This is a genomic window from Xanthomonas sp. NCPPB 3200, from assembly GCF_056393585.1.
Genome location: NZ_CM150785.1, coordinates 3,156,064 through 3,213,734 on the forward strand (window position 1 = coordinate 3,156,064; position 57,671 = coordinate 3,213,734).

The following is a 57,671-nucleotide window of genomic DNA, read 5'->3' on the forward strand; positions in this document are numbered from 1 at the left end:
CACGCACACCTGGCGGTGAGCGCAGCCGTCTTGGTAGCGGCTCTCAGTTTAATGGCAGTGGTGCTGGCCGGACTTGATCAGGATCAAGCAGTGACCGAACCAGGCAGCCCAACGCAGTCGCAGGCGCGCGATCTGTCGCTGCGTTTTCTCAGCCACTCACCACAGGCTGCGCGCACGCAGCCCGGCCTGCGTCACCAGCCCAGCAACGCCCGCACCAGCTTGACGATGCCCCAGAACGACACCACCCAGATTGCGCTGCGCAGATAAGGAATGCCTGCCGCATACACAGGCACGTAAGCCACGCGCGCCCACAGGTACAGCTGCACACCCAGGGCGGTATCTGCATTGGTACGGCCGGCAACGCTTACCGCCAGTACCGCAGCAGCGAAGATCGGGAAGGTCTCCTGATAATTGCGGAAGGCGCGATCCAGCCGCGCCGCGACGCCGGTCAAGGGCTTGGCGTCGCCATCGCGGGCGCTGGCGTTCCATTTGGTCCCGCGCTGGGCGGTCATGCTGGCCGAGGCGGCCAGTAGTTGCACCAGGCCGAGCACCATGGCCCAGCCCAGCATCTGCAGTTCGATGGTCAGTTCCACGCGGGTCTCCCGATGAGCTGCAAGATCACTTGATCGACGCGCGCAGGCTGTAACCGGCGAGACGCCAGGTCTTGTCCTCGTCCAGGCGGAACGACACCAGCTCGCGCACCGGCTGCTGGGCCTTGGCAAACCGGGTCGGGAAGCTGACGTTGACGTACAGGCCTTCGGGCACCTGCGCGCCGGCAGCGTATTTGACCCGCGTCACCGAGCCCTGCCCGCGTCCGACCACCGCCCCCAGGCGCGCACGTTCGGCGCCGATCTGGCTCACGAAGACATCGCGCTTGACCGCGGTCTTGGCGACGCTGGAGGCGCCATCCCACAGCGAGGCCACCTGGTTGGCGTCGACCATCTGCGCCACCCGCAATGCCGCCTGGGTCATCTCGGTGTTCTGTTTGGTCAGCTGCGCCTGCTGCGCCGGGCTGGCCGTGGGCGCCGCCTGGGGAGCGGCGGCCGGACGTGCAGCCGTCTGCGGCTGTTGCGCCAGGACCAGCGAGGGAGCCAACAGCAGTGCGGCAAGCAGACGAGGACGGAGCATGGGGCAGATGACCTTGTGCGTAGCAAACGGATGGGAACCGCCGCAGAGTTTGCGACGAGCGCGGCAGTTTAAGACCTGCGCTGCATGGTGAGGTGAGTGTGCAAGCGACGCGCGAGCCGGGTGCCGGGAACGCACGCCTTGACTCAAAAATCAGATGTCGCCGCCGGGCGGAACAGCCGCGACACCACGCGGCCGCCACAGTCGCCAACTGACCCACAGTGCGCGCGCGATGGCAGCGATCAGGGCCGCCAGGCTCAGCCACACCGCCAGCGTCGCCGGCCACTGCACATGGCTGGCCGCAGCGATCACCTGCAGCAGTTCGGCCACGCCAAATCCGGCCAGCACCAGCAGCGCCGATGGCAGATATGCCAGCGCAACGCCTTTCGTCTTTCCAAGCATGTCGCCCCCGGCTCCGTGGTATGCCGCGACCATAGGCAGCCGGCAGTGCGGTGGGTGTGAAGCTCAGCCCTCGCCCTGGGCGGGGTCCGGCGCGGGTTCGGCAGCCGACTCTGCGGCAGGTGCCGCAGTTGGCGCTCCTGCCTCCGCGTCGGCCGCCGGCGCTACCTGCGCTGCGGCGGTGGCCGGCAGCGCGGCGGCATCGGTTTCGGCCAGCGGGCTTTCTTCCGGGCAGGCCGCATCCGGGAAGCCGAAGCGCTGCTTCAAGGCCAGGCCGCAGGCGTTGACCGCCTCCAGATCGGCGCCCTCGCCCTTGCACTTCTGGTCGAAGGCAACCAGAAACGCGTCCTTGCGGCGCACGAAGGCGTCGCCGCACTTGCGCATCTGGCGGATGCGCTCCAGGTCGTCCTGCACCGCGTTGGTGCCATCCAGCCCGTACTCGCGCAGCTCGTCCATCGTCAGCAGGCGCAGGCTGCGGTTGGGCACGGTCATCATCAGGTCGGCCGCCGCCACCGCCACGCCGTTGCGCTCCAGATAATCCTTGACGTTGCCGTAGACCTCGCGCAATTCGCGATTGAGTTCCGCGCGCGAGGTGGCCTTGGAACTGATCCGCATCATGCGATGGATGCCGACCTTGCCGGCCACCAGCCGGTTGTCGCCGGCGGCCAGCACGAACACGCAGGCGCTGTGGCAGATCGAGCCTTCGCGCACCCAGATGGTCCAGTTGGATTCGCCGATGACATCGCCGGCGCGAATCGCCGCTTCCACCTGCCCGCCGCTGGAATCCAGATCCAGGATGCGATGCGGCAGCCGCAGTTGCTCGGCCACCGCGGCCAGCCGCCACACCAACGCAGCGAAACCGGCGTTGATCTTGCCGGCGTAGCGCACCCGCAGCAGGCCGGTGTCGCGACACGGCGCCAGCGCCGCCTCCACGCTGGCGCGGTCCAGCGCCGGCAGCAGCGTGCCGTCGCCGGCTTCGCTGCTGTAATCGGTGGCGCAACTGATCCAGGCCTTGCCCGCGTCCAGCTCCGCCTGCGGCCAGTTGGCTTCGCCGGCCTGTGCGCGCGGCCGCGGCGGCGCCACCGGCTCGGGCGTATCCACCGACACCATATGGTCGCCATCGCCCTGCCCCGCGCCGCTCTGCTGCGTCGCGGCGGCATCGGCCGAGGTACTGGTGCGGTCGCAGGCCGCCAGCGCCAGCACGCATGAAAGGGACAGGCAGAGCAGTTTCAGCATGATGTCAGGCAACGGACCGCGACGGAGATCACCCTCAGTCTATGGCTGAATGGGCGAAGCGTTTGACCCTGCCATGAACGCAGCGGCCCGGTGCAACCCTGTCCGAAAACGGCCAGCCGGGGTCGGGGCGAGCGCATAGACTGGCGCCATGCAGACCGCCACGCCCGACCGACTCCAATGCGACCGCGCCCGCCTGGCGCGCGATGCACGCTTCGACGGCTTGTTCTTCACCGCGGTGCGCAGCACCGGCATCTACTGCCGCCCGGTCTGTCCGGCACCGCCGCCCAAGCCGGGCAACATCAGCTATTACCCCAGCGCGGCGGCAGCCAGTGCCGCCGGCTACCGGCCCTGCCTGCGCTGCCGCCCCGAGCTGTCGCCGCAGGCGCAGCAGCATCTGGGCGAAGAGAGCGTGCAACGCGCACTGGCGATGATTGCCGACGGTGCCCTGCAGGAGCAGCCGGTGCAGACCCTGGCCGACGCGGTGGGCCTGAGCGCACGCCAGCTGCAGCGGCAATTCGTGCAGCAGCTCGGTGCCACCCCGATCCAGGTGCACGGCACGCGCCGGCTGCTGCTGGCCAAGCAACTGCTGACCGAGACCGCATTGCCGGTCACCGAGGTCGCGCTGGCGGCCGGCTTCAACAGCCTGCGTCGCTTCAACGCCGCATTCCTGGAAGGCTGCGGGATGCCGCCATCGGCGCTGCGCAAGCAGCGTGCCGAGGTCCCGGGTGGCGAGTTGACCCTGCGCCTGGGCTACCGCCCGCCGCTGGATCTGCCGGCGATGCTGGCATTCCTGCAACGCCGCGCGATTCCCGGCATCGAGCAGGTCGACGCCAGCGGCTACCGGCGCGTGATCGGCACGCCGGGCAACGCAACGCTGATCGAGGTCAGCGCGGCGCCGCAGCGTGCGGAGTTGTTGCTGCGCATCGGCGCCACCGACCCGCGCCAGATTCCGCAGATCGTGCGGCGGGTGCGCCGCCTGTTCGATCTGGATGCAGACCTGCAGGCGGTGCACGCCACGCTGGCGACCGAGCCGCTGCTGGCCGAGGCGATCGCGCGCCGCCCCGGGCTGCGCGTGCCGGGCGGCTGGGACGGCTTCGAAGTGGCCGTGCGCGCCGTGCTGGGCCAGCAGATCAGCGTGGCCGGCGCGGCAACGCTGGCGGCGCGGCTGGTCGACCGGCATGGCGGCCATCATCTGGAAATGCCGCCCGGCCTGGACCGCATCTTTCCGACCCCGGCACAGCTGGCCGAGGCGCCGCTGGAACAACTCGGCCTGCCGCGGGCGCGCGCCGCCACGCTGCGTGCATTAGCCTCGGCCTGCGCGCAAGGGCAGCTGCATTTCGGCGCCGGCCAGCGCCTGTCCGAGTTCGTCGCCGCCTGCACCGCGTTGCCCGGCATCGGGCCGTGGACCGCGCACTACGTCGCCATGCGTGCGCTGTCGCATCCGGACGCGTTTCCGGCCGGCGACCTGATCCTGCAGCAGGTGCTCGGCACGCCCGAGCGCCTGAGCGAGCGTGCTACCGAAGCGCACTCGCAGGCCTGGCGGCCGTGGCGCGCCTACGCCGTATTGCACCTGTGGCATCTCGCTGTCGATCGCAAGGACACCCGCTCATGAGCACGTTGTATTACGACACCTTTCCCTCGCCGATCGGCGCGCTCAGCGTGGCTGCCGATGCTGCCGGCGTGCACCACATCCTGTTAGCGCAGAACCGCTACGACGCGCTCGGCCGCGCGCGTTGGCAGCACGACCCCGATGCGCCGCTGGTGCGCGAGGCGCGCGAGCAATTGCTCGACTATCTGTATGGCGGGCGGCGCAGCTTCGACCTGCCCCTGGCCCCGACCGGCACGCCGTTCCAGCTGCAGGTCTGGCATACGCTGGCGCAGATTCCGTTCGGGCAGACCTGGAGCTATGCGCAGCTCGCGCATGCCGTGGGACGCCCCGCCGCCAGCCGCGCGGTCGGCGCTGCCAATGGGCGCAATCCATTGCCGATCGTGCTGCCCTGCCACCGCGTGATCGGCGCCAATGGTGCGCTGACCGGCTTCGGCGGCGGTCTGCCGACCAAGCAGGCCTTGTTGCAGCTGGAAGGCTGGTCACCGCGCCAGGGCGCAGCGGCCGACGATCTGTTCGCCGCATCCGCCGCCGGCACGCGCTGACTTCGCGACGTCATTGCCAGGCCGTAAACTGGCGCGATGATCGATCGACGTTTTGTGTTTGCCGCGCTCGCACTGCTCGCGGCCTGCAGTTCTCACGCCCCTTCACGCAGTACGCCAACGCTCGCCCCGGCGGCGCCCGCGTCGGCCGGCGCACCACACAGCGATGTACCGCACAGCGTGCTGCTGATCTCCATCGACGGGCTGCGCGCGGACATGCTCGATCGCGGCATCACACCGAATCTGTCGCAACTGGCACACGACGGCGTACGTGCGCGCTGGATGACGCCGTCGTACCCGTCGCTGACCTTTCCCAATCACTACACGCTGGTCACCGGCCTGCGCCCGGACCACCACGGCATCGTGCACAACAGCATGCGCGATGCGACGCTGGGCGGCTTCTGGCTGAGCAAGCAGGATGCCGTCGGCGATGCGCGCTGGTGGGGTGGCGAGCCGCTGTGGGTGGGCGCGGAAACCCATGGCCTGCATGCCGCAACCTGGTCGTGGCCGGGCAGCGAGGCGGCGATCGGCGGCGTGCGCCCCACGCGTTGGCGCCATTACGAAGAAGGCACCAGCCTGGACGCGCGCGTGGACGAAGTGCGGGGCTGGCTGGCCGCCTCCGGCGCCGACCGCAACCGCCTGGTCACGCTGTATTTCGAACACGTGGACGAAGCCGGCCACGACCACGGCCCGGAGTCGCGCGAATACGCCGACAACGTGCGTGCGGTGGATGGCGCGATCGGCCGGCTGCTGGCCGGCATGCAGCGCGACGGCACGCGCGAGCGCACCAATATCGTCGTGGTCTCCGACCACGGCATGGCCGAGGTGGCGCCCGGGCATGCGATCAGCGTGGAAGACATGGCGCGCCCGGACATCGCCACTGCCGTGACCGACGGGCAGGTGATCGGCTTTGCGCCATTGCCGGGACAGCAGGCCCGCGCCGAAGCCGGCCTGCTCGGTGCGCATGCGCAGTACGACTGCTGGCGCAAGACGGAGCTGCCGGCACGCTGGCACTACGGCACGCATCCGCGCATTCCGCCGATCGTGTGCCAGATGCACGAAGGCTGGGATGCACTGTTCCCGGACAAGCTGACCAAGCGCCCGCGCGATCAGATGCGCGGCTCGCACGGTTTCGATCCGGCGCTGCCGTCGATGCGCGCGGTGTTCCTGGCGCAGGGCCCGGATCTGGCGCAGGGCAAGAGCTTGCCGGGCTTCGACAACGTCGATGTGTATGCGCTGATGACCCGGCTGCTGGGCATTCCCGCCGCGCCCAATGATGGAAATCCCGCCACGCTGCTGCCGGCCCTGCGCGTGCCGCCGGCCGCCGGCCGCTGAGTGACGCGTCGCGGCCGCGCGGCGCGGATGCGACAATGGCGCCATGTCTGCTCCTGATCCCTCGCCGCGCCGGCTTCGGCTGCGGCCGTTGTTGTCCAGCCAAGGCTGGCGTCGCCGCGCTGCACTGTGGGGTGGCGCAATCGCAGTAGCACTGGTGGCGATCGTGTTCGCCAAGGCCAGCGACGCCGCCTTCCAGTTGTTCCAGCGCATCACCGCGCATTCGATCTGGTGGGCGCTGCTGCTGACGCCGGGCATCTTCGCCCTGCTGGCCTGGCTCACCTCCGGCGCGATGCGGCCGACGCGTGGCAGCGGCATTCCGCAGGTCATCGCGGCGCTGGAACATGACGACGCCGCATTCCGCCAGACCAATCTGTCGCTGCGCGTGTCGATCGGCAAGCTCGCCCTGACCACCTTGTCGCTGCTCGGTGGCGCCTCGGTCGGACGCGAGGGCCCCACCGTGCATGTCGGCGCCAGCCTGATGCATGTGTTCGGGCGCTGGTTCGGGTTTCGCGATCCGCGCGAGCTCTCGCATTTTCTGCTTGCCGGCGGCGCGGCCGGTATCGCCGCGGCGTTCAACACGCCGCTGGCCGGGGTGGTGTTTGCGATCGAGGAATTGAGCGGTCGCTTCGAGCACCGCTTCTCCGGCACCTTGCTGACCGCGGTGATCGTCGGTGGCGTGGTGTCGCTGGGCCTGTTGGGCAACTACACCTACTTCGGCAAGGTCGCGGTGGCCTTGCCGCTGGGCCAGGCCTGGCTGGCGATCGCGCTATGCGGCAGCGTGGCCGGCCTGCTCGGCGGCATCTTCGCGCGCCTGGTGCTGGCCAGCGTCAGCGGCAAACCGCGCTGGCTGGCAACGCTGCGCCAGCGCCATCCGGTGCTGCTGGCCGCGCTGTGCGGGGTGGCCTTGGTCGGGCTGGCGCTGGTGTTCGGGCAAGGCGCGTTCGGCACCGGCTACGAGCAGGCACGCAGCCTGGTGCAGGGCCATGCGGTGGTCGGCCACGAATTCGGGCTGATGAAGCTTCTGGCCAATCTGGTCTCCTACCTGGCCGGCATTCCGGGCGGGCTGTTCTCGCCGGCGCTGGCGGTGGGCGCCGGCATCGGCCACAACCTGTCGGTGCTGATGCCGGGCGTGGACCCGCGCACCTTCGTGCTGCTGGGCATGTGCGCGTATCTGACCGGCGTGACCCAGGCGCCGTTGACCTCGGCGGTGATCTCGCTGGAACTGACCGACACCAGCCAGATGCTGCTGCCGATCCTGGCTACCGTGCTGATCGCGCGCGCAATGTCCGGGCTGGTGTGCAAGACGCCGATCTATCGCGGCCTGGCCGAACAGTTGCTGGCGCCGACGCCGTCCCGCACCTCGCCGGCTACGGCGACGACGCACTGAACATCCCAGGCGGGAGAGCGGCGCAGGGCCGACCGACCGCAGTGTGCAGCTGCCGGCCGTGACCGCCGCACACTGCGGCCGGCGCTGCCGTGCCATGCGCGAACCGACGCCAGCGGCGCGCAGGTCGCCGCTTCGACGCAGGCCGGTAGCCTAATTGCTGCTCGGGCGAGCGCTGCAGCGCGCGTCTGCGCCGATGCCGGACATAAAAAAAACGCGGCGCAAGCGCCGCGTTCTGGTGTCGCGAAGCGGGCTAAGGATCAGCCGGCCTTGGCAACGGTCTTCTTGGCCACAGCCTTCTTGGCCGGCGCCTTGACCACGCCCTTCTTGGCAACCGGGGCAGCTGCACCCACGACAACCTTGCTCACCGCGTGCGAACGCGAATTGCCGTAGCTGGAATTGTAGCGCTTGCCCTTGGCGGTCTTGCGGTCACCCTTACCCATGTTCGTCGACTCCTGAATGTGAATACTGAATACAAAATCCCCGCGCTGAACACGGGTCTGGCGAGGTTTACGCCGGCGGCGCCCTCGCGCAAGGCCGGCAAGCCTACCACGTAGGCCCTGCCCGCGCAGCCCGGGCTAGTGCGCGCAGCTGGCGTCGTGGACGTGGGCGTGCCCGTGGTTCAGACGCAGGTTGACCAGGTGGGCGATGCCGACCAGCGCGCCGCCGAGCGTCATCACCACCGCATGCGGCACCACCGCGTGGTGCAAGGGGTCATAAAGCAGGCCGGCCCACAGCAGCAACAAGCCCGGCAGCAACAGTGCCAGCGCGTGCAGCGCCTTGTGGCGGCGATAGCCCAGCACCAGGCTGAACAGCCCCAGCAGCGTCACGAACACCACGATGGCCAGTTCGACCCCATCGCCCAGCCAGAACGACAGGCCCAACGACGGGGCCAGGGCCAGCACCAGCGGCAGCACCGCGCAATGCACGGCGCATAGCAGCGAACCGGTCGCACCGAAGCGGTCGAGCACATGGCGAAGGGACGGTAGAGGCATGACTTCCAGCAGGGGCTCGCGGCGACGTGGAATAATATAACATCTTCCTTGTTCCAGACCCGCACCGCTGCATCGCGCAGGTGAGCGGGTCCTGCCGTCGGCACAGCAGCCAAGCTGCGCCTTACCATTGATATACAGTAACAATCACAGAGTCCGGCCCGCCATGCACCCTCGCCTCGCTTTCTCGTTCCGCCGCTCCACGCTCTCGCTGGCGTTGACCAGCCTGCTGACGCCCGCCCTGGCCCTGGCCGAGGACGCACCGGCAGCCGCCGACCCGCAGACCCCGCCCAGCTCGGACACGCGCCACGACGCTACCGCTTCCAGTGGCCGCCATATCAAGGACCTGGACAAGGTCGTCGTCACCGCCAGCCCGTTGCGCGATGCGGCCGGCGAGTTGAGCCGCCCGGTCGAGGTGCTGGCCGGCGAGCGTCTGGACGAGGTACGCAGCTCCAGCCTGGGCGAGACCGTGGCCAGCCTGCCCGGCGTGCAGAGTTCCAACTTCGGCCCCGGCGTCGGCCGGCCGATCATCCGTGGCCTGGACGGCCCGCGCGTGGCGGTGCTGCGCGATGGCCTGTCGACCCAGGACGTGTCCACGGTCAGCCAGGATCACTCGCCGGCGATCGAGCCGTTCCTGGCCAACCAGATCGAGGTGCTCAAGGGCCCGTCCACGCTGCTGTACGGCTCCGGCGCGATCGGCGGCGTGGTCAACGTGGTCGACGGGCGCATTGCCGAAACCCCGGTGGACGGCTTCAGCGGCCGCGCCGAAGTGCGCTTCGACGGCGGCGACAAGGACGGCAACACCGACATGTTCCGCGTCGATGCCGGCAATGGCAGCGGCCTGTCGATCCATGCCGACGGCGTGTACCGCAACCAGAACGATTACGACACCCCGCAGGGGCGCCAGCTCAACAGCTGGATCGACTCCAAGGTCGGCTCGGTCGGCGCCTCGCTGTCCGGCGACTGGGGTTTCGTCGGCCTGTCGGCCTCGCGCTTCCGTGACAACTACGGCAACCCCGGCGAGCCGGGCGACCCGACGATCGGCGAGCGCGGGGTGTCGTTGAAGCTGCAGCAGGACCGCTACGACCTCAAGGGCGGGCTGACCGATCCCTGGGGCGAAGGCAGCGCGCTGCGCTACAGCTTCGGCCACACCGATTACGCGCACACCGAATTCGAAGGCGCCGAAGTCGGCACCGTGTTCACCAAGCGTGCCAACGAAGGCCGTGTGGAAGCGTCCTTCACCTTCGGCGGCGGCTGGCAGACCGCATTCGGCCTGCAGGGCAGCGACACCACCTTCCAGGCGATCGGCGAGGAATCCTTCGTGCCCAAGACCGATACCCGCTCGCTCGGCGTGTTCGGCGTCGCGCGCAACAGCTGGGAGCGCGTCACCGCCGAAGTCGGCGCGCGCGTGGACAAGGTCAAGTACCGCACCGACATCGGCGTGGACCGCGACTTCACCCCGACCAGCTTCTCAGCCAGCGGCGGCTTCCGTTTCAACGAACAATGGCGCCTGACCGCCAACCTCGACCACGCCGAACGCGCACCGGCCGAGGAAGAGCTGTTCGCCAACGGCCCCCACATCGCCACCCTCGCCTACGAGATCGGCGATGCCGATCTGAAGACCGAAAAGGCCAACCAGGCCGAGCTGGGCCTGAACTTCCAGAACGCATGGGTGGATGCCAAGATCGCCGCGTACTACAACCGCTACAACGACTTCGTCTACATCGTCGATACCGGCGGCCAATGGTTCAACGAAGAAGACAACGACTTCCTTCCGATCCGCCAGTGGACGCAGAACGATGCGGTCTTCCACGGTTTCGAGGGCGAGGCCACCTTCCATCTGGCGGACAACGACACCGGCGCGTGGGATCTGCGCGTGTTCGGCGACACCGTGCGTGCGCGCCTGAAGGATGGCGGCAACCTGCCGCGCATCGCACCGGGCCGGGTCGGCGCGCAGATGCGCTGGAACGCCGATGCATGGCGCGCCTCGCTCGGCGCCACCCGCACCATGAAGCAGGACAAGGTGGCGGTGAACGAAACCCCGACCGATGGCTATACCTTCGTCGATGCGCATCTGGCCTACCACGTGGACCGTGGCAGCAACGCGTGGGAAGTGTTCCTGGACGGCAACAACCTGACCAACCAGGACGCCCGCGTGCACACCTCCTTCCTCAAGGACGACGTGATGCTTCCCGGCCGCAGCGCCTCGTTCGGCGTGCGCCTGTTCTTCTGACGGTACCTCTCTCCCACCGTCATAAGCGAGGCCGCCTTCGGGCGGCCTCGTCATGTCCGGCGGCGGGGCTGCCGGCCTCGGCGTTCTGCACTGCTGCGCGCATTCGCATGGCAATGGTGGTTCTGCGCCACATCGCTCCCTGTAACGAGCCGATGCAATGCATTGCACGGGCTGGCTCGACGCCCCGCTGACCGATCACACCGAAGCCGCTTGCCGGCGTTGGCCGATAGCAAGGCTGCCGGTGCGCACCGGCGTATGTACCCGTGCCGTCATTGGCGCGGGTCGGGCGGTCTTCCCGCGCGGACTCGATCGATCCTGCTTCGACGAACAGGCGCCCCACATTCGCCACGCGCTTGCCAATAGGTGCATATGCACGCAAAGTGCGAACATCCTCGTGGAGCATCGCCATGTCCGGGACCGGCCCCTGCACCTGCTTCCAGCTGCGCCGCGCCGCACGGCGTACCTCGCAGCTGTACGACCATGCCCTGGCGCAGGTGGGCCTGAGCCTCAACGAATACTCGATCCTGCGCCGGCTGGTCAGCGCACAGCCGTTGGGCGCGTTGGCGCACTCGCTGGGCATGGATCGCACCACGCTGACCCGCAATCTCAAGCCGCTGCTGGCGGCGGGCTGGGTGCAGGCACGTCGCGGCGAGGATGCGCGCCAGAAACTGGTGGTATTGAGCCGCAGTGGGCGCGGGCTGCTGGTGCGCGCCCTGCCGCATTGGCAACGCGCACAGAAGCAGCTGGAAACGCTGTTCGGCAGCGCTTCCACCGCGCAGCTGCACGCCACCCTGATGCAACTGGATGCGGCCCTGGACGCGGAGGCAGCGGCATGAGCACGTCTGCGAGCGCCCGCACCGGCGCGCAGTGGGGATTGCTGCTCACCGCCTCGGCCATGCTGATGCTGACGATGGGCGCACGCCAGACCACCGGCCTATTCGTGGAGCCGATCCATCGCCAGACCGGGATTGGCATCGCGTCGATCAGCTTCGCGCTGGCGGTGGGGCAACTGGTCTGGGGCGCGGTGCAGCCGGTATTCGGCGCGATCGCCGATGCGCGCGGGCCACTGCCGGTGCTGCTGTTCGGCGGCGTGCTGTTGTCGCTGGGCCTGGGACTGAGCCCGTGGCTGGCCAGCGAGTGGGGCCTGATCGTCTCGCTGGGCATCCTGGCCGCCGCCGGTGCGGGCGCCGGCAGTTTTTCGGTGCTGATCGGTGCCACTGCCAGCCGGCTCGCACCGGAGCGGCGTTCGTTCGCAGCCGGGCTGATCAATGCCGGCGGCTCGCTCGGCCAGTTCGTGTTTGCGCCACTGGTGCAGTTGATGATCGGCGCCGCCGGCTGGGCCAGGGCGATGACCGGCCTGGCAATGATTTCCTTGCTGACCTTGCCGCTGGCCTGGCCGCTGCGACGCAGATCGCCGCCGCCGGGCACGCACACGCCCATCGCAGACGACGACATCGGCCTGCGTGCGCAACTGCAGGTTGCCCTGCGCGATCGCAGTTACTGGTGCCTGCATCTGGGCTTTTTCACTTGCGGGGTGCATATCGCGTTTCTGGTCACGCACCTGCCCGGCGAGATCGCGCTCTGTGGCCTGCCCGCCAGCGTGTCGGCGGTGTCGATCGCGTTGATCGGCCTGTTCAACGTGGCCGGCAGCCTGGTCGCCGGCAAGCTTGGCGAACGCATCCGCATGAAGTGGCTGCTGTGCGCCTTGTATGCCAGCCGTGCGGTGCTGATCGGCTTGTACCTGATCGCGCCGCCGACGCCGCTGACCTTCTACCTGTTCGCCGCGGCACTGGGCTTTACCTGGCTGGGCACGGTGCCGCCGACGGCAGGTTTGATCGGCAAACTGTTCGGCCCGCGCTACCTGGGCACCTTGTTCGGCCTGACCTTGTTGTCGCACCAGATCGGCGGCTTCTTCGGGGCGTGGCTGGGCGGGCTGGCGCTGGAGCGCTTCGGCGATTACAGCTGGATGTGGTACGCCGACATGCTGCTGGCAGTGATCGCCGCACTGATCAACCTGCCGATCCGCGAAGCCGCGCCGGTACGCGCAGCAGCGTAAAGCAGGCGCAAGCGCGCGCCTGCCTATCGGCCTGCGTGCAGCGACATCGCTGCCCCATTGCACGGTGCCTGGCAGCGCATGCGCAAGGTCATCGTGCCGCCGCGATGGTTCGCATCGGCTGCCGCTATGGTGCGCGTTGAAGCGACCCACACGCGGTCCGATAGCGACACACGTGCACTGCGGACGCGCGGTCCGGCGCCTTGCCACATTGATCGATGGCGAGCACGTCGCCTGCGCCGAGTGCCGCAGCGCACAACAGCTTTTGCCGGCAACTCCGTTAGAACAACAGCGCGACGTGTGTCGCTGCGTTGCGCGACCGGCCACTGTGACGTGCTGCCGGTCACCCTTTGGCGGCGCGTGTACGACGCGCGCATTGCCGCCAGCTGCGACGTCATCCCAGGAGAGCTTTCATGACCGCATCGATGCCCCGCTATGCCCTGTCCCTTGCCATCGGCGCCCTGCTTGCGCCTGGCGCGCATGCGCAGACGTCCACCGCCGAGCCGCGCAGCGAGGCCACCACGCTGGATGCAGTGATCGTCAGCGGCACCGCGCGCTTCAAGGGCCTGGCCAAGCGCGATGCCAGCTTCTCGATCACCACCGCCAGCCCGGAGCAGATCCAGCAGGCCGTGCCGCAGAGCACTGCGGACCTCCTGAAGATCGTGCCCGGCGTATGGGCCGAGCCCAGCGGTGGCGGCACCGGCGCCAATATCTTCGTGCGCGGCATGCCGTCCGAAGGCGATGCGCCGTTCGTGACCATGCAACTGGATGGCTCGCCGCTGTTTCCGCCGCCGACCCTGTCGTTCCTGGAAAATTCCACGCTGTTTCGCGTCGACGACACGGTCGAGCGCATGGAGGTATTGCGTGGCGGCTCCAGCCCGATCTTCTCCAACGGCCAGCCGGGTCTGACGGTCAACTTCATCCAGAAAAAAGGCCAGGACGAGCCCGAAGGCAGCGTACGCCTGACCGGCGGCAACAACGCGCTGCGCCGCATCGATGTCTTCAACAGCGGGCCGATGGGCAATGGCTGGTACTACAGCGTGGGCGGTTTCTTTCGCGAAACCGACGGCGTGCGCGACCCGCAGTTTTCCGCCGACAAGGGTGGCCAATTCAGCGCCACCTTGAGCAAGCGCTGGGACAGTGGTGAGCTGTCGTTCTACGCGCGGCATACCGACGACAACAATGCCTTCTATACCGCCATTCCGCTGCTGTCGCGCAACAACGGCAACGACCTGTCCAGCTTCCCCGGCCTGAATGCGCAAACCGGCACCCTGCTCGGCCGCGACTTCCGCAATGTCGATCTGCTGGTCGGGCCGGATGGACAGACCATCCGCCGCGATCTGGCCGACGGCCGCGGCGTCAACATCGATGTGTTCGGCGGCGAACTGAACTGGGAGACCGGCGACTGGACCATTGCCGACCGCTTCAACGTGATGAGCGGCAGCGCGCCGACCTATGCGTTGTTCACCGGCGATGCGCCGGTGCGATTGAGCGATTTCATCGCCAGTTACGGCACTACCGGCAGCGGTAGCTTCACCAATGGCGGCGGCGTCGTCGATCCGAATCAGCAAGTGCTGGAAGCCGGCTGGTGGTCGGTGGACAAGCGCCTGAATTCGGTCACCAACGATTTGCGCCTGAGCCGCGAATTGTTTACGGGCAACACGCTCACCGTGGGTGCGTACTATGCCAAGTACTCCTCGGCCGACACCTGGTACCTGGGCAACACCATGCTGCTTACCGCGCAGAACAATGCGCGCCGGATCGATCTGGCGCTGGACAACGGCCAACAGGCCACGCGCCAGGGTTTCACCAGCACCGCGTTCTTCAACCTGCGCGCCAACTACGATGGCGAGAACATCGCCGCCTTCGTCGCCGACGAATGGGAGCTCAACGCGCGGCTGCGCCTGGACCTGGGCGCCCGCTACGAACGCCAGAGCGTCACCGGCGATGTGCACGACACCGCCACCGTCGATCTGGACGGCAACCCGGACACGCTGTACGACAACGCCACCTCGCTCGCCCTGGCCAGCACGCGCCGCATCGACCAGGACGATGAGGCGTTCTCCTGGACGGCGGGGCTGAACTTCACGCTCGATACCCACAACAGCCTGTTCGCACGCGTCAATTCAGGGGTGAAGTTCCCCGGCTTCGACAATCTGCGCGATGGCCAGAATCGCGTGCAGGAAGTGGATCAGTACGAACTCGGGCTCAAGTCCGGTGCCAGCAGCTACGACCTGTACCTGACCGCGTTCTACAACACCTTCAAGAACTCGCCGTTCCAGGCGTTCCTGGCCAATGGTGAAAACTTCACCACCGTTGGCGACTCGCGTGCGCGCGGGCTGGAGGTGGAAGGTGCCATCCGCCCGTTCGGCGGCTTCGAGCTGGCCGGCACCGGGGTGTGGCTGGATGCCAAGTACCGCAACTACCGCGAGTTCACCGGCAACCAGGTGATGCGCCAGCCCAAGCGCCAGTTCCGCATCACGCCCAGCTACTACTGGATGCTGCCGTTCGGCGACCTCAAGGTGTTTGCCACCTATTCCTACATCGGCGACCGCTTTGCGGACCTGGCCAACAGCCAGCGGTTGCCGTCCTACGACATGCTCGACCTCGGCGCCAACCTGCATGTGGGCGAGCACTGGGAAGTGACCGCCAGCGGCAGCAACGTCACCGACACGCTGGGCCTGACCGAAGGCAATGTGCGTGTCCCGGGTGCAGCGACCGGCGGCGTGTTCATGGGCCGGCCGATCGCCGGACGGCAGTACCAGATGTCGGTGGCGTATCGCTGGTAGGCAAGCCAAGACGTCATCCCGCGCGGCAGTCCACGGCTGTCGCGCGGTCCACGTCCGAGCGCGCGGCCACGTCCTTGAACGCGCAACGCGGAAACGCGGGCGCGGCGCATGCCTGCCTGTGGCAGTGGTCCAGCCGCTATGCCTTCGCGGCCATGCGACCGCTGCGCTTTCTCACCGCCGGCATCGGCTGCGCAACCGCGCACCGGGAGCCGATCGACGCCCTGTCGCATCCGCCATTCAACCCGGATGCGCTCTTCCGGCTCTTTCGAGACATCGAGGTGCCCTGTCCCGAGGTAGTTCCGCGCACGGCACGGCCATTGTGATGCGGCATCACACCGGCAGCGGGCTGCGTTCGGCAAAGTGCCCGCGCCAGTACGGGTAGTACGGATACGGTGGCTCCACCGCGCTCACCGCATCCAGGCGCGCGCGTTGCGCGTCCGTCAGCGACCAGCCCACCGCGCCCAGGTTCTGGCGCAGCTGCGCTTCGTCACGTGCGCCGATCAGCACCGTGCTCACGGTGGGCCGTTGCAGCAGCCAGTTGATGGCGATCTGCGGCACGCTGCGGCCGCTCTCGTCGGCAATCGCGTCGAGCACATCGACGATGTCGAACAGGCGCTCGTCGCTGATCGCCGGGGCGGCGGCCGCGGTGGCATGCAGGCGACTGTGTTCGGGCAATGCCTGGCCGCGGCGCAGCTTGCCGGTCAGGCGCCCCCAGCCCAGCGGACTCCACACCACCGCGCCCACGCCCTGGTCGATGCCCAGCGGCATCAGCTCCCATTCGTAGTCGCGCCCGGCCAGCGAGTAATAGGTCTGGTTGGCGACAAAGCGGCTCCAGCCCTGCGCATCGGCCACCGCCAACGACTTCATCAGCTGCCAGCCGGCGTAATTGGACGCGCCCAGGTAGCGCACCTTGCCGGCGCGGACCAGCCCATCCAGCGTGGACAGGGTTTCTTCCACCGGCGTCATCGCGTCGAAGGCATGCAGCTGCAGCAGATCGATATAGTCGGTGCGCAGGCGTCGCAACGAGGCATCCACCGCACGCAACAGGCGGAAGCGCGAGGCGCCGGCGTCGTTGGCCCCATCGCCCAGGCGCAGGCCGGTCTTGGTCGAGAGGATCACCTGATCGCGGCGGCCCTGCAGCGCCTGGCCGAGGATCTCTTCAGAGGCGCCGTCCGAATACACATCGGCGGTGTCGAACAGGTTCAGGCCCGCCTCCAGGCACAGATCGATCATGCGCTGCGCCTGCGCCACATCGGTATCGCCCCATGCAGAAAACAGCGGCCCCTTGCCGCCGAAGGTACCGGCCCCCAGACCGAGCACCGGGACCTTGAAACCGGAACGGCCGAGAAAACGTGTCTCCATCGCAATGCTCCTTGAAACCGAAAGAAAATCCGCGCGCTGCCGGTCGATCCGGCCATGCGCGATGCCAGGCGCCACGCTCCGCTCGCCGATCACCCGCGCGAGCGCGCAGGGCTGCCGATTGCGCGGTCACTGCGCTCGTGACTAAAAAACGAATCAACCCGCCTGCGCGCACACGCCCGGCGCGGCGGCACGTCGGCGTTGCAGTTGCACGCTCCACAACGCGATGCCCAGGCCGAGCGCGCTCAACAGCGCGGCAACCCACGGGGTGGCGACCAGGCCGGCGTGCGTGGCGATCACCACACCGCCCAGCCAGGCGCCCAGCGCATTGCCCAGATTGAACGCGGCGATATTGAGACTGGAAGCCAGGTTCTGGCCGGCACCGCGCGCATGCTCGAGCACGCGCAACTGCAGCGGCGCCACGGTGGCGAAGGCGGCCACGCCCAGCAACCCGACGAACACCACCATCGCGGTCTTGTTGTGCAGGACCAGGCCCATCGCGGCGAGCACCACCACCAATGCCGCCAGGCTGCCCAGCAACGCGGCGGTGGGGCGCCGGTCGGCCAGACGCCCGCCCAGCAGATTGCCCACGATCATGCCGACGCCGAAGACCAGCAACACCGGCGACACCGCCGTCTGCGCAAAACCGCTCACGTCCACCAGCAACGGCTGGATATAGGTGAATACCGCGAACACGCCGGCATAGCCCACCACCGTGATCGCCAGGGCCAGCAGCACCTGGCCGCGCCCCAGCACTGCCACTTCCTGGCGCCACGACACCGGCGCGGCCGCGCCTGCGTTCGCCGGCACCCACAGCGCCACCGCGGCCGTGGCCAGCACGCCGACGACCGCAACCGCCCAGAACGTCGCCCGCCAGCCCAGCTGCAGACCCAGCCAGGCGCCAGCCGGCACGCCCAGCAGGGTGGCCACGGTCAGGCCGGCAAACATCAGCGAGATCGCCGAGGCACGGCGCTCGGCCGGGACCAGCGAGGTGGCCACCACCGCGCCCACGCCGAAGAAGGTGCCGTGCGCCAGCGAGGTCAGCACGCGTGCGATCATCAGGCTGGTGTAGTCCGGCGCCAGCGCGCAGGCCACATTGCCCAGGGCGAAGATCGCCATCAAGCCGACCAGCACCGCCTTGCGCGGCAGCCGCGCACTGGCCAGGGTCAGCACCGGCGCCCCGACGAACACGCCCAGCGCATAGCCGCTGATCAGCAGGCCGGCGGCGCTGAGCGACACGCCCAGGTCGGTGGCCACCTGCTGCAGCAGGCCCATGATCACGAACTCGGTGGTACCGATGCCGAAGGCACCGATGGTCAGCGCCAGCAGCGCTGGCGGAAAACGGGAAGAACGCGCGGAAGCGGACATGGGCATGGACCAGGGAAGACAACCCACAGCCTGCGCTCCAACGTCCTAAGCAAAAACCCCTGTTATCCTGATTCACTATCAAGCAATCATTGAGAATCGCATGGACCGCCTCGGCGATATCGCGCTGTTCCTGCGCGTGCTCGACTCCGGCTCGATCACTGCCGGCGCGCGCAGCCTGGACCTGTCGGTGGCGGTCGCCAGCCAGCGCCTGAAGCGGCTGGAGCGCGACCTGGGCGTGCGCCTGCTGCACCGGACCACGCGCCGGCTGCACCCGACCCCCGAAGGCCAGCGCCTGGCCGAGCGCGGCCGCGTGCTGGTACAGGATCTGGATGCGCTGGCCGACGATCTGCGCGAGAGCGCACACGCGGTCGGCGGCATCCTGCGCATGACCATGTCGGCCTCGTTCGGGCGGCAGTACGTCTCGCCCTTGCTCCCGGAATTCCAGGCCCGTCATCCGCGCGTGCACATCAGTGCGCACCTGAGCGACGACCTGGTGGACCTGGTCAGGCAAGGCTTCGACCTGGCGATCCGCATCGGCCCGCTGGACGACTCCGGGCTGGTGGCGCGGCGCATTGCCGACAACCGCCGCACCCTCGCCGCCTCGCCCGATTACCTGCAGCGCCATGGCACCCCGCGCACGCCGGACGACCTGGCCGGGCATGCCGGCGTGCTGCTGATGGGCCGCGACGGCCGCCAGGATGTCTGGCAGTTGCAAACACCGGAGGGCGGCCTGGTGCGCGTCCGCATTCAGAGCCGCTTCGAAAGCAATTTCGGTGAGTTGATCCGCGATGCGGCCGTCGCCGGCCAAGGCATCGCGCTGCATTCGTACTGGCATATCGCAGAAGAACTGCGCAACAACCGGTTGGTCGAGGTACTTCCCGATTACCCGCCGCCAACCTCGCAGATCAACGCGGTGATGCCGGCGCGCCAGCTGCAGCCGCCGCGTGTGCGTGCATTCGTGGATTTTCTGCAGGAACGCCTGGGCGACGTGCCGCCGTGGGAGCTTGGCGGTTGAACGCGAGCGCGTCGGTCGCGTCGGCCGATGCCGGCTGGGCGCGGATCGATGCGTGGCTGCGAGGCGACGTCTTGGTTGGTTAGTGGCTGGATTCGGTCGAGTCGCGCTGTTGGATCAGTGGCGGGCGGCGATCTGCGAGTTTGCTGCAGGGCTCCTGCCCGCTCACCACCGCGGAGCACGTTGCAAGCCGGAGAGCCCGATATGGGGATTTGCGGAGAGATCAGCTGTAAGGCAGGCGATCTGCAGCTTGGCTGCAGGGCTCTTGCCCGCCCACCATCGCAGCACACGCCGCAAGGCAGAGTGGACGATCTACGGCGTTGCGGATAGCTCAGCTGTAAAGCGGGCGATCTGCCGCTTGGCTGCGGGGCCCTTGCCCGCCCACCATCGCAGGACACGCCGCAAGTACGTCCATGTAGGCTCTTACGCGGCATCCATGCCGCGTAAGGTCCCGCGGCGGTAGGCGGGCAAGGACCTGTCTGGATGGTCGGTGTGCACGATTAAAAGCAGTGCCAGATGCGCGTTGTTTGATGCCGATGTGCCAGCTCAACGCCCGATGCATCTCGAGCGACAACCAGTCGGGATGTTCGGTGCGCATGGGCAAGCACAGTGCGTCATGTGCATTTGGATAGCGATGTACCTGCGCGACCCAACAGTCAACGACCAATGCACTTCGCGCGACAAGCAGCTCTTATGCGAGCACCGACCACCTTTCTGGTGCGGTGTCCTCGCCGGTTGCGGGACCCTTGGCGGCATGGAGGCCGCCAAGGAATCTCCACGGATGGATTCACGACGTGTCCCGCAAGTGGTGAGGGCACCGCACACTCGACTCACCAATCAGCAAAATGCGTGCGGCAGCCACGTTGACACCGTCGCTCTAGCGTCAGGGATGTTGTTGGCGCCTTAGCGCCACCATTTAGCGTCCCGCACGCAGCAAGCGCCGGTGCAATCCGCGCCGCTGCGCCTCGCTGAGCAGATGCCCATGCGTGTTCAACAATCCCAGGATTTGCTGATGCGCTTGCGCCGTGCGGCGCGCAAGTTCGGCCGTGGCGGCAGCCTCGAGCGCCTTCCAGTCGGCCGGGCTTGCCGGTGCGGGGATGGTCGAACGTTTTGCGGGCATGGGACGGGGGTGGTCACGGGAACGGACACCCATGATACGGCGCGTGTGTGAGCGCAGGATCGTGTCTGGCCTGCGATTGTCGGGCGTCGGTCGCGCGGGCCTGCCCGCCGGTGCCGGCGCCACCCGGCGCTGCCTTTGCCGCTGCTGCGGTCGGCATGTGGGCTCCATGACAGTGGGTCTTGTACGATCGACGGCATCGCGGCCGAGCCGCCTGGTGCCACCGCCGAGTCCTGCATGTCCGCCTTGACCGAGATGACCGACATCCTGCTGCGCCATGCTCCTGGCGACGGCATGCACGCCACCCGGATTGCCGGGCTGCAGATCATGCGCAGCGCCTCGCCCACCGTGTCGGTGCCCACGGTCTACACGCCGATGCTGTGCCTGGTGGCGCAAGGCCGCAAGCAGGCGATGCTGGGCGCGGCGGCGTATCTCTATCACCCGCAGATGTATCTGGTGGCCTCGGTGGATCTGCCGATCGTCGGTTCGGTGATAGAGGCCAGCGCCGCGCAACCGTATCTGTGTTTCTGTCTGGATCTGGACACCGCCGTGCTGAGCGACCTGGCCGTCAGCCACCCGGAGCTGGTCGAGCCGCAACGCGATACGGCCCAGGCCGGCTTGTTGCTCAACCACAGCACGCCGCCATTGCAGGACGCTGCAGTGCGGCTGGCGCGTCTGCTCGATCAACCGCAGGAGATCGCCGCACTGGCGCCGCTGGTCCTGCGCGAAGTGCTTTATCGCCTGATGGCCGATCCGGCCAATGCGGTGGTGCGCCAGATGGCCATCGCCGACAGCCGGCTCAACCAGATTTCCAAAGCCATTGTCTGGCTGCGCGAGCATTACGCACAGCGCTTCCGCATCGAGCAGATTGCCGATCTGTCGGCAATGAGCCGCTCCACCTTTCATGCGCATTTCAAGGCAGTCACCTCGATGACGCCGCTGGAATACCGCTCGCATCTGCGCGTGCACGAAGCGCGCCGGCTGATGCTGGCCGAAGCGCTGAATGCCGCCGATGCCGGCTTTCGCGTCGGCTACGAGAGCGCCTCGCAATTCAGTCGCGACTACGCACGCATTCTCGGCGCGCCGCCCGCACGTGACGCGCAACGGTTGCGTGCCGGGGCACAGGCTGCGACACAAGCGGCGTAAGCTCATTCGTGCGCAGTGACGCAGCGGAGCCTGGTCACGCGCTCCTGCACTAAGCGACATGCATCACCTACGATGACGCGGCAGACCGCACCACGTCACCGTTGAGCGCCGTGTCACTCGGCCGCGTACTGCGCCTCGCTGACCTGCTCCAGCCAGGTCACCGGCGAGCCGTCCTGCGCTTCGGCGATGGCGATATGCGACATCGCCACCGTGGCGTTGGCACCGTGCCAGTGCTTGACGCCCGGCGGAATCCACACGATGTCGCCCGGGCGGATCTGCTGCGCCGGCTTGCCCCATTCCTGCACGCGCCCGGCACCGGCGGTGACGATCAGCGTCTGCCCCAGTGGGTGGGTGTGCCAGGCGGTGCGCGCGCCAGGTTCGAAAGTCACCGTGGCGCCGCCCACCCGCGCCGGCGCGTCGGCCTGGAAGGGCGCATCGATGCGCACCTTGCCGGTGAAATAGTCGGCCGGGCCGGCCGCAGATGCGGCGCCACCGGCCTTGCTCACCCTGATCGCCTGTTGCTCTTCACCACCGGGCGTGACGGCGGCCATCATCGACAGCGACATCGCAGTTGCGAACAGATTCATGGCAGTGCTCCTCGATCCAAGTGCCTGCACTGTAGCGCGCGTGTGCGCCGGCATTACCCGGGCAACCGCGCATGCACCTAGAAACACAGCGCATCAATGCGGCAATGACATCTCGGATTTGAAGCCATCACGCAGCATCGCGCATGATGCAGCGGCATGAATGGCATGCGCTGGAGTCGGCCGTCGCAAGCAATGGCGCGGGAAAATCTCAACGATCTGCAGGTCTTCGTCACCGTGGCGCGCGAGGGCAGCTTCACCCGTGCCGCCGCGCAGTTGGGCGTCTCGCAATCGGCGCTGAGCCATACCGTGCGCGCACTGGAAACACGCCTGGGCGTCCGTCTGTTGACCCGCACCACGCGCAGCGTGTCGATGACCGAAGCCGGCGCACGCCTGTTCGACACCGTGGCACCGCGCCTGGAAGAGATCGACAACGAGCTGTCCGCGCTCACCGACTTCCGCGACAAGCCGGCCGGCACCATCCGTATCACCACCGCCGGCCACGCCGCCGATGCCTACATCTGGCCGGCGTTGTCGAACGTGCTGCCCAACTATCCCGACCTCAAGATCGAGGTCACCGTCGATTATGGGCTGGCCGACATCGTTGCCGAGCGCTATGACATCGGCATCCGGCTGGGCGACCAGGTCGCCAAGGACATGATCGCGGTGCCGATCAGCCCGATGCAGCGCATGGCGGTGGTGGCGGTGCCGGACTACTTCGTGCACCACACCATCCCCGCCGCGCCGGCCGAGCTGGCCCGGCACAACTGCATCGGCTTGCGCCTGCCCACCCATGGCGGCCTGCTGCCCTGGGATTTCGAAAAGGACAGCCGCGAGGTCAAGGTGCGCGTGGACGGGCAATGGACCTTCAACGGCAGCAGCGCCATCCTGCGTGCCGCGTTGGCCGGCGGCGGACTCGCGTTCTTGCCGGAAACCATGGTGCTGGAGCACATCGCCGCCGGCCGGCTACGCCGCGTGCTGGACGACTGGTGCGAGCCGTTCGACGGCTCACGCCTATTACCCCAGCCGCCGCCAATCCTCGCGCGCAATCAAGGTAGTGATCGATGCGTTGCGGCACGACCTGGCGCGCTGACACGCCCGTATAGGAGCGTGCCTGCGCGCGACCAGACCTTCTCGGTAACGCCCCATCGCGCGCGGGCACGCTCCTACGACAGCGTCGGCTTGCGGACGGGTTGAAGGGGGGTGATCGACGCATTGCGGCTTGACCTGGTGCGGTGACACGCTCGTGTAGGAGCGTGCCTGCGCGCGACCAGGCCTTTCTCGGTAACGCCCCGTCGCGCGCGGGCACGCTCCTACGACAGCGTCGGCTTGCGGACGGGTTGAAGGGGGGTGATCGCCGCATTGCGGCTTGACCTGGCGCGCTGACACGCCCGTGTAGGAGCGTGCCTGCGCGCGACCAGGCCTTCTCGGTAACGCCCATTGCGCTGTCCTGCCGCCGCAGCTAGAACCCGCTCGGCACCTCGCGCTTGCCTTCCGCTGTCACCACCGGCGGTTGCGGCCGATACGCGCGCAGGAACAGCGCCACCGCACTGGCGACATACCCGTGCTGCGTGGCAGCCGGTGCCTGCCACGTGTCGCCACGCAGCGCCGCATTGGCCGGCATCCCGGTCATCAATCCAAAGAAATGCACCGAGGCATCCGGCAGATTGTCGATGACCAGGCTGCCCTGCTCCACTTCGCGCGCCAACACCGCACGCATCGTGGTGTCGTAGCGTTCGAAGCCCAGCGTCCACATCTCCTCGCGTATCTGGCTGGGCAGTGCCGGCGGCCGCACCAGGCCGTAGGCGGCATCGCCCAGCGCATTGCTGGCCGCCATGCGCACGACCGCGTCGGCGATGGCGAGCAGACGCACGGGCAGCGGCCCGCGCATGTTCAACAGCGCCTCCCAGGGATTGGGCGACTGGTGCGCCAGCGCCTCCAGGGTGGTACGGAACAGCACCTCCTTGGACGCGAAGTGCGCATACACCGTGGCCTTGGACACCACTGCGCGCTCGGCGATGCTGTCCATGCTGGTCTTGTCGAAGCCCTGGCGTGGAAACAGCTCGGCTGCCGCGCGCAGGATCGCGCCACGCTTGTCGTGCGGCGCGCGCCTGGGCGCCGGGACCTCGGCAGCGGCGTCATCCACGTGGCTGCCCCGTCGCCGTCGTGGCCACCGCCGGGTCGGCCGATTGCAGCCAACCGCCGCCCATCGCCTTGTAGAACGTCGCCAGATTGGTGAAGCGCGACAGCTGCGTGGTGATCAAGTTCTGCTGCGCGCTGTACAGCGCGCGCTGCGCATCCAGCGCCTGCAGGTAGCTGTCCACGCCGCGTTCGAAGCGCGCCTGCGACAGCCGGTAACTGTCGGCAGTGGCATCGACCAGGGCCTGTTGCGCCTGCAATTGCCGGCCCAGGGTCTCGCGTTGCGCGAGCGCATCGGAAACCTCGCGGAACGCGCTCTGGATCGCCTTTTCGTACTGCGCCACTTCGATATCGCGGTTGGCCTTGGCCATGTCCAGGTTGGCGCGATTACGCCCGGCGTTGAAGATCGGCAGCGTCAGCGCGGGCACGAAGCTCCAGGCGCGGGTGCCGGAATCAAACAGGTTGGACAGGCTGCTGCTGGACGAGCCGGTCGATGCGGTCAGGCTGATGCTCGGGAAGAACGCCGCGCGCGCCGCACCGATGTTGGCATTGGCCGCACGCAGGTTGCGCTCGGCCTCCAGGATGTCCGGGCGGCGCTGCAGCAACTGCGACGGCAGCCCGGCCGGCACGCTGGCCAGCACGTTGCCGTCCACGCTGGCGCCGTCGGGCAAGGCCTGCGGCAACAGCTCCGCCGGCACCTGCGTGCCGACCAGCAGCACCAATGCGTTGCGGTCTTGCGCCACCTGCGCGGTGTAACGCTCCACATCCACGCGTGCGGATTCCACCGTGGTCTGCGCCTGGCGCAAGCTGAGCTGCGAGGCCACACCCAGCTCGAAGCTGCGTTGCTGCAGGCGATAACTGTCGCCCTGGCTGCTCAAGGTGGACTGCGCCAGCTGCAGCAACTGCTGATCGGCCGCCAGCGTCAGATAGGCGGTGGCCACTTCGGCCACCAGACTGATATGGGTGCTGCGGCGTGCCTCGGCGGTGGACAGGAACTGCTGCAGCGCCTGTTCCTTGAGACTGCGCACACGTCCGAACAGATCCAGCTCGTACGCACTGACGCCGATATTGGCGCTGTAGGTCCGGAACACCTGCGGCTGGCCCGGAATGGCCAGCTCCGACGGCGTGCGCGCGTTATTGGCGGTACCGGTGCCCTGCACGGCGGGCAGCAGCGCAGCGCGCTCCACCCGGTACTGCGCACGTGCCACCTCGATGTTGAGCGCGGCCACGCGCAGGTCGCGATTGTTCTCCAGTGCCAGCGCGATCACCTGCTGTAGCGCCGGGTCGGTGAACACCTGCCGCCAGCCGATGTTGGCGATATCGATCGCCTGCGCGGGGCTGGCCGTATCGGTGGTAGTGGATGCCGTCGAGAGCTCGGTGCCGGCAAAGCGCTCGGGCACCGGTGCGTCGGGCCGTGCATAGCGCGGCATCAGCGTGCATCCGGACAGCACGCCGGCCACCGCGATCGCGGTCAATGTCATGCGGATCGGTGTCATCTCAGTGTCCTGCCGGTTGCGGTGCGGGCGAAGTGGGCTGTGCGCGGCGGGTGAACAAGCCGCTGATCAGCACGAAGAACAACGGCACGAAGAAGATCGCCAGAATCGTGCCGGACAACATGCCGCCGATCACCGCGGTGCCCAAGGCATGCTGCGCGCCTGCACCGGCACCACTGCCGAGCACCAGCGGCACCACGCCCAGGATGAAGGCCAGCGATGTCATCAGGATCGGCCGCAAGCGCATGCGTGCTGCCTCCAATGCGGACTCGATCAGGCTCTTGCCGCTTTCATGCAGTTCCTTGGCAAATTCCACGATCAGGATCGCGTTCTTCGATGCCAGGCCAATCGTGGTGAGCAGGCCCACCTGGAAGTACACATCGTTCATTTTCCAGGTCAGCATTGCGCCCAGCAGCGTGCCGAACACGCCCAGCGGCACCACCAGGATCACCGAGAACGGAATCGCCCAGCTTTCGTACAACGCGGCCAGACACAGGAACACGATCAGGATCGACAACCCGTACAACAAGCCGGTCTGGCCGGTCGAGGATTTCTCCTGCCGCGACAACCCGGTCCACTCGTAGCCGATGCCCGGCGGCAACTTGGCCGCCGCCGCTTCGACGATCTGCATCGCCTCGCCACTGGACGCAGCACCCGGCATCGCCATGCCCAGGATCTCCACCGACGGCACGCTGTTGTAGCGCTCCAGACGCGGCGAGCCGGAACTCCAGCTGGCAGTGGCGAAGGCGTTGAACGGCACCATCGTGCCGGCGCTGTTGCGCACGAACCAGCGGTCGATGTCCTGCGGATTCATGCGGTACACCGCATCGGCCTGCAGCATCACCTTCTTGACGCGGCCCTTGTCGATGAAGTCGTTGACGTAGGTACTGCCCCAGGCGCTGGAGAAGGTGTTGTTGATATCGGCGATCGACACGCCCATGGCCTGCGCCTTGTGCGAATCGATTTCCAGCTTGAACTCGGGCGTGTCTTCCTGCCCGTTCGGGCGCACCGCCACCAGCCGCTTGTCCTGCGACAGCTCGGCCAGCAGCTGGTTGCGCGCCTGCATCAAGGCCTCGTGGCCGAGGTTGGCACGGTCCTGCAGCATCAGGTCGAAGCCGGTCGCATTGCCCAGCTCCGACACCGCCGGCGGTGCGAACGCAAACACCTTGGCATCGCGGATGGTGCTGAAGAACGCACCGGCCTTGCCCGCCACGTCGGTGACGCTCTGGCCCTTGCCGGTGCGCTCGTCCCACGGGCGCAACTTGACGAAGGCAAAGCCCACGTTCTGGCCGGTACCGGCAAAGCTGAAACCGGAGACGGCAAAGATGCCGGCAACCGAGTCCTTCTGATCGACCAGGAAGTGATGCTCCACCTGCTTGAGCACCTCGCCGGTGCGCGCATCGGTGGCACCGGGCGGCAACTGCACCAGCACGAACAGCGTGCCCTGGTCCTCGTCCGGCAGGAAGCCCACCGGCAGCTTCATGAAGCCGAACACCACCAACGCCAGCAACACCGCGTAGGCCAGCATGTAGCGCCAGCCCTTGCCCAGCATGTGCCGCACCACGCCCTGATAGCCGTTGTTGCCGCGATCGAACATGCGGTTGAACCAGCCGAAGAACCCGGTGGTCGCCAGACCATGACCCTTCTCCACCGGCTTGAGCAAGGTGGCGCACAGGGCCGGGGTCAGGATCATCGCCACCAGCACCGACAAGGTCATGGCCGAGACGATCGTGATCGAGAACTGCCGGTAGATCACACCGGTGGAACCACCGAAGAACGCCATCGGCACGAACACCGCGGCCAGCACCAGGGCCACGCCGACCAGCGCGCCGGAGATCTGGTCCATCGACTTGCGCGTGGCGTCCTTGGGCGACAACTGCTCCTCGCCCATTACGCGTTCGACGTTTTCCACCACCACGATGGCATCGTCCACCAGCAGGCCGATCGCCAGCACCATCGCGAACATGGTCAGCGTGTTGATGGTAAAACCGAACGCCGCCAGCACGCCGAAGGTGCCGAGCAACACCACCGGCACCGCGATGGTCGGGATCAAGGTCGCGCGGAAATTCTGCAGGAACAGGTACATCACCAGAAACACCAGCACCACCGCTTCGATCAGCGTATGCACCACCTGCTCGATGGAGATGCGCACGAACGGCGTGGTGTCGTACGGCTTTTGCACCTTCATGCCGGGTGGGAAGAATTTCTCCTGCTCCTCCAGGCTCTTGTCGATCGCGCGCACCGTATCCAGCGCATTGGCGCCGGTGGCCAGCTTGATCGCCAGACCGGCGGCCGGCTTGCCGTTATAGCGGCCCACCGTGTTGTAGCTCTCGCTGCCCAGCTCGATCCGCGCCACATCGCGCAGGCGCACCTGCGAGCCATCGGACTGCGTGCGCAGCAAAATATTCTCGAACTCCTCGGCGGTCTTCAGCCGGGTCTGCGCGGTGATGGTGGCATTGAGTTGCTGGTTGGGCACCGCCGGCAACGCGCCGAGCTGGCCGGCGGAAACCTGCGCGTTCTGCGCCTGGATCGCGGTGCGCACATCTACCGGGGTCAGGCTGAAGTTGTTCAACTTGTTCGGATCCATCCATACCCGCATCGCGTACTGCGAGCCGAACAAGGTGGTGTCGCCCACGCCTTCGACGCGGCTGATGGTTTCCTGCACGTTGGCCGCCACGTAATCGGACAGGTCCGAATCGCTCATGCTGCCGTCTTCGGAAGTGAAGGCCAGCACGTTGAGGAAGTTGGTGGCCGACTTGGTCACCGTCACGCCCTGCTGCTGCACTTCCTGCGGCAGCAACGGCGTGGCCAGCGACAACTTGTTCTGCACCTGCACCTGCGCGGTGTCCGGGTCGGTGCCGTTGTCGAAGGTCAGCGTGATGGTCACCGCACCGCTGGATTCGCTGGTGGAGGCCATGTAGCTGAGGTGGTCCAGCCCCTTCATCTTCTGCTCGATGACCTGGGTGACGGTGTCTTCCAGGGTCTGCGCCGAGGCGCCCGGATAGTTGGCGGTGATGGCGACGGCCGGCGGCGCGATGCTGGGGTATTGCGCAATCGGCAAGGTGGCGATGGACAGGATGCCGGCCAGCATCACGATGATGGCCAACACCCAGGCGAAGATCGGACGATCGATAAAGAAGCGTGCCATGACGTGTGATCCCGCCTCAGTTGGCCGCACGCGGTGCGGTCGGGGCGGAAGGAGTGCCGGCGGCTGCACTGCCGGCACCGGCAGCCGGCCTGCCCTTGGGCTGCCACGGCACGGTCTTGACCTCGATGCCGTCGCGGGCGCGCGAGACGCCTTCGACCACCAGTTGCTCGCCGGCCTTCAGGCCGCTGCGCACCAGCCACTGGTCGCCGACTTCGCGGTCGGTTTCCAGCACGCGCAGGTGCAGCTTGTGATCGGCACCGACCACGAAGGCGGTGGGCTTGCCGGCGCCATTGCGCGAGACCGCCTGCTGCGGCACCAGCACGCCCTGCTCCTTGATGCCTTCCTGCAGCACCGCGCGCACATACATGCCCGGCAACAACTCCGCATTCGGGTTCGGGAACACCGCGCGCAAGGTGATCGAGCCGGTGTTCTGGTCGACGGTGACATCGGAGAACGCCAGGTGGCCCTGCAGCGGATAGGTGCTGCCGTCTTCCAACAGCAGCGACACCTTGGCCGCGTCGTCGCCGGCCTTCTCCAGCTCGCCGCGCGCCATCGCCTGCTTCAGGCGGAGCAAGGCCGCGCTGGGCTGGGTGACGTCGATGTAGATCGGGTCCAGTTGCTGGATGGTGGTCAGTGCGGTGGCCTGGTTGGCGGTCACCAAGGCGCCCGGGGTGACGCTGGAGCGGCCGATGCGGCCGGAGATCGGTGCGTCCAGGCGCGCGAAGGCCAGGTTGATGCGCGCGGTTTCCACGCTGGCCTTGCCGGCGGCCACGTCGGCCTCGGCCTGGCCCAGCGCGGCGGCGGTGTCGTCGCCGTCCTGCTGGCTGATCGCCTTGATCTGCACCAGTTCGGTGTAGCGCTCGGCCTTGAGTCTGGCAGTGCGCAGGTTGGCCTGCGCCTTGGCCAGGGTGGCCTGGGCGCTGGCATAGCTGGCGCGGTAGGTCGCCGGATCGATCTGGTACAGCGTCTGCCCGGCCTTGACGTCGCCGCCCTCGGTGAACTGGCGCGACTGCACGATGCCGCCCACCTGCGGGCGAACTTCGGCGATCAGGTAGGGAACCGTGCGTCCGGGCAGCTCGGTGGTCAGCGTCACCGGCTGCGGCTTGACGGTCAGTACGCCCATTTCGGGCATGCCCTCCTCCGGCGGCGGGCCGCCTGGCGGGCTGCCGCAGGCACTGAGCAGGACGGTGGCAGCAACGGCAGCAGCGAGCAGGGGCAGGCGAAACGAAGCATGAGGACGCACGAGGAGGTCTCCGACGGGACGCAGGATGGTTAAATCTAAACGGTACGGTTCGGTATCCTAATGAGCGCATCCGTAGGCGTCAAGTATTCCTGCCCAGTCGGTATACTTAAGCACCCAAGGGAGTCAGTGGATGCGGGTCAGAACCGAAGAAAAACGCGACGCCATCGTGCAGGCGGCCAGCGAGGTGTTCCTCGAACTGGGCTTCGAAGGTGCCTCGATGTCGCAGATCGCCGCCCGCGTCGGCGGCTCCAAGCGCACGCTCTACGGCTATTTCCCGTCCAAGGAGGAGTTGTTCGTGGCGTTTGCCAAGGACATGTCCGACCGCTACATCGACCCGCTGCTGGACGCGCTTTCGCAGAGCAACGGCCCGGTCGCCGAGACCCTGCAGCGCTTCGGCGAGGACATCCTCGGTTTCCTGTGCGCGCCCAGCTCGATCACCATCTGGCAGACCATCATCGGCGTGTCGGGGCGGTCGGACGTGGGCGCGCTGTTCTTCAATTCCGGTCCGGAAGAAGGCGTGCAACGCATGGCCGATTACCTGCAGACGCAGATGGATCGCGGCGCGATCCGCTGCGCCGACGTCCTGATCGCGTCGAGGCAGTTCGGCGGGCTGCTGGAGGCGGAAACCCTGATGCCCTGCCTGTTCGGCGCACTCAAGGACCCCTCGCCCGAGTATCTGCGCGGCGCCGCGCAGCGCGCGGTGGAGATGTTCCTGGCGGCGTATGCGCTCGAGTCGGCACCGGGTTGATGCATGGGGCAGGCATCGCGCGAAAGCGCACTCCTGCACTGCGCACGCTCGTTAAAGGGCATCGCCCAGTGCGGCAATGCCTTTGTGCATGACACTGGTTTTCAGGTGTCCCACGCCGGGCGCGCAGGCGCTGCCGGCAACGCCACGCCTGCCCCACTTCAGCGATACACAGACACGCGCCACTGACCATCTGCCATCGGCAGCCAGGTGATCTCCACCGGCATGAACTTCTCGATCAGCCGGGCATTGCTGGCCAGATGCTTACTGATGGCATCGGTCGTGAACCCGCCACTGCCGGCCAGCGCCATCGGCAGCAGCAACTGGTCCGACAGATATTCGCCAACGCAGGCGCCACCATCGAGATACCGCTGCACCTGATCGGCAAGGCGCTCGCCCACCCGCTCGGCGGGCACACCGCGCTCGCCGTAGCCGGCAAAGGTCTCGACATGCGCTGCATGGCGCACACGCACAAGCGCAACATTGCCCGGTCCCAGCGCAGGACGCACGCTTTCCACATGGCGCGGGCTAGGGTCCACGCCCAGACGTGCAGCCAACACGCGTAACTCGCGATGCCCAATCTTGGTCGACAACCCGGAAATCAGGATCTTCGCCTCAATCGACTCCAACGCCCCACGTGCATCGAACACGGCGTGCTGGAGCTGCGCACAAGGCTCCACCGCCACCCGCAGCACTCCGCCGCCGGCCGGATAGAAGCCATGGCGCTCCAGCACCGCCGACACGCGCACGCCCATTCGCTGCAAGGCAGGCAGATAGCAGTCGGCGATGAAGTCCACATTCGGCGCCAACGGGTTGTGCGTCCCGCCTTCGAAGGTCAGGCTGGAAGGAGTTGCTGCCTGCCAAAGCGCAGGTAGCACCGTCTGCAACACCAGGGTGGCAGAGCCCGCACTTCCGGTCGCGAAGCGATACGTCCCCGGCAACACCTGGCCCGGCTCGAACCGCAATGCCGTCGCGCCGATCTGCGCGCCATGCGTCCGCGCCTGACCAATCGCCGCCGCCGCATTGACGGCCGTCAGGTGCTGACGCATCAAGCCCGGGCGTGAACGCGCTCCGCGGATGTTGTGCATGACAAAGCCGGTCCCGGTGCACAGGCTCAACGTCAATGCGGTGCGCAACAACTGTCCACCGCCTGCCGCTCCATCGATTTCAATCATGTCCATGACGCACGTCCATTCAAATAAACGCCCCGATGTCGAGACCGGGGCTGTCAATACCTTGCCGGCGCAGTGTAGGTGGATCCAATACCCAGGCGGCGCCCGCTGGCTGCACCTGCACTGCAGCGGAGTGTCCGATGCCGCAGCGTCGATGCAACGCATCGCCAGCGCTGCGGCAACCGATGCGCAGGCCTATCCCTTGACGCAGACCACCTGCCGAAGCGTATGCACGATTTCCACCAGGTCGCGCTGTGCATGCATCACCGCCTCGATCGGCTTGTACGCCGCGGGCGACTCGTCCACCACGTCCTGATCCTTGCGGCATTCCACATGCGCCGTGGCCTTGATGTGGTCGTCGAGGCTGATGCGCCGCTTGGCCTCGGTGCGGCTCATGACCCGGCCGGCACCATGGCTGCAGCTATGGAAGCTGTCGGCATTGCCGAGCCCGCGCACGATGAAACTCTTGGCGCCCATGCTGCCGGGAATGATGCCCAGCTCGCCCTTGCGGGCACTCACCGCCCCCTTGCGTGTCACGAACACGTCCTTCCCGAAGTGGTGCTCGCGGCTGACGTAATTGTGGTGACAGTTGACAGCCTCCGCCTGCGCCTCGAACGGCTTGGCGATGACCGTGCGCACGGCCGCCACCACGTGCCGCATCATGATTTCACGATTGATTCGCGCATAGCGTTGCGCCCAATCCACTGCAAACACGTAGTCGGCATAGTGCTCGCTGCCTTCCGGCAGGTAGGCCAGGTCCTGGTCCGGCAGGTTGATCATCCAGCGCCGCATTTCGTTCTTGGCCAGCTGGATGAAATGGTTGCCGATGGCATTGCCGACGCCGCGCGATCCGGAGTGCAGCATGAACCATACGCGCTGCGCCTCATCCAGGCAGACCTCGACGAAATGGTTGCCGGTTCCCAGCGTTCCCAGGTGCTGCAGGTTATTGGTCTTCTGCAACCGCGGATGGCGCTCGCAGATCAACGCAAAATCGCTCGCAAGCTGCGACCAGCCATCGATCGCATGGCCCGGCGGGGTCTGCCATGCGCCCTTGTCGCGCGCACCCGGCGTGCGCCCGTGCGGCACCGCGCGCTCGATCGCGCTGCGGATCGCGGCCAGGTTGTCCGGCAGGTCGCTGGCCACCAGCGTGGTACGCGCTGCGATCATGCCGCACCCGATATCCACGCCGACTGCGGCAGGCACGATCGCACCGATGGTCGGCACCACCGACCCCACCGTGGCCCCCTTACCCAGATGCACGTCGGGCATGACCGCGATCCAGCGGTGGATGAAAGGCAGCTTGGCGATGTTCTGCAACTGCTGGCGTGCTTCGTCCTCGAGCGGAACGCCGCGCGTCCACAGCTTGATCGGGGCCGCACCCGGCTGGGCAATCACATCGTAGTGTTCGATGCTCATGGAAATACTCCTTGTAAATGACTGAATAAAAGCGCGGTGACAAAAGTGATGGAACGCTCTGCGGAACGCCGGCGTTAACCGGCGTGACACAGCGGGAATCGAACCCAACCCAATCAGGGGAACCAAAGTAGTTCCATCGGCATTCACCGCAAAACCAAACCACGTTGCCTGCGACAAGATCAATGAAACGCACGCTCTACCACTGAGCTACCGTCGTGACGGGCGGGATTCGAACCCGCGACAATGGAGTTTCACTTGCATTCGCACGACAACGCAGACAACAAGACCGACGGCGACCACGACAACGGAGATGAAACATCCTGCTCTAACCAGCTGAGCTACCACCCCACACAGGGTGGGCGGGACTCGAACCCGCGACCTGGAGCGTAAGAGGCTGTAGTTTCATCGGCATTCGTGACCACCGACGGCGAAACCTGTAGGTGGCAACCAGACCATGACACTGCTGCCAGGTCAGTCGCTACCGATTGTTCAACACATAGCATTCCTGCCACCACCCGGCGGGCCCCATTGCCCGCCGGGTCTGCACACGTCCGTGTGTGCTCACAGCTCGATCGAGCCGATCCGCTCGACCCAGCGCGTCGCACCCGCACCCTGCGCTGCGAACGTCGCGATCAGGTCGAACACCGCATCGCTGAAACCGCCGACATGCAGGATGTCGTCGCGCTCCAGCGTCTGGCTGGTCGAGACCGGCTGCAAGTCGATGCACACCATGCGGGCCTGCGGACAACGCGCCTTCAACCGCGTCCATTCCTGCATGGTTGCCGTTGCCGCACCGCTGCGGGTATCGCGCCAGCTTTCGTTGTCCGACACCAACACCAGCAGATCCACCTGAGCCCGCATTGCGTTCAAGTGCGCCAGCGGCGCACTGACGCTGGTGCCGCCACCGCATTGCGCCGCCAACTGCTGCGCCTGGGTGAGCACGCTGTCGCGTGGATTCAACCGCAGCGGACGCACCTGCGTGTCGAACGGCAGCACTGTGGCTTGCGGGTTCGTACGCTGCACGCACGCGGCGATCAAGGCCGCCACATCCACGCAACGCACGCTGGTGGTCGCCCCCTTGCGGTAGCCGGTGACCGGCGATGCCATCGATCCCGAGACATCGACCGCCACCACCACCTTGCCCTCCAGCACCGGCACCTGCCGGGTCGCGATTTCCATCGCATCCTGCAAGGCAGCACCGATCTGCGGCGGCAACTGGCTGGCCGCGGTGTAGGCCACCTGCAATTGATACGGAAACACACGGGAACGCTGGATCTGCTCCGGATCGCGCAGGCGTGCGGCCACCTTGGCCACCATCGTCGCATCGGCAAACACGCCATGACGCGCAAACGTATTGAGGTTCATCCTTAACGTCTGCCACGACACCCGCTCTGCCAGCAGTGCCCAGTGCGCCCGCGTCAACGCCACTGCCGTGTAGTACTGGAACGGCAGATCCGGCAACGCCTCGCCCGGCGCATGCTTGAACGCCTCGTACGCCTGCAGTACCGCCGGCAATGCGGTTTCCTGGTAGGGCTTGCCGATCACCCATGCATACAGGGCCTCGCGCTCGGCATCAGCCGGCTTCGGGTGCACCATGCGGATCACGTCGGCCAGCGACGGCTGCTGCCCGATCGCCGCCTGCACGATGGTGGCCACCGACGCCTGCTGCAACCACTGCCGCACCATGCGCTTGGGCAGCGAACCCAGCGACTTGCGCCCGACCTGGCCGCTGCGCATGATCTGCACGAAGTTGCGCAACAACCGGCCGTTGTCGACCACGCGGGGAAACGCACGGGCAAAGACCTCCGCGTCGCGGGTGGTCAACGTCGCCAGCAACAATGCCGGCATGTCCTTCATGTGCGCTACCTGACGTGCATAGATCGCGGTCTTCGCAACGAATGCCGGCGGGACCCGCTCGCACAAGGTCAGCATCTGCTGCAACTGCGCGTCGGCGCTCGCATAGTAGGTGCCGTTCAAGCAGCCGGTAGCCGCATACAACGCCAGCGCACCACGCGGCGTGCGCTCATAGGCGCAACCGCCGGCCTCGTTCTGGGCAGCCGCCTTGGGCAGCAATGCGCCACGCGGCGAGGAGAAGAGTTGAAGATTGGCCATGTCAGGCTCCTGGCGGGAACTGCCCACGGTGGGGCGATGAGCCATACTCAGCAATGCGCGTGCCAACTTCGGCAGACAATGCATAAGTCACTGTTTTGCAAGAGTTTAATTTTATTTCCATGACACGCCGGCACGGCGAGTTTGATATTTTTCGTATACTCCAGGCGCGCTATTTATCTGGATGGATATGGACAGGACCAAGGTCATTTTCGGCATGCTCGGCGTGCAGCTGGATGCCGGCACCGGGCCGGGACGCTGGGAAAAGTGGAGACCCACCGTGTCACTGGGTATGCACGACGACTTTTTGGTTGGCCGCGTCGAACTGCTCGCCGATGCGCGCCGCCATGCAAAATTGGCGAGAGTGGTCTGCAACGATCTTGCCCAGGTGTCGCCAGACACCCAGGTGCAACAGCACGACACCTACCTGGCCGACCCTTGGGACTTCGAGGGCGTGTACGCCACCCTGCACGACTTCTTTGCCAGCTATACGTTTGCGCCGGAAGATGAGGACTATTACCTGCACATCACCACCGGCAGCCACGTCAGCCAGATTTGCTGCTTCCTGCTGACCGAAAGCCGGCACTTCCCAGGCCGGCTGCTGCAGACCTCACCGCCCCGCAAGCAAGGCAGCGGGGAGGCGGGCAGCTATGCGGTGATCGATCTCGACCTCTCCCGCTACGACCGCATTGCGCAGCGTTTCGCGCAACAGCAGATGCAGGACCGCGCCCTGCTCAAGAGCGGCATCGCCACGCGCAACCCCGCGTTCAACCGGATGATCGAGCAGATCGAGACGGTGGCCACGCGCTCCAAGGCGCCGATGTTGCTGATGGGACCCACTGGCGCCGGCAAGAGCCAGCTGGCCAAGCGCGTGTTCGAGCTGAAGAAACTCAAACACCAGCTGGGCGGACGCTTCGTTGAGGTGAACTGCGCCACGCTGCGCGGCGACGGCGCCATGAGCACGCTGTTCGGCCACACCAAGGGCGCCTACACCGGCGCGATCAGCGATCGCCCCGGATTATTGCGCTCCGCCCACCAGGGGCTGCTGTTCCTGGACGAAATCGGCGAACTTGGGCTGGACGAACAGGCCATGCTGTTGCGCGCCCTGGAGGAGAAGCGCTTTTTGCCGGTCGGCAGCGACAAGGAGGTGGACAGCGAGTTTCAACTGATCGCCGGGACCAACCGCGACCTGCAGCAGCAGGTGCTGCAAGGGCGCTTCCGCGACGACCTGCTGGCACGCCTGAATCTGTGGACCTACCACTTACCGGGACTGGCCGAGCGCATGGAGGACATCGAGCCGAACATCGATTTCGAACTGGAGCGGTGGTCGCGCGAACAGCATCAGCGGGTCGCCTTCAACCGCGAGGCGCGTGCGCGCTACCTGGCCTTCGCGACCAGCGCAGAAGCGCGCTGGAACGGCAACTTTCGCGACCTCAGCGCCTCGGTCATGCGCCTGGCGACCCTGGCCAATGCCGGCCGTATCCAAACCGAGCTGGTGGACGAGGAAATCATTCGCCTGCGCCAGCAATGGAATGGTGCACAAGCGGCGTCGCCGCTGGAGGCCTTGCTGGGCGATGGCGTGGCGCAGCTGGATCGCTTCGATCGCGTACAGCTGGAAGACGTGGTGCGCCTGTGTGCGCGCAGCAGGTCGCTGTCGCAGGCTGGCCGCGAGCTGTTCGCGGTTTCGCGCGGACAGCGCGCCAGCACCAACGACGCCGATCGCCTGCGCAAGTACCTGGCGCGCTTCGGCCTGGACTGGGAACAGGTGAGGATGAGTCCGGATACCACAGCGCAACGCTGAGGCCGCAAGGCCTCAGCGTTGCGAGGCAAGCTGCTGCGCGAGCATCACTCGCCCTGTAATGCCCCCGTTACTTCCGGGACGCGAGCGCGCGCTACCTACACGCTGCACCCGGAATCGCACTCTGCTCGGCATTGCCGCAGCAGAACCAGGCACCGCCTGCCCACGACAACGACAACTTTGTCGGTCAGCGACTGCCGCGCGCCGGCGGTCAGTCGGCCACCGCGCACTTGGCGCACAGGCCGTGCACTTCCAGCGTCTGCGCCTGCGGCTGGAAGCCCAGCGCCTTGGCGCGCGCTTCCAGTTGCGCCACCACCTCGCGGTCTTCCAGTTCCACCGCGCTATGGCAGCGGTCGCAGATCAAGAACGGCACCGAGTGCTGGGCGCTGTTGGGGTGGTGGCAGGCGACGAAGGCGTTGACCGACTCGAGCTTGTGCACGAAGCCGTTGGCCATCAGGAAATCCAGCGCGCGGTACACCGTGGGCGGAGCGTCGGCGCCAACGCCCTTGCCTTCGCGCACCCAGTCCAGCAGTTCGTAGGCCTTGACCGGCTTGCCGGCGTCGGCGATCAGCCGCAGCACATTGGCGCGGATCGGCGTCAGCCGCAGGCCGCGCTCGCTGCAGGCGCGCTCCACCGCCCGTACGAAGCCGTTGGCGTCGTCGACATGGTGATGCGGTGCAGTGCAGGCGTGTTCGTTGGTTTTCATCACAGGCTCCGGCGGTCAGCCCGCCCCTATCTTGATGAGTGCCGCATCGATGCGTTTCAAGGCGCCCTCGCGTCCGGCCAGGTACACCGTCTGCGAAATGTCCGGGCTGACCTGGGTGCCGGTGATGGCCACGCGCAGCGGCTGGGCCACCTTGCCCATGCCCAGCTCCAGCGCGGCGGCCGCGTCGTGCAACGCGGCCGAGACGGTCTCCACGCTCCATTCGCTCTGTGCCGCCAGCAGTTCGCGCGCCTTGCCCAGCGGCACTTCTGCGCCCAGCTTGAGGTGCTTCATCACCGCCGCCTCGTCGTAGGTTTCCAGCGGCTGGTACCAGACCACGGCTTTTTCGGCCATTTCCTTCAAGGTCTGCACGCGTTCGCGCAGCGCCACCACCACATCGGCGGCGGCCGGGCCGGCGGCGACATCGATGCCCAGCCTGGCGAGCTGGTATTCCAGCTGCGGGGCGATGCTGGCCGGGTCGTCGGTCTTGAGGTAGTGCTGGTTGACCCAGCCCAGCTTGGCCATGTCCAGCCGCGCGGCCTTGGAATTGACGTTCTTCACGTCGAACAGGTCGAGCAGTTCCTGCCGACTGAACAACTCCTGGTCGCCGTGCGACCAGCCCAGACGGGCCAGGTAGTTGATCAGCGCATGCGGCAGATAGCCGGCGTCCTTGTACTGCATCACGTCGGCCGCGCCGGTGCGCTTGGACAGCTTGGCGCCCTGCTCGTCCAGGATCATCGGCATGTGCGCGAACTTCGGCACCGGGGCGCCCAGCGCCTCATAGATATTGATCTGGCGCGGAGTGTTGTTGATGTGGTCGTCGCCGCGGATCACCTCGGTGATGCCCATGTCCCAGTCGTCCACCACCACCGCGAAGTTGTAGGTAGGGAAGCCGTCCGGGCGAAAGATCACCATGTCGTCGAGCTCGCTGTTGGCGATCTCGATGACGCCCTTGATCAGGTCGTCGAACACCACTGTGCCGCCGACCGGATTCTTGAAGCGGATGACCCGGTTGGCGTCGTCGCGGTACGGCAAGTTCTGCTCGCGGGCGGCGCCGTTATAGCGCGGCTTTTCCTGCCTGGCCATCGCGGCCTCGCGCATGGCGTCGAGTTCCTCGCGGGTTTCGTAGGCGTAATAGGCCTTGCCCTGGGCCAGCAGCTGCTCGGCGACCTCCTGGTAGCGGGCGACGCGCTGGGTCTGGTAGATCGGGCCCTCGTCGTAACCCAGGCCCAGCCATTCCATCGCCTCCAGGATGGCGTCGATCGCGGCCTGGGTGCTGCGCTCACGGTCGGTGTCTTCGATGCGCAGCACGAACTGCCCGCCGCGGCGGCGTGCCTCCAGCCAGCAATACAGGGCGGTGCGGGCGCCGCCGATGTGCAGGTAACCGGTGGGGCTGGGGGCAAAACGGGTGCGGCAGGTCATGGAGCGCTCGGCAAAACGGGAGTCGGCCGATTTTACCTTGACCAGCGCAGACCTGCCCGCACGCGGCTCAGCGGTTGCGTAACAGGTCGCCGTAGACCACGTCATCGCCGCCACTGCGCGCCGGGCCGGGCGCGTCGTACAGCACCAGCCAGCTGGGCGTGTCGCCGGCCAGGTGGCTGGGAAGATTGCAGATCGCCTCGGCGCGGTCGCTGTCGGTGCCGTGCGGCAACACCGCCGATTCCAGCAGCGCGTGCTGAAAGCGCACCGGCGCCTGGTTGGCGGCCAGCACTGCACGCGCGCCCGGCCATTTGAACAGGCGGATTTCGCCGTTCAGCACCATGGTCGGGCCCGCCAGCAGGTACAGGTCGTCGCCGGAATAATGCAGGTCGCGGATGCCCAGCCCGCCCAATTGCAGGAAGTGCTTGCGCAGCAGCGTGCCGTCCTCGTCCAGCGGCGCCAGGCGCAGGTGGTCGCCATGCGCCTGCACCCGGATCTCCAGCAGCGCCGACCAGCCGCGCAGCACCGGGCCACGCAGGCCCAGCAGCAGGCGCTCGCCGTCCACCACGATGCCTTCGATATCGAAGCCGTTGTCCTTGCCCGGGATCTTCAGGAACGGGCCGAAGTGCGGGTCGTCGGCCAGCAGCTCGGTGAGCTGGTTGTGTTTGGCATCGCCCTTGAGCCGCAGCGCGCGACGGCCGTCAGCGGCTTCGCGCACCAGGCGCGGGGTGCCGTCGGCATCGCGCTCGATCGGCAGGCAGGCCAGCAGGCGGCGGTTGGCGTCGAGCTTGAGCTTGGTCAGGCGTTTGGCGTTTTCGGCATCGTCGCGACTGCGCTTGGCATTCTTGCGCTTGAGCCCATGCGAGCCGATCACCCAGAGGAATCCCTCCGACAGCGCCATGCCTTCCAGATCCGCCTCCTCGGCCGCCTCGCCGGGCAGGTCCAGCAACTCGGCCAGCGCAAAGCTCTGCCCCTGGCCGAAGCGCAGCGTCTCGCGCTGCACGGGGTCGAGCCTGCGCAGGCGATCCACCGCGCAGGCCTCGTCGCCGGCCACCCACAGCCAGTCGTCGGTGAAGGCCGCACCGGACAGATTGCTGTGCACCAGCGCGCCAGGCGCGAACTCGAGACGGACGCTGTGCGGAATCAGGGTTTTCTTGGCCATGGGAACCTGGTGGGAGGTATTGCAAGGGATGAAAGTGGCTGAGGTACCGTAGCGCGCGGTCACCACTTGAGGCACGGCGCGTGAACGTTGCAGCGTACGTATGGCAGTGCCGTCGCGAACACCGGCTGCGCTCGCCCGACGATGAACATCGTCCTTTGAGGACCACGCTCTATCAGTCGAACGTGGCCAGCCTGGCACGTGCAACGTGAGCGCCCAATTGACCGACCCAATCGCGATCGTTGGCGACCTGCGCCTGCGCGCGACTGGCCTCGAAGGCGGCGAAATCCAGCTCTGCATAGGCCCACACGGCAGTGCCCTGGGTCTGCGCCAGCACGCCATCGGCGGGGAAGCCGACATCCATCGGTGCGAACACCGCCGCTTCGCCGGTATTGACGTCCAGCGCCGGGCTCCACGGTGCTTGCCCGGCCGTGACCGATTGCGCGACGAACACACGGTTTTCCAGCGCGCGCGCCAGGCAGCCGACCCGTACCCGCATCGCCCCGGCGGCGGTGTCGGTGCAACTGGGCACGATCAACAGCCGCGCGCCGGCCTCATACTGCGCGCGCACCGGCAGCGGGAACTCGCTGTCGTAGCAGATCGCGATCGCCGCACGCACGCCATCCAGGTCGAACACCTTCAGCGCATTGCCCGGCTCGATCAGCCCGGTGGCCTTTTCGAAGCCGGTCAGCTGCAGCTTGTCCTGCCAGCCATGCCGGCCATCGGGGGTGAACCAGTCGCTGCGATTACGGTAACGGCCCTGGCCCAGGTCCAGCAGAAAGCTGCCGGCCACCAGATGCAGCTGATGCTGGCGCGCCAGGCCGGCAAACAGCTCCAGCCACGGCGCACGCAGCGCCTGGATCGCCGCCAGCGACTCCGGCAACCCGGCGGAAATCTGCGTACCGAAGGTCGCGCCCAGCTCCAGCGACAGATACTCCGGCAGCACCAGCAGGCGTGCGCCGGCGGCAGCAGCCTCACCCACCAGCGCGGACTGGCGTGCGGCGAATGCGGCAAAGTCGGCAGGTTTGCCGATCGGATATTTGGCGACGGCAATTTTCATCTACGGGCCTGGTTGCGGGTGATCAATGGGGTAAGAAGTGACTCGGTCACGGCGGCAGTGGCCGCGTCCACACCTGCAGACTGTGGTCGATCTCGCCGTGTTGCAACTCCACCCATGCCAATTGCACGCGCATGTCCGCTTGCGGTGCATAGCCACGTTTGCGCCAGAACACGTCGTTGGGTCGATGGTCGGCCGGCTTGCGCGGATCGTCTTCAGCGCGTTCCACCGCGCAGAACGCAGTGAGCGCGAAGCGGCCCAGTGCACGTGCATGCGCCTCGCGCTGGTCGAAAAATGCGTGGCCGATTCCCTGCCCGCGATAGTCCGGCAGCAGCACCGATTCGCCGAAATAGAACACGCTGGCCGGGTCGATGCCGGCGGCACGGAACGGCGCATGGAAGGCTTCGCTGTCGTCGAGCAGCGGCAGCCCGGTGGAGGCGCCGATCACCGCATCGCCATCGCGTGCCAGCACGAACACGCTGTCCGGCGAGGCCGCGTAGGCGGCCAGATAGCCGCGCTCGTAATCGGCATCGCCTTCGTACAGATACGGCCAGGCGCGGAACACCGCGATGCGCAGTTGCGCCACCGCAGCCAGATGCGGCAGCACCTGCGTGCCGCGCACCGTTTCAACGATCAGGGAGGAGCCGCTCATGCCGGGCATGGTAAGCCAGCCTGGCGCAGCTGCGCCGCCGCACGTCAGCGCAGCCAGCCGCCATTGCCCGGAGCCGCCGCAGCCGGCTGCTGCCACAGCAACCACACCGCCGCCTCCTCGCTGGCCAGCAGCACACCGAGCAGTGCATCGGTGCTGCGCGCCCAGTAGCTGCCGTTGCTCAACCGCTGCCACGGCCCGTAGCGGCGCGGACGCGCGTTGCCTGCCGCCACGTCCTGCCGCTGCGCCGCCTGCAGGAAGCCGCTGCCGCCCAGGCGCAATGCCTGCGCGGTGCCTGCATGCAGGCGCAGGCCGATCACGCCGCGGCGTCCGTCGCGGCGCAAGGGCAAGGCCGACAACGGCGAAGCGTCCCAATACTGCGGCAGCGCTGCGGGAAGCAGCGCCACCGTGTCGATCCCGGCGGGCAGCAAACTCTGCGCCCGCCGGTGCAACTGTGCGTGCGTGCGCATGCCGGCCTCAGCGCAGGCTGTTGCCAAGCTCGTACCAGTCGAGCTTGCGGGTCACCCACATGATGCTGGCCAGGATGCCGAACAGCAGCAACGATCCCATCAGCAGCGAGTTGTCTTCGGAGATCAACAGGCTGTAGAGCACCCCGTACAACGCCGTGAGCATCGCCGAGAACCCGGCTGCACGCGCCCAGCTGCGCAACACCCCGGACAGATAGAAGAACTGCAGGCCGATACACGCCGCGGCAGAGACCAGATACGCCTGCCAGAACGCGATGTGCTCGGACAGGCTCAGCAGCAGCAGGAAGAAGATCGCCAGCGCCAGACCCACCAGCAGGTATTGCAGCGGATGGATCGGCAGACGCTTGATCAACTCGAACAACACGAACGCCACAAAGGTCAGCACCACGAACAGGATGCCGTACTTGCTGGCGCGGTCGGCCTGGGTATACACATCCACCGGATCGACCAGCCGCACCTCCAGCGTGTCCAGCGACGACTGGCTGGACTGCAGCTGGCTCTGTGCACCGGTGGCCAGCGACGACAACGACCAGCTCGCATCGAAACCGCGCGCGCCGATCGTCGGCGCACTCGGCAGGAAGCGCCCGCCGAACAGCGGATGCGGCCAGGCCGAGCGCAGCGCGATGTCGTTGTTGTCGGCAATCGGTGCGATCGCCAGGCTGCGGGTGCCATCCAGCACGAACGACATCTCCACCAGCTTGCCATCGCCCAGCGTGCCGGCCAGCGCATCGCCCAGCGGCTGCAGATCGGCATGGATACCGGCCGAGCGCCCCACCAGGCCACCGGCCCCGCTCTCCAGCGGCAAGCTGCGGCCGTCCACCCGCAGGCTCGGCGTGCCGACCAGGCCGCGCACATCGGAAATGCCCACCGCCAGATGCGGCCGGCCATAGCGGCGACCGGCCACGGCCGGATACTCGAACGGGTCGAACTCGGCCTTGAGCCTGGCCTTCCACGAATACACCTGCACACGGAACAGGCCGATCTTGCGCTCGGACGGGGTCAGCTCGCCGCTCAGGGTGAGCGTGCGCGGGGTCTGCAGCAACTGGCCGTCGCGCTTGCGCCAGACCTTGCGCGGGTTGCCCTGCTCGTCCGGCTCGGTGACCTGTACGTCCTCGGTAAACGGCAGCACCCGCACCGGCGCGATGAACTGCTGCTCACCGGCCTTGCTCTGCGCCACCCGCTCCACCGCCTCGTCGCGGTAACGCGCACGGTCCTGCACCGTGCCGCGGATCAACAGCAATGGAATCAGCAGCAACAGGATCAATCCGCCAATGGTGGCGAAGCGCAACAGCAGTTTCAGGGATTTCATCGACCTTCCTCAGTCTGGGAGGTCGCCAGGGTGCGTTGCGCCGGTGTCGCAGGTTTGAGGCGAATTTGAAGCGAATGTGAAGTGGGCGATCGGCAGGCTCGGCGACCGGCACTGTGATCCCGTTAGGAAATGCAGGTTTTGCCCTGCAAAAATGCAACAGAGGCCCAGGACACGCTTCCGTTGCATCGCCAGGGTTTCGCATCACCGCCGCGCGCTTCGCCGCCAGGCGCAACGATGCCAGTGCAGTTGCGCATCACGGGGCCATTGCTTTTCTCGAGTCTGCGTTGATCACGGCGTTGCAGTTCCGTGGTTCCGCGGCATCCGCATTCAACGTTGCGCGCCGCAGCGGTGGTGTCGCACACGCTTGCCCGCTTGCCGGCCATGGTTCCAGAAACGCGCACGACTGCATTCCTCTCTCGCCTGGAGTTTGCCTTCATGACCAAGCAACGTTCGCTCACGCTCTGCCTGCTCGCTGCCCTGAGCCTGTCCTCCGCCGCCGCACAGGCGGCAATGCACGGGATGGGCCTGAAACCCTCGTCGTTGATGCAGCCGGTCACTCCGTTGTTCGGCATTGCCAGCGCCGCCAAACCCCTGCCCGCCACGGTCGACCTGACGGCCTGGGCAATCACCCCGGGCGACCAGGGCCAGGTGGGGTCGTGTGCATCGTGGGCAACCGCCCACACCCTGACCGGTTGGTATGCCAACGCCAACAAGCAGGCGCAAACCCGCTTTGCCCCGATGTATCTCTACAGCCAGGTCAACGGTGGCGTCGATGAGGGCTCCACGCTGGAAGCGCCGCTGGACGTCGCGCTGGCCCAAGGCATCGACACCGAGCAGCATTATTCGTGGGGCAACTACAACTGGAAGAACCCACCCACCGCGGCCGACCGCGCCAACGCAGCCAAGAACCCCACGCCGTACCGCAAGTACACCGTGCTGTATTCGGGCGACGGCAATGGCGGGCGGGCCCTGATCGAACAGATCAAACTCGCGCTGGCCTCGTCCACGCCGGTGGCGATCGGCTTCTATGTCAGGCAGGGGTTCGAAGACCTCACGCCAAAAAACCAGGTCGACTACGACACCAAGACGTCGATCCTGGGCGGGCACGCGGTGATCGCGCTGGGATACGACAGCGAAGGGCTGCTCGTCGAAAACAGCTGGGGCACCGAATGGGGCAACAAGGGCTTTGGCAAGCTGTCCTGGTCGGTGGTCGCCAAGGACGTCATCGGGGCCGACGTGGTGCACTGACACACAGCGGCTGCGCACGGTGAGGCGCGGCTGACACGGATGCGGCATGTGCCTGGTGCATGCCGCTTGCGTGCCACCGCGATGCCGCCGCCGTCGGCCGCCGGCCTGTGCACAGACGCCACGCAATGCGGTTCAGAGCCGCCGACACACCTGCTGCACAGCCGCCAGGCGGACGCGGACGGCGCGCGGAATCGGCGCGTACCACTCGTCCACTCCGGTTGCTGCGCGCCGTCCGCACCTACCTGACGACTGCGCGCTACGGTTTGCTAGCCGCGCTTAGCCGATGGGCAGGCGCAGGGTCGCGATCGCGCCGCCACCCTCGCGGTTGCCCAGCGTGGCCTCGCCACCATGCAGGCGCGCCACTTCGCGCACGAACGGCAGGCCAAGGCCGGAGCTGCGTTGTCCGGTCTGCGGGCGGGCCAGCGAATAGAAACGTTCGAACACCCGTTCCAGTGCGTAGTCCGGCACGCCGCTGCCGCGGTCCTCGACCACCAGCTGCAGCTGTTCCTCCAGCACCTGCGTACGCAGCTGGATGGTGCTGCCCTGCGGTGAAAACGCGATGGCATTTTCCAGCAGGTTGATCAGCGCCTGGCGCAGCAGGAATCCATCGCCGAGCACGTACTGCCCGCGCGCCGTGTCGGAGGCGGCATCGCGTTCCAGCAGCACGCCGGCCGCTGCCGCGCGCGGCAGCACGGCATCCACGGCCGCCTGCAGCAGGCCAGCCACCGCGATGCGCTCGCGCGTCTGCAGCCAGCCGTGCTGCTCCACCTCGGCCAGCGCCAGCAGCTTGTCGATGGTTTCGGTCAGGCGCAACTCCTGCGCGCGGATGCTGGCGACAAAGTGCTGGCGATCGGCTTCCGGCAGTGGCTCGCTCAACAGTTCGGACGCACCCCGGATTGCCGCCAGCGGGCTCTTCATCTCGTGCGTCAGCGACTGCACGTACTGCTCCACGTAGGCCTTGCCTTCCAGCTTGCGCCGCATGCTTTCCAGCGCCTGGCCGAGGTCGCCGATTTCATCGCCGCGCGGCTCCGGCGGCGGCACCGGCACGCCGGCGCTCACCGCCTGTGCGTAGCGATTGAGCCGGCCGATGCCGCGCATCAGCCACCAGGTCATCCAGATGCCGATCAGCGCGGAAATGCCGATCAGCCAGGCACCGCGCTGCAGGATGTTGCGCTGGCTGGCCTCGATGAACGGGTCGATGCTGCGATTGGGCTGCGCCAGCGTCAGCACGCCGATCAACTTGGCCGGGTCATTCGGCGCGTAGATCGGTGCTGCCACATGCATCACCGTGGCGGTCGGGTCGCCATCGACCTCGGGGCTGGAACGCGCGCCGTATTCGCCGCGCAAGGTGCGATAGACATCGTTCCAGCGCGAGTTGTCGCGGCCCACATCGCGGCCCAGCGAGTCGAACACCACCACGCCGCGCGCGTCGGTGACGGTGACGCGGTAGGCCACATCGTTCTTGCGGAACCGCCACACCCAGGCCTTGGGGTCGCGCCGCTGCGCCTGCGCCACGTTGCGCGCAAAGCTGCCGCTGGCGATGGTGCCGGCAGCCAGCTCGCTGCTGGCCATTTCCGCCAGCACATTGGCCGCGTCCACCAGCGTGGATTCCATCGCCTGGCGCACACCCGGCTTGACCTCGTTGACGAACACCCGCATCACGAAGAACGCGGCCAGCCCCACGATCAGGAAGAAGCCCAGAAACAGCTTGAGACCGAGCCGCATCTCAGGCCCCGGTCCGAAGAACACCACGACGCCTGCGCGCGGCCATGGCTATAGCTCCAGCGCGTAGCCGAGGCCACGGTGGGTGCGGATCGGGTCGGCCGGCACGCCGGCCTGGCGCAGCTTGCCGCGCAGCGTCTTGATATGGGTGTCCACGGTGCGGTCTGCGCTATCGGCACTGGCGTCCCAGCCGCGGTCCATCAGCTGCGCGCGGCTCAGGATCGCGCCGGGGCGCTGCAACAGCGCCGACAGCAGCGCGTATTCGTAGCGGGTCAGCGGCAGCAGCGCATCGCCGTAGCGGATGCGGCTGCCCTCGCGGTCGATCGCAAACGCGCCATGCGGCTGCCAGCCCGGCTCCGCCACGGCCGCCACACTGCGACGACGCAGCCGCGCGCGCACCCGCGCCACCAGCTCGCGCGGGGAGAACGGCTTGGCCATGTAGTCGTCGGCGCCCAGTTCGAAGCCGAGCACGCGGTCGATCTCGTCGTTGCGCGCGGTCAGGAAGATCACCGGCACGTCGCTGAACCCGCGCAGCGTGCGGCACACCTCGAAGCCGTTGATATCCGGCAGGCCCACGTCCAGCACCACCACATCGGCCGGGTCGGCACGCAGGCGTGCCAATGCGTCACGGCCCAGCAGGCAGTGTTCGGGCGCATAGCCTTCGCTGCGCAGCGCGTACAGCACGGTATCGGCAATGGCGGCTTCGTCTTCGACGACGAGCACGCGGGGGGGAGACTCGGACATGGCGCGCAGCATAGCCGCATGCTGGCGCGGCCCGTACACTGCCGCGATGAACTATCGCCACGCCTTCCATGCCGGCAACCATGCCGACGTGCTCAAGCACATCGCCTTGCTGGCGCTGATCGACACCCTCAAGCGCAAGGACACGCCGTTCTTCGTGCTCGACACCCACGCCGGACGCGGGCGCTACCAGCTCGGCGGCGAGGAAAGCCGCAAGACCAACGAGGCCGATGCCGGGGTGATGCGGCTGATGGCCGAGTCGACCCTGCCCGAGGTGGTCGAACGCTATCTGCGCGCGGTACAGGCCGACAACCACACCGTCGCCCGCCCGGCCACGCCCGGCCAGAAGCCGGCGCGCCCCACCGCCGGCATCCAGATCAACCATTACCCCGGCTCGCCGTTGCTGGCGGCGCAGGCGTTGCGCGAACAGGACCGCATGGCGTTCTGCGAGTTGCAGCCGGAAGAGGCCGAGGCGCTCAAGCGTCTGTTCGCCAGGGACAGCCGCGTGCGCGTGCATGCCGGCGATGGCTACGAGGCGATTCGCGCCTTCGTGCCACCGCGCGCGGGCGAGACCAAGATCGGCCGCGGGCTGGTGCTGATCGACCCGCCATACGAGGCGCAGGAAGCCGAGTACCCGCAGGTCATCCACAGCGTGCGCGAGACCCTGGCGCGCTGGCCACAGGCGATCTGCATGGTGTGGTACCCGATCAAGCTGCGGCGCAGCCTGCAGCCGTTCATGCGCAAGGCGGCCACGCTGCCGGCCAAGTCGGTGCTGGTGGCCGAGCTGCAGGTGCGCCCGGACGACTCGCCGCTGCGCCTGACCGGCAGCGGGCTGCTGATCGTCAATGCGCCATGGCAGTTCGACCAGGTGCTGGCGCCCGCGCTGCCGGTGCTGAAGCAGCACCTGGGCGAGGCAGGTGCCTCGACCCGGCTGGAGTGGCTGCGCCAGGACGCCTGAGTTGCCTATACCGGGCGCCTGCTCGCGCTGGCGAACGCGGCTGCATACTCACGACTGGATCACGGTATCGCTCGGTACAGTGATGAGGGAAGCACTGCCACCCCCTGACGACCCCCAGCGGCGCACCGGATTCATTCACGGTTGTGCGCTGGGCGGGTGCCAGAATCTTCCGATCTTTAAGGAACACCGGTCATGGCCATTCGCAATCGCATGCCTCCCTGGCATGAAAACTTCAGTCTGCCCAATGGCCGCACACTCCTGCTCCGTCCGATCCGTCCCGAGGACGGTCCGCCGCTGCAGGGTGCTTTCAGCCTGTTGGGGCCGGAGGAAATCCGCGCGCGCTTCGTGCGTTCCTCCGCCGAAATCACCCCGGAGATGGTGCAGCGCCTGACCCATCCCAACCCCAAGAGCGAAATCGTGCTGGTGGCCGCCGAACAGTTGCCGCCGGGCGAGGCGCTGGTGGGCGCGGTGGCGCGCGCGGCGCTGGTGCCGGGCACCCGCCAGGCCGAGTACACCATCCTGGTCAGCAGCTTCGTCGCCGGCCAGGGCCTGGGACGGCAGCTGATGCGCAAGCTGGTCAAGTGGGCACGGCGCAAATACCTGGATTGCCTGTTCGGCGACGTGCTGCAAAGCAATGTGCCGATGCTGCAGCTGGCCGAGTCGCTGGGCTTCAAGCCACAGCCGCATCCGGAGTCGCCGGAGTTGGTGCGGATGGTTCTCGAGCTGGATGCCTGAGGGGCTGGGATTTGGGATTGGGGATTGGGGATTCGTGAAGCGGCGTTGAGCGGTTGGTTTGCGACTTGGCTGCAAGGCCCTTGCCCGCCCACCATCGCAGGACACGCCGCAAGTACGTCCTTGTAGGCTCTGGCGCGGCGTCCATGCCGCTCAAGGTCCCGCGACGGTGAGCGGGCAAGGACCTGTCGCGATGGTCGGTCCGCATAGTGCGAGCAGCACGGTGTCAGGCAAGAACGCGTCCGCTCGTTTTCGCAAGAAAGCCAGTGCAGCGGACCAGCTTTTCAAACAACCGACCAACTGTCTGGGGCGGTGTCGTCACCGATTGCGGGACCGTGTGGCGGCATGGATGCCGCCACCGAGCCTCCACGGATGGATTCACGGCGTGTCCCACGAGCGGTGAGGACGCCGCACCCCCGACTCACCTGGCTTTGGGTGTTGATCTGTCGGGATGGTCGGTATGTAGATGGCGAGAGCGCCGCACATCCGACCAAGGCGGCGCAGGTGGCCCGACGCCGGCTTTCACGCCGGATGGACCGGCCGTGGTGGGTGCTCTGATAAAATTGCCGGCTGATGCCGTCGCCAACCACCTTCCCCTCTCCGCCGCTGCCCAAGTCCGGCCAGCTCCGCGCCTATTGGCGCGCTCCATCTTCGCCGACTGCGCTGGCCTGGTCGATCGCACGCGCCGCCGAGGCGCATGCCGGCCCGCTGCTGGTGATCGCCCGCGACAACCAGAGTGCGCATCAGATCGAGGCGGATCTGCATGCCTTGCTCGGCGAGCACGCGACGCTGCCGGTGGTGCCCTTTCCCGATTGGGAAACCCTGCCCTACGACCAGTTCAGCCCGCACCCGGAGATCATCAGCCAGCGCCTGGCCGCACTGCATCGGCTGCCCGCACTGAGCCGTGGCGTGGTGATCGTGCCGGTGCAGACGCTGATGCAGCAATTGGCACCGCTGAGCTACATCGTCGGCGGCAGTTTCGATCTCAAGGTCGGCCAGCGGCTGGATCTGGATGCGGAAAAACGCCGCCTGGAAAGCGCCGGCTACCGCAACGTGCCGCAGGTGATGGACCCGGGCGATTTTGCAGTGCGCGGCGGCCTGCTCGACGTGTTCCCGATGGGCGAAGCCACGCCGTTGCGGATCGAGTTGCTGGACGAGGATATCGACTCGATCCGCGCCTTCGACCCGGAATCGCAGCGCTCGCTGGACAAGGTCGAGGCCGTCAAGCTGCTGCCCGGCCGCGAAGTGCCGATGGACGATGCCAGCGTGGAGCGTGTGCTGGCCTGCCTGCGCGAGCGTTTCGACGTGGACACCCGGCGCAGCGCGCTGTACCAGGATCTGAAATCGGGGCTGGCGCCGTCGGGGGTGGAGTATTACCTGCCGATGTTCTTCAGCAAGACCGCCACCTTGTTCGATTATCTGGACAAGCGCGTGCTGCCGCTGGTCGCCACCGGCGTTTCCAATGCGGCGGACACGTTCTGGGCGCAGGCGCAGGACCGCTACGAGCAACGCCGCCACGATGTGGAGCGCCCGCTGCTGACACCGGACGAGTTGTATCAGTCGCCGGACGCACTGCGCGAGCGGCTCAACAAGCTGGCGCGCATCGAAGTCTGGGCCAGCGACCATCCGCGCATCGACGAGGCCGCCGCGCTGGGCGACCAGCCGTTGCCGCCGCTGCCGGTGGCGGCAAAAGACGCCCCGGCCGGTCAGGCGCTGGCCTCGTTCCTGGACCATTACCCCGGCCGTGTGCTGGTGGCCGCCGATACCGCCGGCCGGCGCGAAGCCTTGATGGAAGTGCTGGCCGCCGCGCAGCTGAAGCCGGAGGTCGTCGCCGACCTGCCCGCCTTCCTGGCCGCGCCCAAGCTGCGCTTCGGTATCACCGTGGCGCCGCTGGAAGACGGCTTTGCGCTGGACGCCCCGCAGATTGCGGTGCTGACCGAGCGCCAGCTGTTTCCCGAGCGCGCCAACCAGCCGCGCCGCAGCCGCCGGGTCGGACGTGAGCCGGAAGCGATCATCCGCGATCTGGGCGAGCTGTCCGAAGGCGCGCCAATCGTGCACGAGGACCACGGTGTGGGCCGCTACCGCGGTCTGATCGTGCTCGACGCCGGTGGCATGCCCGGCGAGTTCCTGGAAATCGAGTATGCCAAGGGCGACCGGCTGTATGTGCCGGTGGCGCAGCTGCATCTGATCAGCCGCTATTCCGGCGCCTCGGCCGAGACCGCGCCGCTGCATTCGCTGGGCGGCGAGCAATGGACCAAGGCCAAGCGCAAGGCGGCCGAAAAGGTCCGCGACGTGGCGGCCGAACTGCTGGAAATCCAGGCCCGCCGACGTGCGCGTGCCGGCCTGGCGCTGCAGGTGGACCGGGCGATGTACGAGCCGTTCGCGGCTGGCTTTCCGTTCGAGGAAACCGGCGACCAGCTGGCGGCCATCGATGCGACGCTGCGCGATCTGGGCAGCAGCCAGCCGATGGATCGCGTGGTCTGCGGCGACGTCGGCTTCGGCAAGACCGAGGTGGCCGTGCGCGCCGCATTTGCCGCCGCCAGCGCCGGCAAGCAGGTCGCCGTGCTGGTGCCGACCACGCTGCTGGCCGAGCAGCATTACCGCAACTTCCGCGACCGCTTCGCCGATTACCCGATGAAGGTGGAAGTGCTGTCGCGCTTCAAGAGCACCAAGGAGATCAAGGCCGAGCTGGAGAAGGTCGCCAGCGGCGAGATCGACGTCATCATCGGCACGCACCGGCTGCTGCAGCCGGACGTCAAGTTCAAGGACCTGGGCCTGGTCGTGGTCGACGAAGAGCAGCGCTTCGGTGTGCGGCAGAAGGAAGCGCTCAAGGCGATGCGCGCCAACGTGCATCTGCTCACGCTCACCGCGACCCCCATCCCGCGCACGCTCAATATGGCCATGGCCGGGCTGCGCGACCTGTCGATCATCGCCACCCCGCCGCCGAACCGGCTGGCGGTGCAGACCTTCATCACCGCCTGGGACAACGCGCTGCTGCGCGAGGCCTTCCAGCGCGAGCTCAGTCGCGGCGGGCAGCTGTACTTCCTGCACAACGATGTGGAAAGCATCGTGCGCATGCAGCGCGAGCTGTCCGAACTGGTGCCGGAGGCGCGCATCGGCATCGCGCATGGGCAGATGCCCGAGCGCGAGCTGGAGCGGGTGATGCTCGACTTCCAGAAGCAGCGCTTCAACGTGTTGCTGTCGACCACGATCATCGAATCGGGCATCGACATCCCCAATGCCAACACCATCATCATCAACCGCGCCGACCGCTTCGGCCTGGCGCAGTTGCACCAGCTGCGCGGCCGCGTCGGCCGCTCGCATCACCGCGCCTATGCGTACCTGGTGGTGCCGGATCGTCGCTCGATGACCTCCGATGCGGAAAAGCGCCTGGAGGCGATCGCCTCCATGGACGAGCTCGGCGCCGGCTTCACCCTGGCCACCCACGATCTGGAGATCCGCGGCGCCGGCGAGCTGCTGGGCGAAGACCAGAGCGGGCAGATGGCCGAGGTCGGTTTCAGCCTGTACACCGAGCTGCTGGAACGCGCGGTGCGCAGCATCCGCCAGGGCAAGCTGCCGGACCTGGATGCCGGCGAGGAGGTCCGCGGCGCCGAGGTCGAGCTGCATGTGGCCGCGCTGATTCCCGAGGATTACCTGCCCGACGTGCACACGCGCCTGACGCTGTACAAGCGCATCTCCAGCGCACGCGATGCCGATGCGCTGCGCGAATTGCAGGTGGAGATGATCGACCGCTTCGGCCTGCTGCCGGACCCGGTCAAGCACCTGTTCGCGATTGCCGAGCTCAAGCTGCAGGCCAATGCGCTGGGTGTGCGCAAGCTGGACCTGGGCGAGAACGGTGGCCGGCTGGTCTTCGAGGCAAAACCGGCGATCGACCCGGTCGCGGTGATCCAGATGATCCAGAAGCAGCCCAAGATCTACACCATGGACGGCCCGGACAAACTGCGCATCAAGCTGCCGCTACCGGAAGGCGCGGACCGTTTCAACGCCGCACGCGGCCTGCTGACGATGCTCGCACCCAGGTAGAAGCGCGCGCCGGGCAGTTGCGCCTGCTTTACGCAGCGTGCTGGACCGTGCAGGACGCAAGGATGCGTCGAGCGCGTCGCAGGCGGGGGCCGCTGCGAATCCAAGCCGATGCGGCATTTTCACTAACGCCCAACGCCGCAGACGATGCCGGTGCGGTCCCATGTTGCCTGTTTCATGCGTGTTCCCCGCTGCAGTCACGCACATGCGCCCGACGCAGCGAGTGAAGAAGTCGGCTGAAAGATAGCGCGGTGTCCTGCACGACTGTCCGGGACACCGGCTTCCTGAGTCTGCTTGCGACAAAGCTGAGCAATTAATACGCGGGAAGTGATGGATTTCGCAAATCCGTCACCGCGGTGAATTTGGCCTAAATATTCCTGCCGCGCGCCGATACCTGCATGGACCGACGTGATCGCCGTGTGCAGAGCTGCCCATGCGACCCCGCGCCGGAGCGACCTTTTCCGCGTCAGGCACGCATCCGTGCGCCACCGCATCGCTTGAGGCATTCATGAACACGCCACTGTCCGATCTACCCGCGCCGCTGACGCTCGCCCTGGAAGGCGAGATGACCATCCGTCGCGCTGCCGAACTCAAGCCGCTGCTGCAGCCGGCCTTGCTGCATCCGGGCGGGTTGCACCTGGACCTGGGGGCGGTCAGCGAGATCGACACCACCGGCCTGCAGTTGCTGCTGGCGACCAAGCAGGCGATCCAGGCCGACGGCCGGCCGTTTTCGCTGACCGATTCCAGCCGCGCGGTGGTCGATGTGATCGAACTGCTCGGCCTGCTCGAAGCCTTGTACCCGCATGCGGTTGCGGGTATCGGCGAACGCATTCACTAAGGGACCGGCAACGCGTATGGATATGAACCAGCTGATGCAGACCTTCCTGGCCGAGAGCCGGGACCTGCTCGAAGACATGGAACGTCACCTGCTCGAAGCCGAGCGCGGCGAGTCCTCGCCGGATGCGGTCAACGCGATCTTCCGTGCGGCGCACACCATCAAGGGCTCGGGCGGCCTGTTCGATCTGCCGCAGCTGGTCGGCTTCACCCATGTCGTGGAAAGCGTGCTGGACCTGGTGCGCGACGACGCGCTGACGCTGAGCTCGGAACTGATCGCGCTGCTGCTGGTGTGCTGCGACCACATCCATGCCCTGGTGGAAACCGCCGCCGACCCCGCTCATGCCGATGCCGACGCACTGGCGGCAGAGGCCGACCCCCTGCTGGCACAACTGCAGACCTACCTGCAGGCCAGCGCATGCGGTGTCACCGCCTCCGCCCTCCAGCACAGCACCCCGGAAAAACAGAGCGGTTACTGGCGCATCACGCTGAAACTGTTCGCCGACGCGCTGCGCTACGGCAACTCGCCGCTCAAGCTGATCCGCAACCTGCGCGGGCTGGGCTCGGTCGAGTCGATCAGCACCGACGTCAGCCAGCTGCCGAGCTTCGAAGCGCTCGATCCGGAAGCCAATTACCTGGGCTTCCAGATCCTGCTGCGCAGCGATGCCGACCGTGCCGCGATCGAGGACGTGTTCGAGTTCGTGCGCGAAGACTGCGACCTGGAGATCCTCTCGGTGCCGGCACCGATGGACGCCAGCGCCGTTCCTGCCAGCGAGCCGGTCGTGGCTGCCGCGCCGGTGGTCGGCGCGCTGGCTGCCGTGCCGGCCGCAGCGCCGGCACGCGCGCCGCAGGACACCGGCGCACGCAACCCCGACGCGCGCTCGATCCGCGTCGACGCCGACAAGCTCGATCGCATGATCGATCTGGTCGGCGAACTCATCATCGCGGTGGCCGGCACCAATGCCAACGCACAGCGCACCGGCGACGCGCAGTTGCTGGAATCGGCCTCGATCCTGGCCGGCCTGGTGGAAGAGGTGCGCGAAAGCGCCCTGCAACTGCGCATGGTCAAGATCGGCGGCACCTTCAGCCGCTTCCAGCGCGTGGTGCACGATGTGGCGCGCGAACTCGGCAAGGACATCGCGCTGGTGGTGGCCGGCGAGGACACCGAGCTGGACAAGTCGGTGGTGGAAAAGATCGGCGACCCGCTCACCCATCTAGTGCGCAACGCCATGGACCACGGCATCGAGCCGGCGGACGTGCGCGTGGCGCGCGGCAAGCCCGCACGCGGCACCGTTGGCCTCAATGCGTATCACGACTCCGGCAGCATCGTCATCCAGATCACCGACGACGGCGGCGGCCTGAACCGCGACCGCATCCTCGCCAAGGCGCTGGAACGCGGCCTGATCGAGCCGGGCCGGCAGCTCAGCGACCGCGAGGTGTTCGCGATGATCTTCGAGCCGGGGTTCTCCACCGCCGAAAAGGTCACCAACCTGTCCGGGCGCGGCGTCGGCATGGACGTGGTCAAGCGCAACATCACCGCGTTGCGCGGCACCGTGGAGATCGACAGCAGCGCCGGCGTGGGCACCACCATCTCGGTGCGGCTGCCGCTGACGCTGGCCATCATCAACGGCTTCCAGGTCGGCGTCGGCAAGTCGGTGTTCGTGGTGCCGCTGGACGTGGTGGAGGAATGCGTGGAGTTCACCCCCGACTACGCCAGCGACTACATCGACCTGCGTGGCAGCGTGCTGCCGTATGTGCGCCTGCGCGAACTGTTCGCGCTTGGCGGCAGGACCCCGGCGCGCGAAAGCATCGTGGTGATCCGCCAGGGCGCCCAGCGCTTCGGCCTGGTCGTGGACACCTTGCTGGGCGAATGGCAGACCGTGATCAAGCCGTTGTCCAAGGTCTTCGCGCAGGTCAAGGGCATCAGTGGCTCGAGCATCCTGGGCAGCGGCGATGTCGCGCTGATTCTCGATGTGCCCAGCCTGCTGCAGCAATTGCATCCAAACCAGGACGCCCTGGCGGCCTGAGTCACCACACCAGCACTCCCCACATCACCGCGTCATCCGTTGTTCCCTGAGCCCAGGAAGCTGCCGCCATGTCACACCGTCTCCCGATCGCCACGCAGTTGTGGTTCACCGCCGCCCTCGCCCTCGCCTTGCCCGTCGTGGTGGTGGTCGCCGGCTTTGCGCTGACGCTGTCGCACGGCGCCCTGCTCGCCGCCAGCGTCCTGGCCGCGCTCGTCAGCGGCGCGTTGCTGTTCCATACGATCCGCATCGCGACCGGCTCGCTGCAGCTTGCCACCACCACGCTGGATGCCTTCGCGCGCGGCAACTTCGCCGTCGCCTTGCCGCAGCTGCGCGATGAGCAGGCCTGCGAGGTGCTGCGTGCGCTGCGCAAGGTGCAAGGCAACATCGCCCACGTCAATGAGGAGATCAATCGCGTCTCGCAGGAACACGATGCCGGCGAGATCGATGCACGCATCGACGTGGCGCGTTTCGACGGCGACTTCCGCACCATGGGCGAAGGTATCAACCGCATGGTCGCCAACCACATCGCGGTCAAGAAGCAGGCCATGGCGTGCGTGGCCGAGTTCGGCCGCGGCAACTTCTCCGCCGAGCTGGAACGCCTGCCGGGCAAGAAGGCCTTCATCAACGAGATCGTCGAGCAGATCCGCGGCAACCTCACCGGCATGGTCGCCGAGGTCAACCGCATGGCGGCCGAGCACGACGCCGGCGATATCGACGTGGTCATCGACACCCAGCGTTTCAGCGGCGATTTCCGCCGCATGGCCGAAGGCATCAATGCGATGGTGGCCAGCCACATCGCGGTCAAGAAGCAGGCCATCGCCTGCGTGGCCGAATTCGGCCGCGGCAACTTCACCGCGCAGCTGCCGTTGCTGCCGGGCAAGAAGCGCTTCATCAACGAAACCCTGGAACAGGTGCGCGGCAACCTCACCGGCCTGATCGCCGAGATCAACCACATGTCGGCCGAGCACGAGGCCGGCGACATCGACGTGGTGATCGACAGCAGTCGCTTCGACGGCGATTTCCGCAGCATGGCCACCGGCA

The 57,671-nt window shown here is 67.1% G+C and carries 46 protein-coding genes, 1 other RNA gene and 1 pseudogene (1 of these 48 running past the window's edge); 22 read left to right on the forward strand and 26 right to left on the reverse strand.

Annotated elements, in window-relative coordinates; translation table 11 throughout:
* Window positions 1-191 precede the first annotated feature (191 nt).
* The 4 genes from AC06DU_RS13750 to AC06DU_RS13765 all read right to left on the reverse strand — a co-directional run bounded on the left by AC06DU_RS13750 (window position 192) and on the right by AC06DU_RS13765 (window position 2,760).
* Window positions 192-593, reverse strand: coding sequence for an MAPEG family protein (locus tag AC06DU_RS13750; RefSeq protein ID WP_102251666.1), 402 nt, complete (start codon window positions 591-593; stop codon window positions 192-194).
* A gap of 25 nt (window positions 594-618) precedes the next feature.
* Window positions 619-1,128: a DUF4019 domain-containing protein gene (locus tag AC06DU_RS13755; protein ID WP_104543378.1), complete on the reverse strand. Its 510-nt coding sequence runs from the start codon at window positions 1,126-1,128 to the stop codon at window positions 619-621.
* Window positions 1,129-1,278: 150 nt separating this feature from the next.
* Entirely contained in the window at window positions 1,279-1,527 is a 249-nt protein-coding gene (locus tag AC06DU_RS13760) for a hypothetical protein (protein WP_054591543.1), read from the reverse strand.
* A gap of 63 nt (window positions 1,528-1,590) precedes the next feature.
* Window positions 1,591-2,760, reverse strand: coding sequence for a COG3904 family protein (locus AC06DU_RS13765; protein WP_478202649.1), 1,170 nt, complete (start codon window positions 2,758-2,760; stop codon window positions 1,591-1,593).
* Between the two features lie 148 nt (window positions 2,761-2,908).
* On the opposite strand from AC06DU_RS13765, the gene AC06DU_RS13770 reads away from it, so the two are divergent.
* From AC06DU_RS13770 to AC06DU_RS13785, 4 genes are read left to right on the forward strand one after another with little or no spacing between them, the layout of a single operon-like run.
* Window positions 2,909-4,372, forward strand: coding sequence for an AlkA N-terminal domain-containing protein (locus AC06DU_RS13770; RefSeq protein WP_478202650.1), 1,464 nt, complete (start codon window positions 2,909-2,911; stop codon window positions 4,370-4,372).
* On the forward strand, window positions 4,369-4,911 hold the full coding sequence (locus AC06DU_RS13775; RefSeq protein WP_478202651.1) for a methylated-DNA--[protein]-cysteine S-methyltransferase: 543 nt from the start codon (window positions 4,369-4,371) through the stop codon (window positions 4,909-4,911). Before AC06DU_RS13770 ends, AC06DU_RS13775 begins: the two co-directional genes overlap by 4 nt.
* Window positions 4,912-4,947: 36 nt before the next feature.
* The gene (locus AC06DU_RS13780) at window positions 4,948-6,243 is read left to right on the forward strand and encodes an alkaline phosphatase family protein (RefSeq protein WP_478202652.1); all 1,296 of its coding nucleotides are present in this window, start codon (window positions 4,948-4,950) and stop codon (window positions 6,241-6,243) included.
* Between the two features lie 43 nt (window positions 6,244-6,286).
* Window positions 6,287-7,630, forward strand: a complete 1,344-nt coding sequence (locus AC06DU_RS13785; protein WP_024939916.1) for a chloride channel protein — start codon at window positions 6,287-6,289, stop codon at window positions 7,628-7,630.
* Window positions 7,631-7,887: 257 nt separating this feature from the next.
* Here AC06DU_RS13785 and AC06DU_RS13790 read toward each other — a convergent pair whose 3' ends face one another.
* Complete coding sequence (locus AC06DU_RS13790; protein WP_016904806.1) at window positions 7,888-8,070, reverse strand: 30S ribosomal protein THX; 183 nt, start codon at window positions 8,068-8,070, stop codon at window positions 7,888-7,890.
* A gap of 135 nt (window positions 8,071-8,205) precedes the next feature.
* The gene (locus tag AC06DU_RS13795; protein ID WP_024939915.1) at window positions 8,206-8,622 is read right to left on the reverse strand and encodes a MerC domain-containing protein; all 417 of its coding nucleotides are present in this window, start codon (window positions 8,620-8,622) and stop codon (window positions 8,206-8,208) included.
* A 163-nt stretch (window positions 8,623-8,785) separates the two neighbouring features.
* On the opposite strand from AC06DU_RS13795, the gene AC06DU_RS13800 reads away from it, so the two are divergent.
* The 5 genes from AC06DU_RS13800 to AC06DU_RS13820 all read left to right on the forward strand — a co-directional run bounded on the left by AC06DU_RS13800 (window position 8,786) and on the right by AC06DU_RS13820 (window position 16,017).
* A complete protein-coding gene (locus tag AC06DU_RS13800; RefSeq protein ID WP_039522357.1) occupies window positions 8,786-10,852 on the forward strand; it encodes a TonB-dependent receptor in 2,067 nt (688 codons plus the stop codon).
* Window positions 10,853-11,259: 407 nt separating this feature from the next.
* Window positions 11,260-11,688 (forward strand): MarR family winged helix-turn-helix transcriptional regulator, encoded by a 429-nt coding sequence (locus tag AC06DU_RS13805; protein ID WP_166770749.1) that lies wholly within the window; start codon window positions 11,260-11,262, stop codon window positions 11,686-11,688.
* On the forward strand, window positions 11,685-12,908 hold the full coding sequence (locus AC06DU_RS13810) for an MFS transporter (protein WP_166770747.1): 1,224 nt from the start codon (window positions 11,685-11,687) through the stop codon (window positions 12,906-12,908). The genes AC06DU_RS13805 and AC06DU_RS13810 overlap by 4 nt, the downstream gene beginning before the upstream one ends.
* Window positions 12,909-13,318: 410 nt before the next feature.
* Window positions 13,319-15,694 (forward strand): TonB-dependent receptor, encoded by a 2,376-nt coding sequence (locus AC06DU_RS13815; RefSeq protein ID WP_104553008.1) that lies wholly within the window; start codon window positions 13,319-13,321, stop codon window positions 15,692-15,694.
* Window positions 15,695-15,768: 74 nt separating this feature from the next.
* Window positions 15,769-16,017: a hypothetical protein gene (locus AC06DU_RS13820; protein ID WP_478202653.1), complete on the forward strand. Its 249-nt coding sequence runs from the start codon at window positions 15,769-15,771 to the stop codon at window positions 16,015-16,017.
* 7 nt (window positions 16,018-16,024) lie between these two features.
* Here the strand turns inward: AC06DU_RS13820 and AC06DU_RS13825 are convergent, their stop codons facing one another.
* The gene (locus AC06DU_RS13825; protein WP_104543394.1) at window positions 16,025-17,056 is read right to left on the reverse strand and encodes an aldo/keto reductase; all 1,032 of its coding nucleotides are present in this window, start codon (window positions 17,054-17,056) and stop codon (window positions 16,025-16,027) included.
* Between the two features lie 153 nt (window positions 17,057-17,209).
* Entirely contained in the window at window positions 17,210-18,421 is a 1,212-nt protein-coding gene (locus AC06DU_RS13830; protein WP_478202654.1) for an MFS transporter, read from the reverse strand.
* A gap of 100 nt (window positions 18,422-18,521) precedes the next feature.
* On the opposite strand from AC06DU_RS13830, the gene AC06DU_RS13835 reads away from it, so the two are divergent.
* Window positions 18,522-19,436: a LysR family transcriptional regulator gene (locus AC06DU_RS13835; protein ID WP_478202655.1), complete on the forward strand. Its 915-nt coding sequence runs from the start codon at window positions 18,522-18,524 to the stop codon at window positions 19,434-19,436.
* 913 nt (window positions 19,437-20,349) lie between these two features.
* Here the strand turns inward: AC06DU_RS13835 and AC06DU_RS13840 are convergent.
* The gene (locus AC06DU_RS13840; protein ID WP_024939907.1) at window positions 20,350-20,553 is read right to left on the reverse strand and encodes a hypothetical protein; all 204 of its coding nucleotides are present in this window, start codon (window positions 20,551-20,553) and stop codon (window positions 20,350-20,352) included.
* A gap of 234 nt (window positions 20,554-20,787) precedes the next feature.
* Here AC06DU_RS13840 and AC06DU_RS13845 point away from each other — a divergent pair, with 234 nt between their 5' ends.
* Window positions 20,788-21,696 (forward strand): AraC family transcriptional regulator, encoded by a 909-nt coding sequence (locus AC06DU_RS13845; RefSeq protein WP_228960630.1) that lies wholly within the window; start codon window positions 20,788-20,790, stop codon window positions 21,694-21,696.
* A 113-nt stretch (window positions 21,697-21,809) separates the two neighbouring features.
* On the opposite strand, the gene AC06DU_RS13850 is transcribed toward AC06DU_RS13845, so the two are convergent.
* On the reverse strand, window positions 21,810-22,283 hold the full coding sequence (locus tag AC06DU_RS13850) for a (R)-mandelonitrile lyase (RefSeq protein WP_024939905.1): 474 nt from the start codon (window positions 22,281-22,283) through the stop codon (window positions 21,810-21,812).
* A 192-nt stretch (window positions 22,284-22,475) separates the two neighbouring features.
* On the opposite strand from AC06DU_RS13850, the pseudogene AC06DU_RS13855 reads away from it, so the two are divergent.
* A pseudogene (locus AC06DU_RS13855) lies at window positions 22,476-23,373 on the forward strand (LysR family transcriptional regulator).
* A 369-nt stretch (window positions 23,374-23,742) separates the two neighbouring features.
* Here AC06DU_RS13855 and AC06DU_RS13860 read toward each other — a convergent pair.
* The 4 genes from AC06DU_RS13860 to AC06DU_RS13875 are packed head-to-tail and all read right to left on the reverse strand — an operon-like array spanning window position 23,743 to window position 30,303.
* Window positions 23,743-24,426, reverse strand: a complete 684-nt coding sequence (locus tag AC06DU_RS13860) for a TetR/AcrR family transcriptional regulator (RefSeq protein WP_104607823.1) — start codon at window positions 24,424-24,426, stop codon at window positions 23,743-23,745.
* Entirely contained in the window at window positions 24,419-25,915 is a 1,497-nt protein-coding gene (locus AC06DU_RS13865; protein WP_184456412.1) for an efflux transporter outer membrane subunit, read from the reverse strand. The genes AC06DU_RS13860 and AC06DU_RS13865 overlap by 8 nt, the downstream gene beginning before the upstream one ends.
* Before the next feature lies 1 nt (window position 25,916).
* Window positions 25,917-29,060 carry an efflux RND transporter permease subunit gene (locus AC06DU_RS13870; RefSeq protein ID WP_478202656.1) on the reverse strand — a complete coding sequence of 1,048 codons (3,144 nt, stop codon included), beginning with the start codon at window positions 29,058-29,060 and terminating at the stop codon, window positions 25,917-25,919.
* A gap of 16 nt (window positions 29,061-29,076) precedes the next feature.
* Window positions 29,077-30,303 carry an efflux RND transporter periplasmic adaptor subunit gene (locus tag AC06DU_RS13875; RefSeq protein WP_478202657.1) on the reverse strand — a complete coding sequence of 409 codons (1,227 nt, stop codon included), beginning with the start codon at window positions 30,301-30,303 and terminating at the stop codon, window positions 29,077-29,079.
* 130 nt (window positions 30,304-30,433) lie between these two features.
* On the opposite strand from AC06DU_RS13875, the gene AC06DU_RS13880 reads away from it, so the two are divergent.
* The gene (locus AC06DU_RS13880) at window positions 30,434-31,051 is read left to right on the forward strand and encodes a TetR/AcrR family transcriptional regulator (RefSeq protein WP_039526278.1); all 618 of its coding nucleotides are present in this window, start codon (window positions 30,434-30,436) and stop codon (window positions 31,049-31,051) included.
* Window positions 31,052-31,209: 158 nt separating this feature from the next.
* Here the strand turns inward: AC06DU_RS13880 and rtcA are convergent, their stop codons facing one another.
* The 3 genes from rtcA to AC06DU_RS13895 form a co-directional block, all read right to left on the reverse strand.
* Window positions 31,210-32,280, reverse strand: a complete 1,071-nt coding sequence (gene rtcA / locus AC06DU_RS13885) for an RNA 3'-terminal phosphate cyclase (protein ID WP_478202658.1) — start codon at window positions 32,278-32,280, stop codon at window positions 31,210-31,212.
* 135 nt (window positions 32,281-32,415) lie between these two features.
* A complete protein-coding gene (locus AC06DU_RS13890) occupies window positions 32,416-33,636 on the reverse strand; it encodes an RtcB family protein (protein WP_039526275.1) in 1,221 nt (406 codons plus the stop codon).
* A gap of 561 nt (window positions 33,637-34,197) precedes the next feature.
* The gene (locus AC06DU_RS13895) at window positions 34,198-35,748 is read right to left on the reverse strand and encodes an RNA-binding protein (RefSeq protein ID WP_478202659.1); all 1,551 of its coding nucleotides are present in this window, start codon (window positions 35,746-35,748) and stop codon (window positions 34,198-34,200) included.
* Window positions 35,749-35,935: 187 nt separating this feature from the next.
* Between AC06DU_RS13895 and rtcR the strand changes: the two genes are divergently transcribed.
* Window positions 35,936-37,546 (forward strand): RNA repair transcriptional activator RtcR, encoded by a 1,611-nt coding sequence (rtcR, locus tag AC06DU_RS13900; RefSeq protein WP_478202660.1) that lies wholly within the window; start codon window positions 35,936-35,938, stop codon window positions 37,544-37,546.
* A gap of 208 nt (window positions 37,547-37,754) precedes the next feature.
* Here the strand turns inward: rtcR and AC06DU_RS13905 are convergent, their stop codons facing one another.
* The 7 genes from AC06DU_RS13905 to creD form a co-directional block, all read right to left on the reverse strand.
* Complete coding sequence (locus tag AC06DU_RS13905) at window positions 37,755-38,249, reverse strand: transcriptional repressor (protein WP_039526270.1); 495 nt, start codon at window positions 38,247-38,249, stop codon at window positions 37,755-37,757.
* A 15-nt stretch (window positions 38,250-38,264) separates the two neighbouring features.
* Window positions 38,265-39,668 (reverse strand): glutamate--tRNA ligase, encoded by a 1,404-nt coding sequence (gltX, locus tag AC06DU_RS13910; RefSeq protein ID WP_478202661.1) that lies wholly within the window; start codon window positions 39,666-39,668, stop codon window positions 38,265-38,267.
* Window positions 39,669-39,735: 67 nt separating this feature from the next.
* Window positions 39,736-40,827, reverse strand: coding sequence for a DUF3616 domain-containing protein (locus AC06DU_RS13915; RefSeq protein ID WP_054592982.1), 1,092 nt, complete (start codon window positions 40,825-40,827; stop codon window positions 39,736-39,738).
* 172 nt (window positions 40,828-40,999) lie between these two features.
* Window positions 41,000-41,884 (reverse strand): carbon-nitrogen hydrolase family protein, encoded by an 885-nt coding sequence (locus tag AC06DU_RS13920; RefSeq protein ID WP_478202662.1) that lies wholly within the window; start codon window positions 41,882-41,884, stop codon window positions 41,000-41,002.
* A gap of 46 nt (window positions 41,885-41,930) precedes the next feature.
* Entirely contained in the window at window positions 41,931-42,542 is a 612-nt protein-coding gene (locus AC06DU_RS13925) for a GNAT family N-acetyltransferase (protein ID WP_478202663.1), read from the reverse strand.
* 35 nt (window positions 42,543-42,577) lie between these two features.
* Window positions 42,578-43,000, reverse strand: coding sequence for a hypothetical protein (locus tag AC06DU_RS13930; protein ID WP_478202664.1), 423 nt, complete (start codon window positions 42,998-43,000; stop codon window positions 42,578-42,580).
* Window positions 43,001-43,007: 7 nt separating this feature from the next.
* Entirely contained in the window at window positions 43,008-44,327 is a 1,320-nt protein-coding gene (gene creD, locus AC06DU_RS13935; protein ID WP_478202665.1) for a cell envelope integrity protein CreD, read from the reverse strand.
* 435 nt (window positions 44,328-44,762) lie between these two features.
* Between creD and AC06DU_RS13940 the strand changes: the two genes are divergently transcribed.
* Together AC06DU_RS13940 and AC06DU_RS13945 are read left to right on the forward strand one after the other, a co-directional pair.
* Entirely contained in the window at window positions 44,763-45,575 is an 813-nt protein-coding gene (locus AC06DU_RS13940) for a C1 family peptidase (RefSeq protein ID WP_065032535.1), read from the forward strand.
* 196 nt (window positions 45,576-45,771) lie between these two features.
* Window positions 45,772-45,847: non-coding RNA, sX9 sRNA (locus AC06DU_RS13945), on the forward strand.
* 4 nt (window positions 45,848-45,851) lie between these two features.
* Here AC06DU_RS13945 and creC read toward each other — a convergent pair.
* Together creC and creB are read right to left on the reverse strand one after the other, a co-directional pair.
* Window positions 45,852-47,300 (reverse strand): two-component system sensor histidine kinase CreC, encoded by a 1,449-nt coding sequence (gene creC, locus AC06DU_RS13950; RefSeq protein ID WP_435003038.1) that lies wholly within the window; start codon window positions 47,298-47,300, stop codon window positions 45,852-45,854.
* Window positions 47,301-47,348: 48 nt separating this feature from the next.
* Entirely contained in the window at window positions 47,349-48,053 is a 705-nt protein-coding gene (creB, locus tag AC06DU_RS13955; RefSeq protein WP_196768899.1) for a two-component system response regulator CreB, read from the reverse strand.
* 34 nt (window positions 48,054-48,087) lie between these two features.
* Here creB and AC06DU_RS13960 point away from each other — a divergent pair, with 34 nt between their 5' ends.
* From AC06DU_RS13960 to AC06DU_RS13985, 6 genes are all read left to right on the forward strand, one after another.
* On the forward strand, window positions 48,088-48,996 hold the full coding sequence (locus tag AC06DU_RS13960; RefSeq protein WP_016902309.1) for a 23S rRNA (adenine(2030)-N(6))-methyltransferase RlmJ: 909 nt from the start codon (window positions 48,088-48,090) through the stop codon (window positions 48,994-48,996).
* A 192-nt stretch (window positions 48,997-49,188) separates the two neighbouring features.
* Window positions 49,189-49,731: a GNAT family N-acetyltransferase gene (locus AC06DU_RS13965; RefSeq protein ID WP_039526258.1), complete on the forward strand. Its 543-nt coding sequence runs from the start codon at window positions 49,189-49,191 to the stop codon at window positions 49,729-49,731.
* A gap of 570 nt (window positions 49,732-50,301) precedes the next feature.
* A complete protein-coding gene (mfd, locus tag AC06DU_RS13970; RefSeq protein ID WP_046343545.1) occupies window positions 50,302-53,772 on the forward strand; it encodes a transcription-repair coupling factor in 3,471 nt (1,156 codons plus the stop codon).
* A gap of 505 nt (window positions 53,773-54,277) precedes the next feature.
* Entirely contained in the window at window positions 54,278-54,607 is a 330-nt protein-coding gene (locus AC06DU_RS13975) for an STAS domain-containing protein (RefSeq protein ID WP_016905011.1), read from the forward strand.
* Between the two features lie 16 nt (window positions 54,608-54,623).
* Window positions 54,624-56,630 carry a chemotaxis protein CheA gene (locus AC06DU_RS13980; protein ID WP_104609049.1) on the forward strand — a complete coding sequence of 669 codons (2,007 nt, stop codon included), beginning with the start codon at window positions 54,624-54,626 and terminating at the stop codon, window positions 56,628-56,630.
* Window positions 56,631-56,698: 68 nt separating this feature from the next.
* A protein-coding gene (locus tag AC06DU_RS13985) for a methyl-accepting chemotaxis protein (protein WP_478202666.1) crosses the window boundary here: on the forward strand, window positions 56,699-57,671 show its 5' end (the start). 1,184 nt of this gene lie beyond the right edge of the window; only the first 973 of its 2,157 coding nucleotides appear in the window; it begins with the start codon at window positions 56,699-56,701; the stop codon falls past the right edge of the window.

Excerpts from the sequence above, each read along its gene's own strand:
- AC06DU_RS13960 (WP_016902309.1), top strand. The coding sequence starts at position 48,088 with ATGAACTATCGCCACGCCTTCCATGCCGGCAACCATGCCGACGTGCTC.
- AC06DU_RS13765 (WP_478202649.1), bottom strand. The coding sequence starts at position 2,760 with ATGCTGAAACTGCTCTGCCTGTCCCTTTCATGCGTGCTGGCGCTGGCG.
- AC06DU_RS13915 (WP_054592982.1), bottom strand. The coding sequence starts at position 40,827 with ATGGCCAAGAAAACCCTGATTCCGCACAGCGTCCGTCTCGAGTTCGCG.
- AC06DU_RS13830 (WP_478202654.1), bottom strand. The coding sequence starts at position 18,421 with ATGTCCGCTTCCGCGCGTTCTTCCCGTTTTCCGCCAGCGCTGCTGGCG.
- creC (WP_435003038.1), bottom strand. The coding sequence starts at position 47,300 with ATGCGGCTCGGTCTCAAGCTGTTTCTGGGCTTCTTCCTGATCGTGGGG.
- AC06DU_RS13850 (WP_024939905.1), bottom strand. The coding sequence starts at position 22,283 with ATGAATCTGTTCGCAACTGCGATGTCGCTGTCGATGATGGCCGCCGTC.
- AC06DU_RS13975 (WP_016905011.1), top strand. The coding sequence starts at position 54,278 with ATGAACACGCCACTGTCCGATCTACCCGCGCCGCTGACGCTCGCCCTG.
- creD (WP_478202665.1), bottom strand. The coding sequence starts at position 44,327 with ATGAAATCCCTGAAACTGCTGTTGCGCTTCGCCACCATTGGCGGATTG.
- AC06DU_RS13840 (WP_024939907.1), bottom strand. The coding sequence starts at position 20,553 with ATGCCCGCAAAACGTTCGACCATCCCCGCACCGGCAAGCCCGGCCGAC.
- mfd (WP_046343545.1), top strand. The coding sequence starts at position 50,302 with ATGCCGTCGCCAACCACCTTCCCCTCTCCGCCGCTGCCCAAGTCCGGC.
- AC06DU_RS13825 (WP_104543394.1), bottom strand. The coding sequence starts at position 17,056 with ATGGAGACACGTTTTCTCGGCCGTTCCGGTTTCAAGGTCCCGGTGCTC.
- AC06DU_RS13880 (WP_039526278.1), top strand. The coding sequence starts at position 30,434 with ATGCGGGTCAGAACCGAAGAAAAACGCGACGCCATCGTGCAGGCGGCC.
- AC06DU_RS13760 (WP_054591543.1), bottom strand. The coding sequence starts at position 1,527 with ATGCTTGGAAAGACGAAAGGCGTTGCGCTGGCATATCTGCCATCGGCG.
- AC06DU_RS13790 (WP_016904806.1), bottom strand. The coding sequence starts at position 8,070 with ATGGGTAAGGGTGACCGCAAGACCGCCAAGGGCAAGCGCTACAATTCC.
- AC06DU_RS13895 (WP_478202659.1), bottom strand. The coding sequence starts at position 35,748 with ATGGCCAATCTTCAACTCTTCTCCTCGCCGCGTGGCGCATTGCTGCCC.
- AC06DU_RS13775 (WP_478202651.1), top strand. The coding sequence starts at position 4,369 with ATGAGCACGTTGTATTACGACACCTTTCCCTCGCCGATCGGCGCGCTC.
- AC06DU_RS13780 (WP_478202652.1), top strand. The coding sequence starts at position 4,948 with ATGATCGATCGACGTTTTGTGTTTGCCGCGCTCGCACTGCTCGCGGCC.
- gltX (WP_478202661.1), bottom strand. The coding sequence starts at position 39,668 with ATGACCTGCCGCACCCGTTTTGCCCCCAGCCCCACCGGTTACCTGCAC.
- AC06DU_RS13865 (WP_184456412.1), bottom strand. The coding sequence starts at position 25,915 with ATGACACCGATCCGCATGACATTGACCGCGATCGCGGTGGCCGGCGTG.
- AC06DU_RS13870 (WP_478202656.1), bottom strand. The coding sequence starts at position 29,060 with ATGGCACGCTTCTTTATCGATCGTCCGATCTTCGCCTGGGTGTTGGCC.
- AC06DU_RS13920 (WP_478202662.1), bottom strand. The coding sequence starts at position 41,884 with ATGAAAATTGCCGTCGCCAAATATCCGATCGGCAAACCTGCCGACTTT.
- AC06DU_RS13805 (WP_166770749.1), top strand. The coding sequence starts at position 11,260 with ATGTCCGGGACCGGCCCCTGCACCTGCTTCCAGCTGCGCCGCGCCGCA.
- AC06DU_RS13940 (WP_065032535.1), top strand. The coding sequence starts at position 44,763 with ATGACCAAGCAACGTTCGCTCACGCTCTGCCTGCTCGCTGCCCTGAGC.
- creB (WP_196768899.1), bottom strand. The coding sequence starts at position 48,053 with ATGCTGCGCGCCATGTCCGAGTCTCCCCCCCGCGTGCTCGTCGTCGAA.
- AC06DU_RS13925 (WP_478202663.1), bottom strand. The coding sequence starts at position 42,542 with ATGCCCGGCATGAGCGGCTCCTCCCTGATCGTTGAAACGGTGCGCGGC.
- AC06DU_RS13795 (WP_024939915.1), bottom strand. The coding sequence starts at position 8,622 with ATGCCTCTACCGTCCCTTCGCCATGTGCTCGACCGCTTCGGTGCGACC.
- AC06DU_RS13785 (WP_024939916.1), top strand. The coding sequence starts at position 6,287 with ATGTCTGCTCCTGATCCCTCGCCGCGCCGGCTTCGGCTGCGGCCGTTG.
- AC06DU_RS13930 (WP_478202664.1), bottom strand. The coding sequence starts at position 43,000 with ATGCGCACGCACGCACAGTTGCACCGGCGGGCGCAGAGTTTGCTGCCC.
- AC06DU_RS13980 (WP_104609049.1), top strand. The coding sequence starts at position 54,624 with ATGGATATGAACCAGCTGATGCAGACCTTCCTGGCCGAGAGCCGGGAC.
- rtcR (WP_478202660.1), top strand. The coding sequence starts at position 35,936 with ATGGACAGGACCAAGGTCATTTTCGGCATGCTCGGCGTGCAGCTGGAT.
- AC06DU_RS13890 (WP_039526275.1), bottom strand. The coding sequence starts at position 33,636 with ATGAGCATCGAACACTACGATGTGATTGCCCAGCCGGGTGCGGCCCCG.
- AC06DU_RS13770 (WP_478202650.1), top strand. The coding sequence starts at position 2,909 with ATGCAGACCGCCACGCCCGACCGACTCCAATGCGACCGCGCCCGCCTG.
- AC06DU_RS13755 (WP_104543378.1), bottom strand. The coding sequence starts at position 1,128 with ATGCTCCGTCCTCGTCTGCTTGCCGCACTGCTGTTGGCTCCCTCGCTG.
- AC06DU_RS13905 (WP_039526270.1), bottom strand. The coding sequence starts at position 38,249 with ATGAAAACCAACGAACACGCCTGCACTGCACCGCATCACCATGTCGAC.
- AC06DU_RS13815 (WP_104553008.1), top strand. The coding sequence starts at position 13,319 with ATGACCGCATCGATGCCCCGCTATGCCCTGTCCCTTGCCATCGGCGCC.
- AC06DU_RS13835 (WP_478202655.1), top strand. The coding sequence starts at position 18,522 with ATGGACCGCCTCGGCGATATCGCGCTGTTCCTGCGCGTGCTCGACTCC.
- AC06DU_RS13810 (WP_166770747.1), top strand. The coding sequence starts at position 11,685 with ATGAGCACGTCTGCGAGCGCCCGCACCGGCGCGCAGTGGGGATTGCTG.
- AC06DU_RS13965 (WP_039526258.1), top strand. The coding sequence starts at position 49,189 with ATGGCCATTCGCAATCGCATGCCTCCCTGGCATGAAAACTTCAGTCTG.
- AC06DU_RS13800 (WP_039522357.1), top strand. The coding sequence starts at position 8,786 with ATGCACCCTCGCCTCGCTTTCTCGTTCCGCCGCTCCACGCTCTCGCTG.
- AC06DU_RS13845 (WP_228960630.1), top strand. The coding sequence starts at position 20,788 with ATGTCCGCCTTGACCGAGATGACCGACATCCTGCTGCGCCATGCTCCT.